At 54.3% G+C, this 57,671-nt stretch carries 51 protein-coding genes, 1 rRNA gene and 3 riboswitches (1 of these 55 running past the window's edge); of the genes, 6 read left to right on the top strand and 46 right to left on the bottom strand.

What is annotated here, in order from left to right; all coding sequences use genetic code 11:
• Positions 1 to 119 carry the final stretch of a peptide ABC transporter substrate-binding protein gene (locus M467_RS16490; protein ID WP_021065240.1) on the top strand. It extends 1,510 nt beyond the left edge of the window, so 119 of the gene's 1,629 nt are visible here — the last part of the coding sequence; its start codon lies off the left edge, out of view; it ends in the stop codon at positions 117 to 119.
• Positions 120 to 232: 113 nt separating this feature from the next.
• Here the strand turns inward: M467_RS16490 and M467_RS16485 are convergent, their stop codons facing one another.
• The 3 genes from M467_RS16485 to ade all read right to left on the bottom strand — a co-directional run bounded on the left by M467_RS16485 (position 233) and on the right by ade (position 4,281).
• Positions 233 to 1,825: a Na+/H+ antiporter NhaC family protein gene (locus M467_RS16485; RefSeq protein ID WP_021065239.1), complete on the bottom strand. Its 1,593-nt coding sequence runs from the start codon at positions 1,823 to 1,825 to the stop codon at positions 233 to 235.
• A gap of 112 nt (positions 1,826 to 1,937) precedes the next feature.
• Positions 1,938 to 2,112, bottom strand: a riboswitch (Lysine riboswitch).
• A 57-nt stretch (positions 2,113 to 2,169) separates the two neighbouring features.
• Entirely contained in the window at positions 2,170 to 2,454 is a 285-nt protein-coding gene (locus M467_RS16480) for a hypothetical protein (RefSeq protein WP_021065238.1), read from the bottom strand.
• Between the two features lie 117 nt (positions 2,455 to 2,571).
• Complete coding sequence (ade, locus tag M467_RS16475) at positions 2,572 to 4,281, bottom strand: adenine deaminase (protein WP_021065237.1); 1,710 nt, start codon at positions 4,279 to 4,281, stop codon at positions 2,572 to 2,574.
• A 120-nt stretch (positions 4,282 to 4,401) separates the two neighbouring features.
• Here ade and M467_RS16470 point away from each other — a divergent pair, with 120 nt between their 5' ends.
• Positions 4,402 to 4,929: a gamma carbonic anhydrase family protein gene (locus tag M467_RS16470; RefSeq protein ID WP_021065236.1), complete on the top strand. Its 528-nt coding sequence runs from the start codon at positions 4,402 to 4,404 to the stop codon at positions 4,927 to 4,929.
• Positions 4,930 to 5,371: 442 nt separating this feature from the next.
• Here M467_RS16470 and M467_RS16460 read toward each other — a convergent pair whose 3' ends face one another.
• From M467_RS16460 to M467_RS16410, 11 genes are all read right to left on the bottom strand, one after another.
• Entirely contained in the window at positions 5,372 to 5,920 is a 549-nt protein-coding gene (locus M467_RS16460) for a nitroreductase family protein (RefSeq protein ID WP_021065234.1), read from the bottom strand.
• Positions 5,921 to 6,037: 117 nt separating this feature from the next.
• The gene (gene lysA / locus M467_RS16455) at positions 6,038 to 7,330 is read right to left on the bottom strand and encodes a diaminopimelate decarboxylase (protein ID WP_031199738.1); all 1,293 of its coding nucleotides are present in this window, start codon (positions 7,328 to 7,330) and stop codon (positions 6,038 to 6,040) included.
• Positions 7,300 to 8,388 (bottom strand): alanine racemase, encoded by a 1,089-nt coding sequence (alr, locus tag M467_RS16450; RefSeq protein ID WP_021065232.1) that lies wholly within the window; start codon positions 8,386 to 8,388, stop codon positions 7,300 to 7,302. The genes lysA and alr overlap by 31 nt, the downstream gene beginning before the upstream one ends.
• Before the next feature lie 13 nt (positions 8,389 to 8,401).
• Entirely contained in the window at positions 8,402 to 9,328 is a 927-nt protein-coding gene (locus M467_RS16445; RefSeq protein ID WP_021065231.1) for a branched-chain amino acid transaminase, read from the bottom strand.
• A gap of 46 nt (positions 9,329 to 9,374) precedes the next feature.
• Positions 9,375 to 10,082, bottom strand: coding sequence for a 2,3,4,5-tetrahydropyridine-2,6-dicarboxylate N-acetyltransferase (gene dapD, locus M467_RS16440; RefSeq protein ID WP_021065230.1), 708 nt, complete (start codon positions 10,080 to 10,082; stop codon positions 9,375 to 9,377).
• The gene (dapB, locus tag M467_RS16435) at positions 10,060 to 10,809 is read right to left on the bottom strand and encodes a 4-hydroxy-tetrahydrodipicolinate reductase (protein ID WP_021065229.1); all 750 of its coding nucleotides are present in this window, start codon (positions 10,807 to 10,809) and stop codon (positions 10,060 to 10,062) included. The genes dapD and dapB overlap by 23 nt, the downstream gene beginning before the upstream one ends.
• Positions 10,806 to 11,687 carry a 4-hydroxy-tetrahydrodipicolinate synthase gene (gene dapA, locus M467_RS16430; protein WP_021065228.1) on the bottom strand — a complete coding sequence of 294 codons (882 nt, stop codon included), beginning with the start codon at positions 11,685 to 11,687 and terminating at the stop codon, positions 10,806 to 10,808. The genes dapB and dapA overlap by 4 nt, the downstream gene beginning before the upstream one ends.
• Before the next feature lie 12 nt (positions 11,688 to 11,699).
• The gene (locus M467_RS16425) at positions 11,700 to 12,695 is read right to left on the bottom strand and encodes an aspartate-semialdehyde dehydrogenase (RefSeq protein ID WP_021065227.1); all 996 of its coding nucleotides are present in this window, start codon (positions 12,693 to 12,695) and stop codon (positions 11,700 to 11,702) included.
• A 12-nt stretch (positions 12,696 to 12,707) separates the two neighbouring features.
• Complete coding sequence (locus M467_RS16420; RefSeq protein WP_021065226.1) at positions 12,708 to 13,907, bottom strand: aspartate kinase; 1,200 nt, start codon at positions 13,905 to 13,907, stop codon at positions 12,708 to 12,710.
• A 114-nt stretch (positions 13,908 to 14,021) separates the two neighbouring features.
• Positions 14,022 to 14,202, bottom strand: a riboswitch (Lysine riboswitch).
• Between the two features lie 77 nt (positions 14,203 to 14,279).
• On the bottom strand, positions 14,280 to 14,708 hold the full coding sequence (locus tag M467_RS16415; RefSeq protein WP_021065225.1) for a GNAT family N-acetyltransferase: 429 nt from the start codon (positions 14,706 to 14,708) through the stop codon (positions 14,280 to 14,282).
• Positions 14,702 to 15,862: an alanyl-tRNA editing protein gene (locus tag M467_RS16410; protein ID WP_021065224.1), complete on the bottom strand. Its 1,161-nt coding sequence runs from the start codon at positions 15,860 to 15,862 to the stop codon at positions 14,702 to 14,704. The genes M467_RS16415 and M467_RS16410 overlap by 7 nt, the downstream gene beginning before the upstream one ends.
• A 96-nt stretch (positions 15,863 to 15,958) precedes the next feature.
• On the opposite strand from M467_RS16410, the gene M467_RS16405 reads away from it, so the two are divergent.
• The gene (locus tag M467_RS16405; protein ID WP_021065223.1) at positions 15,959 to 16,687 is read left to right on the top strand and encodes a GntR family transcriptional regulator; all 729 of its coding nucleotides are present in this window, start codon (positions 15,959 to 15,961) and stop codon (positions 16,685 to 16,687) included.
• Between the two features lie 33 nt (positions 16,688 to 16,720).
• Here M467_RS16405 and M467_RS16400 read toward each other — a convergent pair whose 3' ends face one another.
• From M467_RS16400 to M467_RS16385, 4 genes are all read right to left on the bottom strand, one after another.
• Positions 16,721 to 17,824, bottom strand: coding sequence for an LCP family protein (locus M467_RS16400; protein ID WP_021065222.1), 1,104 nt, complete (start codon positions 17,822 to 17,824; stop codon positions 16,721 to 16,723).
• Positions 17,825 to 17,975: 151 nt separating this feature from the next.
• The gene (gene nagB, locus M467_RS16395; RefSeq protein ID WP_021065221.1) at positions 17,976 to 18,740 is read right to left on the bottom strand and encodes a glucosamine-6-phosphate deaminase; all 765 of its coding nucleotides are present in this window, start codon (positions 18,738 to 18,740) and stop codon (positions 17,976 to 17,978) included.
• A complete protein-coding gene (gene nagA / locus M467_RS16390) occupies positions 18,737 to 19,882 on the bottom strand; it encodes an N-acetylglucosamine-6-phosphate deacetylase (protein ID WP_021065220.1) in 1,146 nt (381 codons plus the stop codon). The genes nagB and nagA overlap by 4 nt, the downstream gene beginning before the upstream one ends.
• Positions 19,883 to 20,054: 172 nt before the next feature.
• The gene (locus M467_RS16385; protein WP_021065219.1) at positions 20,055 to 21,425 is read right to left on the bottom strand and encodes an MATE family efflux transporter; all 1,371 of its coding nucleotides are present in this window, start codon (positions 21,423 to 21,425) and stop codon (positions 20,055 to 20,057) included.
• 37 nt (positions 21,426 to 21,462) lie between these two features.
• On the opposite strand from M467_RS16385, the gene M467_RS16380 reads away from it, so the two are divergent.
• Entirely contained in the window at positions 21,463 to 22,236 is a 774-nt protein-coding gene (locus tag M467_RS16380; RefSeq protein ID WP_021065218.1) for a CHAD domain-containing protein, read from the top strand.
• Here the strand turns inward: M467_RS16380 and glsA are convergent.
• Positions 22,233 to 23,174, bottom strand: coding sequence for a glutaminase A (glsA, locus tag M467_RS16375; RefSeq protein WP_021065217.1), 942 nt, complete (start codon positions 23,172 to 23,174; stop codon positions 22,233 to 22,235). The two genes, M467_RS16380 and glsA, sit on opposite strands and share 4 nt — an antisense overlap.
• Positions 23,175 to 23,232: 58 nt before the next feature.
• Positions 23,233 to 23,406 (bottom strand): hypothetical protein, encoded by a 174-nt coding sequence (locus M467_RS31765; RefSeq protein WP_021065216.1) that lies wholly within the window; start codon positions 23,404 to 23,406, stop codon positions 23,233 to 23,235.
• A 110-nt stretch (positions 23,407 to 23,516) separates the two neighbouring features.
• Here M467_RS31765 and hemG point away from each other — a divergent pair, with 110 nt between their 5' ends.
• Together hemG and M467_RS16365 are read left to right on the top strand one after the other, a co-directional pair.
• Positions 23,517 to 24,881: a protoporphyrinogen oxidase gene (hemG, locus tag M467_RS16370; RefSeq protein WP_031199735.1), complete on the top strand. Its 1,365-nt coding sequence runs from the start codon at positions 23,517 to 23,519 to the stop codon at positions 24,879 to 24,881.
• Entirely contained in the window at positions 24,878 to 25,951 is a 1,074-nt protein-coding gene (locus M467_RS16365; RefSeq protein WP_021065214.1) for a TIGR04053 family radical SAM/SPASM domain-containing protein, read from the top strand. Before hemG ends, M467_RS16365 begins: the two co-directional genes overlap by 4 nt.
• Positions 25,952 to 25,989: 38 nt before the next feature.
• Here the strand turns inward: M467_RS16365 and clpB are convergent, their stop codons facing one another.
• The 26 genes from clpB to rrf form a co-directional block, all read right to left on the bottom strand.
• Positions 25,990 to 28,581 (bottom strand): ATP-dependent chaperone ClpB, encoded by a 2,592-nt coding sequence (clpB, locus tag M467_RS16360; RefSeq protein ID WP_021065213.1) that lies wholly within the window; start codon positions 28,579 to 28,581, stop codon positions 25,990 to 25,992.
• A gap of 18 nt (positions 28,582 to 28,599) precedes the next feature.
• On the bottom strand, positions 28,600 to 29,466 hold the full coding sequence (locus M467_RS16355) for a DnaJ C-terminal domain-containing protein (RefSeq protein ID WP_021065212.1): 867 nt from the start codon (positions 29,464 to 29,466) through the stop codon (positions 28,600 to 28,602).
• Between the two features lie 140 nt (positions 29,467 to 29,606).
• Positions 29,607 to 30,779: a CamS family sex pheromone protein gene (locus M467_RS16350; protein WP_021065211.1), complete on the bottom strand. Its 1,173-nt coding sequence runs from the start codon at positions 30,777 to 30,779 to the stop codon at positions 29,607 to 29,609.
• A 141-nt stretch (positions 30,780 to 30,920) separates the two neighbouring features.
• A complete protein-coding gene (locus M467_RS16345) occupies positions 30,921 to 32,786 on the bottom strand; it encodes a DUF7507 domain-containing protein (RefSeq protein ID WP_021065210.1) in 1,866 nt (621 codons plus the stop codon).
• Between the two features lie 225 nt (positions 32,787 to 33,011).
• Complete coding sequence (gene ligA, locus M467_RS16340) at positions 33,012 to 35,009, bottom strand: NAD-dependent DNA ligase LigA (protein ID WP_021065209.1); 1,998 nt, start codon at positions 35,007 to 35,009, stop codon at positions 33,012 to 33,014.
• Positions 35,010 to 35,018: 9 nt separating this feature from the next.
• The gene (pcrA, locus tag M467_RS16335; protein WP_021065208.1) at positions 35,019 to 37,235 is read right to left on the bottom strand and encodes a DNA helicase PcrA; all 2,217 of its coding nucleotides are present in this window, start codon (positions 37,233 to 37,235) and stop codon (positions 35,019 to 35,021) included.
• A 38-nt stretch (positions 37,236 to 37,273) separates the two neighbouring features.
• Positions 37,274 to 37,951, bottom strand: a complete 678-nt coding sequence (pcrB, locus tag M467_RS16330; RefSeq protein ID WP_021065207.1) for a heptaprenylglyceryl phosphate synthase — start codon at positions 37,949 to 37,951, stop codon at positions 37,274 to 37,276.
• A 93-nt stretch (positions 37,952 to 38,044) separates the two neighbouring features.
• Positions 38,045 to 38,281, bottom strand: coding sequence for a hypothetical protein (locus M467_RS16325; protein WP_021065206.1), 237 nt, complete (start codon positions 38,279 to 38,281; stop codon positions 38,045 to 38,047).
• A gap of 12 nt (positions 38,282 to 38,293) precedes the next feature.
• Positions 38,294 to 39,676: a TrkH family potassium uptake protein gene (locus M467_RS16320; RefSeq protein ID WP_021065205.1), complete on the bottom strand. Its 1,383-nt coding sequence runs from the start codon at positions 39,674 to 39,676 to the stop codon at positions 38,294 to 38,296.
• Between the two features lie 36 nt (positions 39,677 to 39,712).
• The gene (locus tag M467_RS16315) at positions 39,713 to 40,018 is read right to left on the bottom strand and encodes a YerC/YecD family TrpR-related protein (RefSeq protein WP_021065204.1); all 306 of its coding nucleotides are present in this window, start codon (positions 40,016 to 40,018) and stop codon (positions 39,713 to 39,715) included.
• A 67-nt stretch (positions 40,019 to 40,085) separates the two neighbouring features.
• On the bottom strand, positions 40,086 to 41,828 hold the full coding sequence (locus M467_RS16310; RefSeq protein ID WP_021065203.1) for an adenine deaminase C-terminal domain-containing protein: 1,743 nt from the start codon (positions 41,826 to 41,828) through the stop codon (positions 40,086 to 40,088).
• A gap of 179 nt (positions 41,829 to 42,007) precedes the next feature.
• On the bottom strand, positions 42,008 to 44,293 hold the full coding sequence (locus M467_RS16305; protein WP_021065202.1) for a bifunctional diguanylate cyclase/phosphodiesterase: 2,286 nt from the start codon (positions 44,291 to 44,293) through the stop codon (positions 42,008 to 42,010).
• A 99-nt stretch (positions 44,294 to 44,392) separates the two neighbouring features.
• On the bottom strand, positions 44,393 to 45,646 hold the full coding sequence (purD, locus tag M467_RS16300; RefSeq protein ID WP_021065201.1) for a phosphoribosylamine--glycine ligase: 1,254 nt from the start codon (positions 45,644 to 45,646) through the stop codon (positions 44,393 to 44,395).
• 13 nt (positions 45,647 to 45,659) lie between these two features.
• Positions 45,660 to 47,180: a bifunctional phosphoribosylaminoimidazolecarboxamide formyltransferase/IMP cyclohydrolase gene (gene purH / locus M467_RS16295; RefSeq protein WP_021065200.1), complete on the bottom strand. Its 1,521-nt coding sequence runs from the start codon at positions 47,178 to 47,180 to the stop codon at positions 45,660 to 45,662.
• The gene (gene purN / locus M467_RS16290; RefSeq protein WP_021065199.1) at positions 47,177 to 47,755 is read right to left on the bottom strand and encodes a phosphoribosylglycinamide formyltransferase; all 579 of its coding nucleotides are present in this window, start codon (positions 47,753 to 47,755) and stop codon (positions 47,177 to 47,179) included. Before purN ends, purH begins: the two co-directional genes overlap by 4 nt.
• Positions 47,752 to 48,786, bottom strand: a complete 1,035-nt coding sequence (purM, locus tag M467_RS16285) for a phosphoribosylformylglycinamidine cyclo-ligase (RefSeq protein ID WP_021065198.1) — start codon at positions 48,784 to 48,786, stop codon at positions 47,752 to 47,754. Before purM ends, purN begins: the two co-directional genes overlap by 4 nt.
• Before the next feature lie 12 nt (positions 48,787 to 48,798).
• On the bottom strand, positions 48,799 to 50,208 hold the full coding sequence (purF, locus tag M467_RS16280) for an amidophosphoribosyltransferase (RefSeq protein WP_021065197.1): 1,410 nt from the start codon (positions 50,206 to 50,208) through the stop codon (positions 48,799 to 48,801).
• The gene (gene purL, locus M467_RS16275) at positions 50,184 to 52,403 is read right to left on the bottom strand and encodes a phosphoribosylformylglycinamidine synthase subunit PurL (protein ID WP_021065196.1); all 2,220 of its coding nucleotides are present in this window, start codon (positions 52,401 to 52,403) and stop codon (positions 50,184 to 50,186) included. The genes purF and purL overlap by 25 nt, the downstream gene beginning before the upstream one ends.
• Positions 52,387 to 53,067, bottom strand: a complete 681-nt coding sequence (purQ, locus tag M467_RS16270) for a phosphoribosylformylglycinamidine synthase subunit PurQ (RefSeq protein WP_021065195.1) — start codon at positions 53,065 to 53,067, stop codon at positions 52,387 to 52,389. The genes purL and purQ overlap by 17 nt, the downstream gene beginning before the upstream one ends.
• Entirely contained in the window at positions 53,064 to 53,306 is a 243-nt protein-coding gene (purS, locus tag M467_RS16265; RefSeq protein WP_021065194.1) for a phosphoribosylformylglycinamidine synthase subunit PurS, read from the bottom strand. Before purS ends, purQ begins: the two co-directional genes overlap by 4 nt.
• On the bottom strand, positions 53,303 to 54,007 hold the full coding sequence (gene purC, locus M467_RS16260) for a phosphoribosylaminoimidazolesuccinocarboxamide synthase (protein WP_021065193.1): 705 nt from the start codon (positions 54,005 to 54,007) through the stop codon (positions 53,303 to 53,305). The genes purS and purC overlap by 4 nt, the downstream gene beginning before the upstream one ends.
• A gap of 48 nt (positions 54,008 to 54,055) precedes the next feature.
• Positions 54,056 to 55,348, bottom strand: coding sequence for an adenylosuccinate lyase (purB, locus tag M467_RS16255; RefSeq protein WP_021065192.1), 1,293 nt, complete (start codon positions 55,346 to 55,348; stop codon positions 54,056 to 54,058).
• Positions 55,345 to 56,439 carry a 5-(carboxyamino)imidazole ribonucleotide synthase gene (gene purK / locus M467_RS16250; RefSeq protein ID WP_021065191.1) on the bottom strand — a complete coding sequence of 365 codons (1,095 nt, stop codon included), beginning with the start codon at positions 56,437 to 56,439 and terminating at the stop codon, positions 55,345 to 55,347. Before purK ends, purB begins: the two co-directional genes overlap by 4 nt.
• Complete coding sequence (purE, locus tag M467_RS16245) at positions 56,439 to 56,927, bottom strand: 5-(carboxyamino)imidazole ribonucleotide mutase (protein WP_021065190.1); 489 nt, start codon at positions 56,925 to 56,927, stop codon at positions 56,439 to 56,441. Before purE ends, purK begins: the two co-directional genes overlap by 1 nt.
• A 69-nt stretch (positions 56,928 to 56,996) precedes the next feature.
• Positions 56,997 to 57,098, bottom strand: a riboswitch (purine riboswitch).
• 140 nt (positions 57,099 to 57,238) lie between these two features.
• Positions 57,239 to 57,430: an NETI motif-containing protein gene (locus tag M467_RS16240; RefSeq protein WP_021065189.1), complete on the bottom strand. Its 192-nt coding sequence runs from the start codon at positions 57,428 to 57,430 to the stop codon at positions 57,239 to 57,241.
• An 82-nt stretch (positions 57,431 to 57,512) separates the two neighbouring features.
• Positions 57,513 to 57,628: ribosomal RNA gene (rrf, locus tag M467_RS16235) — 5S ribosomal RNA — on the bottom strand.
• Positions 57,629 to 57,671: the final 43 nt, after the last annotated feature.

Below are 57,671 nucleotides of genomic sequence, written 5' to 3'. Positions count from 1 at the left end.
TCGCGATCGCACCGATTTACCAAAAAGGTGAAGCTTACCTTGAGCGTTCAAACATCGAAAACATGTACCGCCACCCGTTCGGAGCTGACGCTAGCTTCAAATGGTTGGACGTCAACTAACCCACAAACCCTGCCGCTTGCTTGCGGCAGGGTTTGTTTGTTGGGGCTATGCCGTTGTGACGCAAAAAAAGGGGGCGTACCACGAAGTTGTGGTACGTCCCCTATCTAGATGATTACGCTTCGCGCTCAGCCCGCATATCGGCTGGTACGCGTCCGCGTTTTGAAATGATTTGTGCAATGATGAGAGCCACGATGAACGTCGCGAGGGCTGCAAAGAATCCAATCCACATCGATCCCGAAACACCGAGGACCAAATATCCGACAGCTGCCACGCCCGCTGAAATCAACGCGTATGGAAGTTGCGTCAACACGTGGTCGATATGGTGCGATCCAGCACCCGTCGAACTAAGAATCGTCGTATCCGAGATTGGTGAACAGTGGTCTCCGAACACCGCTCCGGCGAGAACAGCGGCAAGTGTCGGAAGCAAGAGCTCCGGCTCGACTGCCATAATCAAATCGGCTCCGATTGGAAGCATGAGACCGAACGTCCCCCAGCTCGTTCCTGTCGAGAACGCCATGAGACCGGCGATCATGAACAAGAGGAACGGCAAGTAAGATGGTGAAATCGAATCCGTAACGAAACTTGCCAAGTAGTCACCTGTCTTCATGTCACCGATGACGGCGATAATCGTCCAAGCAAACAACAAGATGAGCACGGCTGGCCACATGGCGCGAATTCCGCCCCATGTCGCTTGTCCATAGTCTTTCGCCGGAATCTTGCGGCCAATCAACAATAAGAGGGCGACAATCAAGCTGATGACAGCACCCGTTACGAGGGAACGTGTCACGTCTGTTGATTCGAACGCTCCGATCAACGAGAAGCTCTGACCGTCAGCGGCAAGCGCCTGTCCGCCCGTGTAGAGCATGGCCGACACCGTCGCGATAATCAAGGCGATAATCGGAACGATCAAGTCACGTACTTTTCCACCTTCATGTTCGTTCAAGTCTTCACTCATCCCCATCGGTGCACCTTTCGATGTATCGTAGAGCTCCCCTTGGAGGGCACGGAGTTCATGTGTGCGCATCGGTCCGATGGCAAGTCCCGTGTAGGCGACGTAAGCCGTCAAGAGAAGCGCGAATACCGCGTAGAAGTTCATCGGGATGATTTGGATGAACGCTGAGAACGATGAGTAGCTATCAATCGAATACTTCGCCAGGATACCTGCGATGATGGCGATGATATAAGCTCCCCAACTCGAGAGCGGGCTGATGACGCAGACCGGTGCGGCAGTCGAGTCAATCATGTAGGCGAGTTTCGCACGTGATACTTTTTTACGGTCTGTGAGTGGCCGGCTGATGTTCCCGACGGCTAAACTGTTAAAGTAATCGTCGATGAAAATTAAAATCCCAAGTCCGAACGAGACGAGACGAGCACCGCGGGCCGTCTTGACGTTTGAAGCGGCCCACTCTCCGAACGCGCGGGCGCCGCCCGACGTTTGGATGATCGATGACAAAATCCCAAGCAAGAGCAAGAACGCAATCAAGAGCACGTTCCATTCATTAATGGCTCCGTCGGCCCAGAATAAGGCGATGACGTTCGACCACAAATATTGAATCGATTCGAGCGGGTTAAAATTGTGAAGCAATAAGACCCCTGCAATAATCCCGACACCGAGTGACGGAATGACTTTCCGTGTTGTGATGGCCATAATAATGGCCAATAAAGCCGGTACGAGTGAGAGTACCGAAGTTGAATAATCTACCATGTGATTTCCTCCTCTTTTGTTAGAGATGAGGCCCCCCTATGCTTAAAAAAACGCAAAGCGAGGGCATCGGCAACAAAGCCGACACCCTCGCTGGATGTTCCGTCTTTCTTAGCCGACTTGGAGCGCTCCATACGTAAATATGTATGGCAGTCTGACGGGTATTTCCCGTCAGCCCAGCACAAAGTCAGAGACATGACTTTACACTTCGGCGATCTTGCCTTTCTGTAGTCTTCACCGTTGTCATCCTCGGACTACTTACTCATCAGCATCGCACCTCTACCTCATCGATAGCACGAATATTCATTTAAAGTTACGTCTAAATTATCATAGGTCATAGTGACTAATCAATAGTTTTTTTCATCTCGGATGATTTGTTTCAACACCGCGAGTGCAGCTTGGTCGTCTGACTCGACCGCTTTAAAGAAATCACTAAAGAAATGATATAAGACAAAACGCTCGGCGTGTGACGTCGTATGTTCTTTAATCGTTAAGAAAATAAGGTGACGCAATCGCCGTTTTGTCCGCGTCTCGTCGGGCAATTCTTGACATCGGTCTTGGAAGGCACGATATACAGAATTGATCAAATCCCCATGTTCATCATACGACCGGTTGTAAGCAACTTGTTCCATCTGTGATATCCCCCCTTTCCATATTTACCGATGAAACTTGTCGTAACTATACCAACTTAAGCCGAGCCGTTCAATCGTTTCGGGTCGTTCTTAACAAAAATCATACGTTAGACTGACTTACGACTCGATGAATGAGAACGTCGTCACGTCGAATAGTCCCATATCGGTCAATTTCAAATCCGGGATGACCGGAAGCGCCAGGAACGACATCGTCAAATACGGGTTGAAGTGACGATGGGCCCCGACGACGTCGAGCGCATCGTTCAACTGTTCGAGCACGTCCGCCACTTCCGCATAAGGACGTTTCGTCATGAGTCCACCAATTTCAAGCGGTAAGACGGCCAGCACCTTGCCTTCTGACACCGCGACGACCCCACCGCCCACTTTTTCAAGCGTCTCGGCAGCGAGCAACATATCGTCCGGGCTCACCCCGGCGATGACGAGGTTATGGCTGTCGTGCGCGACCGTGGCCGCGAGCGCCCCTCGTTTCAAGCCGAAACCGGTTACCGGTGCGAGGGCCATATGACCCGTCCCGTGGTGGCGTTCGATGACGGCGAGCGTGGCGATATCTTGCTTGAGGTCGGCTCCGGACGCGTCAGGTGTGAAGACAAGACGCTGTCGCTTCGTCAAGAGACTGTTCGGCAACACTTGAATCACATCGACCGCTTCTTCTTTCACGGCCAAACGGAACGAGTCCGCCGTCAAATCGGGTAGTTTGAGCTCACCTTTCATCGGTTTCGGCACTTCAATCCCATCAGCCTCGAACGTCGCCTTACCATCTTTAGCGACGACTTTCCCGTTCACGTAGACGGTGTCAATCGTTACCGATTCGACGTCTGACAAGATGACAAAGTTCGCGCGCTTGCCCGGGGCGATAGCACCCACGTCGGTTAGTCCATACGCCTCGGCCGCGTGCAGACTGGCAACGGCATAGGCCGTCTCTGGCTTGACGCCTTGTTTGATCGCCATGCGAATGTTGTAGTCGATCCCACCCTCAACGACGAGATCGTCCAAATGCTTATCGTCCGTACAGAATAAGAACCGGTGGGCGTTGCTCTCCGTGATGGCCCGGCTGACTTTTTCCACGTTCCGGGCAACCGACCCTTCACGAATTTGAACGTAAAAGCCGCGCCGCACCCGTTCGAGCGCCTCCTCAGCCGTCGTACACTCATGATCGGTCATGATGCCGGCCGTGCGATACACGTTCAACTGATCCGGGCCAAGACCTGAGGCATGACCGTCGACGACTTTTCCGGCGAGTTCTGTCTGGGCGATCTTTTGAAGCATATCCGCACTCCCCGACTCGACGGACGGATAGTCCATCACTTCGCCGAGACCGTGTACGCCCGGATCTCCTAAAAACGGTGCCAAGTCCTCGGCGTATAGCTTCGCACCTGCGTGCTCGAACGGTGTCGCCGGCACACAGCTCGGGAGCATCATGCGCACATCGAGCGGCAAGCCTTTGGCATCCGCCAACATATACTCGATTCCGAGCGCCCCGTTGACGTTCGCAATCTCATGCGGATCGGCGATGACCGTCGTGACTCCGAGCGGCAGGACCGCTTTGGCGAACTCGTGAGGCGGCACCATCGATGACTCGATATGGACGTGTGAATCGATGAACGACGGTGCGAGCGTCCAGGACGGGTCGTGGTATTCCGTCTCCCCTTCGTAGCCGTCCCCGATGGCCACGATGTATCCCGCATCGATAGCGACATCCGTGCGAATCGTCTCACGACTGTAGACGTCGATGACGGCCACATCTTTAAAGACGACCGCTGCTTTCTTTTTCTTCGCCGCGATGTCGATCAAATGTTGTTTCTCCATCTGTGTGTCTCCTTTTTCCTACGTATTTTTACTATCTTAACAAGAATAATCTTTCAGGCGCAATTTCTTTTTCAACTTATGCGACAATGAAAGCATATCTGTTTGAAAGGGGTTACACTTATGCAGTACAAATTAGGCAAATTGATGCCGCGAGTTGACGAGACGGTTTTTCTCGCACCTGGGTCCCACGTGATCGGTGATGTCACCATCGGCGCCCATTCCGGCGTCTGGTTCAATACGGTCATTCGAGGCGATGAGGGACCGATTCGCATCGGTTCTTACGTGAATATCCAAGACGGATCGATGGTCCACCAATATGAAGGTTCCCCGACAGTCATTCATGACCGCGTCTCCATCGGACATATGGCGATGATTCACGGCTGTGAGATTGAAGAAGGTTGTCTCATCGGGATGCATGCCACCGTTCTCGACGGGGCAAAAATCGGGAAGGGCTCGTTCATCGCCGCTGGTGCTCTCGTCACACCGAACATGCAAATTCCGGAAGGCGTCATGGTCATGGGCGTGCCTGCCAAAGTCGTCCGTCCGCTTAACGATGAAGATCGCTTCATCATGGAACGGACCGTCAACAAATATGCGAAGCGGGCTGAGCAGTATAGACAGACGTGTGAACCACTGACATCCACATAAAGTTTGTGAAAGCGTTTACAAGATTCATAAAATGTTAACGATTTCCCCGATTTTTCTTTATGTTTCCTTTGTATACTGAGGATGTAGTCAAGCCGACGTGTCGAAAGGGGCCAATTTGTATGTATCCAAATCATGCCGAACTGATGTTAGACTTGTACGCTTCGTCCGTTAACCCAAGCTATTGCCTGCATATCGAGGATTCGTTCGATGATACGCTACAAGGTACACATCGAGAGGTTTGGGAACGACTGCAATTGGATAATAATATAGAGAAAGAAATTAAAACTGAGGGAACGTGAACACAATGATTCCAACGAATGTCATTCAAGACTGGCTTGCAGCCAAGTTAAAAAAATAAACTGAGCGCTCACATGAACGGCTCAGTCTCATTGACCTATAAAGATTGGCCCGGTCGTAGTCACCTACGCTCGGGCCTTTTCGTTCACTCAAAAATTGTCAAACTAGCGTCAATCGATTGACGTTGCTTCGTCGGTGGCACGTCTTCGTAACGACCGAGCTGGAGTAACCCGACAAACGTCTCCCCTTCAGCTCCAATCATCTCTTGAAGCCTGGCATCCTCAAAAATACCGCCCGTCCGCCAGACGAGGCCGATTTGTTGCTCACTACACAATAAATGAAAGTTTTGAATCATCGTCGCCGTCGCGAGTAGCGCATCTTTCTTCCCTTTGTCCGTCTCGAACGCTTTCGTCGTTACATAGACACATGCGGCCGCGTTACGAATCCGCCCGGCGATCTTTTCACGTTTCGATTCCGGTCCATCTTGAAACGCCGGCTCGAGCGCCTGAAGCAAGACGTCTTTTCCATCCCCGTTGAACAAATAGAGATTCCACGGTTCGACTTTGTTATGAAACGGCGCTTGGTGAGCTGACGCCAACAACTCATAGAGTACTTTCGTCGCAATTGGTTCTTCCGTGAACATGCGAATCGTCCGCCGCGATTCAATCAACTGTTGTCCTGCTGTCTTTTCCATTGAAGTCACTTCCCCCTCTGTTCTCTCTCCCCCATCATAATTAAAAGCATTTCTCATTTGAAGAAGAACGACTTCCATTAAAAAACGCATCCCTGAATCAGGAATGCGTTTATGGCGTCACGTCGATTGTCCGACAATCTCACAGGCGACCAAGTCTTCGAGCGTCTGTCTCCGGACGACGAGACGATGTGTCCCGTCTTTCACGAAGACGACGGCCGGGCGGAGCATCTGGTTATAGTTGCTTGCCATCGAGAAGTTATACGCTCCCGTCGCTTTGACGAGCAAGAGATCACCAGCTTCGACCGGCGGGATAAGCGAACGGTTCGAGATGATGTCTCCCGACTCGCAGCACGCCCCGACGATTTTCGCCTCGAACGTCTTCGCTTCATCCATCCGTGTCGCCGCAATGACGTCATATTCAGCGTCATAGAGAGCGGGACGAATGTTATCCGTCATCCCTCCATCGACCGAGACGTACGTGCGGACACCGCTCACTTCTTTCACCGTCCCGACTTCATAGAGCGTCGCGCCGGCGTTGGCGACGAGCCAACGGCCCGGTTCAATGCCGATTTTCGGAAGCGGAAAGCCGAAGCGTTCCACTTCCGCGACGAGCGTGTCCATCACTTGCGTCATCGTGTCGGCGAAGTCGAGCGGGTCGTCCGACTCGAGATAGGCGACACCGAAGCCGCCACCGATATTCAAGACGTCGGCCGTATACCCCGTCTCTTGACGGATCGTCTCGATGAAGTTGACCATCGTTTTGACCGTATTGATGAACAGCGTCGGTTCTTGAATCTGCGAGCCGACGTGACAGTGAATGCCTCGCAGTTGCAGTCGTTCCGCTTGTAGCGTCGCTTTGATCGCTTCGAGATACGTATCATCATGGGTCGGGAAGCCGAACTTCGTATCGACCCCGCCCGTCTGAATCGCCTCATGGGCGCCTCCGACGACTTGTGGGACGATGCGGAGCAAGACATCGACGTCTACCCCTTGCTCCGCGGCCAGACCCGACAACAGCCCAATCTCACGCATGTTGTCGATGGTGAAGTGGGTAATTCCGTTCTCGAGCGCGAACGTGATGTCCTGCACCGTCTTGTTCGAGCCGTGGACGTGAATCCGGTCAGCCGGGACACCGGCGTGGAGCGCGACGAACATCTCGCCCCGCGAGACGACGTCGATGCTCAGACCCGCTGCCATCACTTTATCGTATACGGCCGCAATCGACATCGCTTTCGATGCGTACAGCGCGTACGTGTTCGGATACTTGTCGAGGAACGCGTTCCGGACAAGGTCGAGACGACGTTCGAGTTCAGGCTCGCTCATGATATAGAGCGGTGTCCCGTACGTCGCTTGAAGTTCACGGACGGACACGCCTTCGATCATACAAACTGATTGGTTGGTGGTGTACATACATTGCCTCCTTCAAAGCGATGCGGGACACGCCATGAGCGTGCGCATAATTGTTCTGAGTTATTGGCGTGACCGGTACGGGTCACGTCATCGATTTTCGTAAGATGGCCATACAGCTCCACACGATCTCCGACTTGTACGGTGTCATCGACGCGTAAAAAACTGTGGCTCATGAAAATGTTGCTGATGAACGGATAGGCTCGTCCTTCGATATGGGCTGGTAAGAAGCGCCGGGCTCGCATGAGTCCGTCACCATAGCCGACCGAGAGTACGGCGATGCGTTCTTTCGTCTCGGCCGTGTAGCCCGTACCGTAACCGACGTGGGCACCGGCCTCGATGTCATGCACGGCGACGACTTCTGTTTCCCAGCGAAACGCCGGGATGAGCCAATCGACCGGTTCGACCGAAGAGTAGCCATAGAGAAAGATACCGACACGGACGTGCGTGCAATGCCCGAGACGCGGATCCGCTTGAAGCGTCGCTGCACTGTTGGCTGCGTGCACGATATCGAACGTGTGCCGCTCCATGAGACGATTCGACCAGTCGGCGAACCGCTCCACGTGCACACTGTGCTCGATTTCGGCGTTATCCGCGTCAGCGAGTGGGAAATGTGTACATAACCCGACAAGATCGAGCCCCTCGTCTTGGCAAAAGGCGACGATGGCCAACGCTTCCTGGAACGTCTTCGCACCGAAGCGGTTCATGCCGACGTCGAGCTTCAAATGAAGCCGGACCCCGTCGAGCTGGTCCCGTTGCGAGACGAGCCAGTCATAGGAACCGATGGCGACGTCAAGTTGGTCACGATGGACGCTTGTCCACTCGTATACCGGGTTCATGACAAGAACGCGTGCTTCCGGAGCTGATGCCCGGACCTCGCTCGCCTCGTCAAGCGTCGTCACCATGAAGTGACGCACCCCTTCTTCGTACAGTGTCGTCACAACTGGCTCCATCCCTAAGTTATAGGCGTTGTTTTTTACGACGGCGAACACCGGTCGGCCAAGCGCTTCAATCCGACGTTTGTTTTCGCGAACCGCATTCAAGTCAATTGTGACTCCCATACAAAAAACTCCTTTACTCTTTGACTCCAGCTTTGACGAACGTGACCCAATCACGGTGGCCTGCGATTTGTCCTGTCACAGCCTCACGGTAACGCGAGAGCATATTCGTCGCGACCGTTTGAACGCCGCCACCAATCGAAATATTGTCGATTTCGATGACGCTCGTCACTTCAGCCGCCGTTCCTGTCAAGAAAATCTCATCTGCGACATATAGTTCGTCACGTCCGATGTGGCGTTCGATGACCTCGAACCCTTCCTCACGGGCAAGTTCGATCACCGTTTGACGCGTGATGCCGTCGAGCACCGAGCAATCGAGTGACGGTGTGAAAATTTTGTTTCCTTTTACGAGGAAGATGTTGGCGACGCTCGCCTCGCTGACGTTTCCGTTCATGTCGAGGGCAATCGCTTCGTCATATCCATCACGGACCGCTTCTCCTTTAAGGAGTTGCGAGTTCATATAGTTCGCTGCCGCTTTCGCTTGCATCGGCATCATCGTCGAAGAGACGCGGCGATACGAGGCGACTTTCGCACGGATTCCGACCGTCTTGCTGAAATATTCGCCGAGCGGCCAGCACGAGATCGCGACGTGTACTTTTGTTTCCTGCGTCGGCATGAGTGCCTGCCAAGGTGTGCCGAGGAAAACGAATGGGCGGATGTAACAAGCTTCAAATCCGTTGCGTTCAATCAATTCGATTGTTGCTTGTTCGAGCTCATCGACCGTGTACGGCAAGTCGACGTGATAGTATGCACACGAACGAACGAGTCGCTCCAAGTGTTCACGGAGTCGGAAGATGGCCGGGCCTTCCTCTGTGTGGTATGCCCGAATCCCTTCAAAGAACCCACTACCGTAGTGAATTGCGTGCGTCATGATACTCGTGTTCGCATCACTCGGCTCGATCCAAGCCCCGTCTTGCCACATCCATTGTCCATACTGTTCCATTGTTCAACTCTCCCATTCATTTTTGATATTTTCTGTCTATTATACGTTACAGGGAGCGTAAGTCATCAACAAGTTGTGTTTTTTCTGCGGTTTTTTCATCTTTTTGCTTAATGACGCGGGCTGGTGTACCGGCAACGACGACGCCTGGCGGTACGTCTTGCGTGACGACACTACCTGCTGCGACAACGGCATTTTCACCGATGCGGACGCCTTCCAAAATGACGGCGTTCGCACCGACCATGACACCGTCTTCGATGATGACCGGATCTTTTGAAGGTGGCTCAAGAACACCCGCCACGACAGCGCCAGCGCCAAGGTGGACGTTTTTCCCGAGTGTCCCGCGGGCACCGATGACCGCGTTCATATCGACCATCGACCCGTCACCGATGACGGCACCGATATTGATGACAGCACCCATCATGACGACGACGTTGTTCCCGATTTGAACGTGGTCGCGAATGAACGAACCTGGTTCGATGCGGGCATTCAACTGCGTCGTATCGAGCATCGGTACGGCGCTGTTCCGGCGATCGTACTCGAGGTGCGTGTCCGTGATGACGGCAGCGTTCGCTTCTAGGAAAGCAGCCGCACGTTCAGCCGTTGTAAGGAACAGTTTCGACTCGTCTGTTCCAAAAGCTTTGGCATCTTCGATTGTCAGACCGGCCAATTGACCGTTAACGTACAATTTGACAGGCGTTTCTTTCTTGGCATCTTTAATGTATTGCGCGATTTCATAAGCGTTTGTGAGTAACATGAGTGGCCTCCTCGTATAGGTTCGTTAAATTGTATAGTCCGGCTGGGCGGTCAAGAATCGTTGCCGCCGCAGCGAGTGCCCCGTTCGCGAAGACGCGTTTGGACAGGGCCGTGTGTTTCAATTCAAGCATTTCGTCGTCTCCGGCAAAGAGGACGGTATGTTCTCCAAAAATCGTCCCCCCGCGTACCGAATGCATGCCGAGTTCATCGGCTGCACGCGCTTCGCGGCGCGGTGTCCGGTCATATACCGGTGTCACGTCGCGTTTCGCCTCGATGGCACGGGTGAGCAATTCCGCCGTCCCGCTCGGTGCATCGACTTTTTTGCGGTGGTGCGCCTCAATCACTTCGATGTCATAACCGAGCGTGAGCGGGACGAGTTGGTCGAGCAACTGTTTCAGGAGCGCGATCCCATAAGACGTATTATACGACTGGAAAATCGGGATCTCCTGAGACGCCGCTTCAATTTTGGCGAGCTCTGCTTCCGAGAAGCCCGTCGTCGCGATGACGAGCGGGATTTGCTTGGCTTTCCCGAACGCGAGTACGTCATCCAACAACGCCGGGTTCGAGAAGTCGATGACGACATCGACGTCGGCCTCGACATCTTGTATCGAGACGGGATGTTCCCCTCCGGCCGGTGAGACGATGGCTGCAACGGTCAAGTTTTGTGTCCGGGCGACTTCTTCGACGATCTGTCCCATCGCGCCGTATCCATGAATGAGTAAGTTCACTGTCTCACCTCATTGAACTGCTCCATTGCCGATAACAAGCGGGCCTCGGCCGTCGCGCTCATCGGGACGAGCGGGAGACGTGGTGCACCGAACTCGAAGCCGCGTGCATTCAATGCTGCTTTGACCGGAATCGGATTCACTTCCGCGAACAATTCGTCGATGACCGGGAGCAGTCGGAGCTGCCATGTGCGTGCCGTTTCCAAATCTCCGGCGAGGAGCGCTTCAGCTAATGCGACCGTTGCACCCGGATAGACGTTCGAAAGGACCGAGACAACACCTTGCGCCCCCCAAGCCATATAAGGAAGGATTTGATCATCGTTCCCGCAATAGACTGGGAACCCTTCCGGTACGTGCGCCATCATTTGAGCCATCACTGAAATATCCCCGCTCGCTTCTTTGAGCGCAGCGATGCGTGGGTGATCAGCGAGTTCCCCAACCGTTGCCGGATCAAGGGCGACGCCCGTCCGCGATGGTACGTTGTAGAGCATGAGCGGAATCGGTGACGCGTCGGCAATCGCTGTGAAGTGGGCAATCAGACCCGCTTGCGTCGACTTGTTGTAATAAGGCGTGACGACCATCGCCATCTCGGCTCCGAGTTCGGCGGCCCGTTTCGTCTTTTGAATGCTGAGCGCCGTGTTGTTCGACCCGGTTCCGGCGATGATAACGGCGCGGCCGGCAGCGACTTCAATCGCTTTGACGAGAAGCGTCTCGAACTCTTCGTCCGTGATGGTCATGCCCTCACCAGTCGTTCCCCCGATCACGAGACCGCTGACACCTTCTTTAATTTGATCTTCAATTAACGCTTCCCACGCTGTGAGATTTAGCTGACCGTCTGCTTGAAACGGTGTAGCGAGTGCGGTTGCGACTCCTGTGAACATATAATCTCCCCCTTATTTCGTAGCAGTCTGCCCAATCATGCATTGGGCGATTTGGACGGCGTTCGCTGCCGCGCCTTTTCGAACATTATCAGCGACGCACCAAAGATGGAACGTGTTCGGCTGTGACTCGTCGACACGGATACGACCGACGTACACGTCGTCTGTCCCGTTCGCATCGAGCGGTGTCGGATAGACGAGCTCCGCTGGGTTATCCATCAAGACGATACCTGGCGCGTCCGCGAGCACGGCTTTCACTTCGGCGAGCGTCGCGTCGCGGTCGAGCGTGACTGTGATGGAGACGGCGTGGCTGTTGCGGACCGGGACACGGACACATGTTGCGGTGACACCGAGGTTCGGCGCGTTTAAAATCTTGCGTGTCTCTTCAATCATCTTCTGTTCTTCTTTCGTATAACCGTTCTCTAAGAACACATCAATGTGTGGCAAGACGTTATCGTAAATCGGATACGGATAGTTCTTCGGCTCTTCCCCACGTGCTCCGCGTTCCAAGTCTTCAATCCCTTTTTGGCCCGAGCCAGAGACGGCTTGATACGACGTATAGGCGACACGCGTCAATCCGTATACTTCCGCGAGTGGTGCGAGCGCGACGACCGATTGGATCGTCGAGCAGTTCGGGTTGGCGATGAGCGTCTTGTCCGGGCTCAGTTCGACTCGGTTCACTTCCGGTACGATGAGCGGAATGTCCGCCTGCATCCGGAATGCACTCGAGTTGTCGATGACGATGACACCTTGTTCACTCAGGCGAGGCGCATATTGTTCACTGATGCTCCCACCGGCTGAGAAGAGCGCGATATCGATTGGGTCCGCATAAATCGCGTCCGACAGTTCCCGGATGACGACGTCCTTGCCGTTCACGTTCACGGTCTTCCCGACCGAACGGGCCGATGCGTACAACATCAATTCGTTAATCGGGAATTCATACTCGGTCAATACTTCAATCATCTTTTGGCCGACGGCACCGGTCGCACCGACGACGGCTACGTTATACATGTGGCGTCCTCCTTATAACTTGAAGCGGGTCGCGATGGCCGCGACGGCTGCTTCGACGTCTTGTTCGTTAATCGTGTACGAGATGCTAATCTCGGATGTCGTGACTTGATAGAATGGGATTCCGCTCTCGCGGAACGTGGCGAACAGTTCGGCTGCGACACCGGTCGCGTCACGCATGCCGATGCCGACGACCGAGATTTTCGCATGCTCGGTATGACGGTCGATTTTGATTTGTGGGAACGTCTCAGTCAGTTCCGCGAGCGCCTCTTCGAGAAACGCTTCTTCATCGAGCGGACAGGTGAACGACAGGAATACTTCACCATCGAACGCGGTCTGACTGATCATATCGATATTGACATGACGCTGTGACAATTTCTCGAAAATGTCGGCAACTCCTGCCACCGAATGTGGAATATGTTTGATTGAGACGCTGAGCACGTTCTTCACGACGCTCACGCTCGTCACCGCTTTTTGTTCCATCGCCTGTGTCATATCCATGATCCATGTTCCTCCTTCGCTCGCAAGCGTCTTTCCTACAAAGATGTTCACATCAAATTTTTTCGCGAGCTCTACGCTACGCATCTCCATCACTTTCGACCCGAGCGCGCTCATCTCCATCATCTCGTCATACGAGACGGTATCTAATCGGCGGGCCGTCGGATGGATGCGCGGGTCAGCCGTATAGACACCGGCGACGTCTGTGTAAATCTCACAGCGTTTGCTGAGGACGGCGGCCAAGGCGACAGCGGTCGTATCCGATCCGCCTCGTCCGAGCGTCGTCACATCACCGAACTCGTTGACACCTTGGAAACCGGCGACGATGACGACGTCATATGTCCGGAGCTTCTCTTCGAGCACTTCTTTGCGAATCGCCTTGATTTTACTTTTCGTGTGAATGCCCATCGTGTCGATCCCGGCTTGTTGTCCGGTAAGCGAGATGGCAGCCACGCCTCGAGAGTTTAAAGCGATGCTGAGCAGGCTGATCGTCTGCTCCTCACCGACCGCGAGCAAGCGGTCCAGTTCACGAATCATCGGGCGTTCCGTGATTTGTTTGGCGAGTGACAACAGTGAGTCAGTCGTTTTCCCCATCGCGGAGACGACGACGACAAGTTTTTCTCCGGCCGCGGCCCGTGTCTGTAAATATTCGGAAATGGCCTGGATTTGTTCAATCGTGGCAACGGAGCTGCCTCCAAATTTCAATACGGTTGTCATCAGGTTCCCCACTTTCATGATGTCCACCAACAGAAAAAGCGGCAGACCGGTAGGAAGCACTCTCCCTACGGTCTGCCGCTTGTACGCGCAGTTGAAAAACGATTAAAGAATCGTTCCGTAGATAGCGCTCCATGGCATTTCATCCATGGCAGTGTAGGCGTTATTCACGACTACCCCAGCCTTCGTTCGTACGCATGCGAACGTCGACTTCGGCGAAATTCCCCTTTCGGCTCGATCCGGAATGCGTCCGTGTCGATCAAGCGTACTCATGTCATTCGCAACCTCTATCTGTCAGTTGTTAGTTTTAGTTATAACAAATGCATCCCGGCTTGCCAACCTTTTTTTAGAAAAAAGGAAAATTTCTAAAAACAATCACCACGTCTTCTTCATCATCCGATGCGGGATGTCCGCGTCTAAAAATTCGTCCCCGTACGCCTCATATCCGAGACGCTCATAGAAAGGGAGTGCCGTCAGTTGAGCGCCAAGTTTGAGCTCATGTAACTCGCTCGTCCGGGCGACGGACTCGATAGCGAGCATAACCTCCTTGGCATACCCGTTGCCGCGCGCCGAAGCGAGTGTGGCGACGCGCTCGACTTTCCCGACTGCGTCACCGATTGGACGCAGACGCGCCGTCGTCACCGGCTCACCGTCCACCGTCCCGACGAAATGGATGCAGGCTGGGTCAAGCTCATCATATTCGATTTCAGGGGCGATGCCTTGCTCGTGAATAAACACTGTCGCCCGCACAACCCGTGCCTGTTCAATCAGTTCTGCTTCCGTGCCGTGCTCAATCTTCAACATGATACCATCCCTTCCTGAAGCCGTTTCACGATTTCTGCCGTCGCGCGTTCCAACTCGATGACCGATTCGAATCGGGCCTGGGCTTGTTTATGACTGCCGCCACCGCGACCGATGCCGAGGTCGTCGAGCGTCCGTTTTAAGAATTTACCGATGGCGATGTCATGTGTCCCGTCATGCATGAGCCATAGCTTTTGACCCGTATGATTGGCTCCGACAGCGATTCGGCCCGTCGCGGCGATGCGTTCGACGATGGTCGTCGTCAACGTCTCCGCTTCCGTCTTACCGATATGGGTGATGACGTAATTGTCTTCCTGCAAAAAGGCAGCGACTTTCGCTTTCGCGACGCGCGCCTCGAGCGCCTTCACTTCCTTGTCCCGCTCGAGACGAAGATTTCGTTCCTCGAGGACACGGGCAGCGACCGTCTCGTTCGTCGTCGATAACGTTTGGTGAATCGTCCGCAACGCCGTCCGTGACGAATGGATGGCGGACAAGGCCCGGTGACCGGCAACATACGTCAAACGAACGTTCCCACGAACTTTCTTCATCGAGGTCACATGGACGATTCCAAGTTGGCCGGTCGTCTCGACATGTGTCCCACCGCACGCGTTGTAATCGAGTCCCTCAATGTCGACGATCCGGATCATCCCGGTGCGATCGGTCGGTTTGCGTAACCGATCGACCTCGACCTCTGCGGACGCGAGTTCGTACGTGGAGACGGGACGGTTCTCAAAGATGATGCGTTGCACGTCTCGTTCCAACGACTCGATTTGAGTCCAATCGAGCGTCTCTGTCTCGATTTCAAGCGACGACTCCTCTTGTCCGATGCCGAAGCTGAGCGTCTGAATGCCGTATTCGTCTTCCAATAAAGCTGTCAACACGTGCTGAGCCGTGTGTTGAATCGAGTGGTCGTGACGGATCGCTTCATCGACTATGCCGGTCACGAACGTCCCACGTTCGAGCCCCGGTTCGACTAAATGCCAGACGACCTCCTCGACCCGTTGCACATCGAGAACGGGTTGTCCGTCGAGTGTTCCGACGTCCGGAGGTTGGCCCCCGCCTTCCGCATAAAATAATGTGGATTCAAGCGCGACCCACGTCCCGCGCGCATCGGTGCGCACGTCGGTCACCGTCGTTTCAAATTGCCATGGCTTCATCTTGATCGCCGCCTTTTCTGTAGGATATGTTCAGACAACTAGTCTAATTTGGTCTATAATAAGAAACACTTACTTTAGCAGTCAGGAGCGATATGCATGTTACAGATTGATAAACAATCACCGCTACCTATTTATTATCAAATCGAAGCCTATTTAAAGCAACAAATAGATGCCGGCGAGCTCCAACCCGGGGAATCCATCCCATCCGAACGGGAGTTTTCAGAGCGCTATAACGTCAGCCGGATGACGGTCCGCCAAGCGATCACAAACTTGGTCAACGCCGGTTATTTGAGCCGTCAAAAAGGCCGAGGCACGTTCGTCGCCAACAAGAAAATCACGATGGCCTTGTCCGGATTGACAAGTTTCTCGGAAGAAATCAAACATCGGGGCATGCGTCCGTTTAGCCGCCTGTTGTCGTTCCAGACGATTTCAGCCCCGGCCAAAATCGCCCAAAAATTGAGCGTCGCGCTCGACACGCCCGTCTATGAGATGCGACGTCTCCGTCTCGCCGATGAGAACGTGCTCGCCCTCGAGACGGCATACATCCCGGTCGCCTTACTACCGAACTTGACCGAGACAGATGCCGTCGGTTCGATTTACGAGTTCGCCGAGCAGTCAGGGCTCCGGTTGAAGAATGCGACCCAAACCCTCGAGGCGAGGAGCTCGGGACCGGAGGAAGCAAAGCTGTTGACGATTTCTCCGAACGCCCCTGTGCTCTTAATCGACCAACGGACGTATCTCGAGAACGGGGACATGTTCGAATATAGCCGTTCCTTGTTCCGCGGCGACGCCTACTCGTTCACCGTTGCGATGGAACGCACATAAAAAATGGTTTGCCGCGGACGGCAAACCATTTTTTTATTGTGCTTCATACGTGATTCCGGCTGGGTCGTACATATACGTCTCAAGCTCGGTATCGGTCATCGGCTCGACTTCATTCCCGGCATCGGCCTGTTGGACGCGATAACGAACTTCTTCGAGCAACGGCTCGTTCAAGAAGTAATAGAAATGACCGTCGACACCGCGGGCCCCTTCACCGGTCAACTGATATTGAACCGTGTTGTTGAGGGCGCCGACGTCCTCGATTAAACGCATATAATCGTTCGGACCGAGCGTCGTCTGCATGTTGTCCCCGACTGCTTTCAACACTTTGTCGTAGTTGTTGATGAGCGACGTGCCGAGCGCTTGGTCAAGGACGGCATTGATGACTTCCATCTGACGCTGTCCGCGACCGATGTCTCCGCGTGGATCGTCATAGCGGTTACGGACGTAAGCGAGTGCCTCTTCGCCCGATAACTGCTGAAGCCCTGCTTCGACTTGGACGACTTCTCGTGAGGCGTCGTAACTCTTCTGTTCAGACGAGAACGGGACGTCGATTTCGACCCCGCCTACGGCATCGATGAAGTCGACGAACCCTTGGAAGTTGAGGGAGACGACGTGGTCGATGTCGATGCCGACCAAGTCTTCAATCGTGTTCGTCGCCATCCGCATACCGTTGTTCGGGTTCGATTCATCCATCGACCCGAAGTAATAGGCGTGCGTGATTTTGTCTTGATCGAGACCCGTCTTACCGTACGGGATATTGAAGCCCGTATAGTCGATGTTGACGTACGAGTCACGCGGGATGCTGAGCATCGTCGTCTGTTTGTTTTTCTTGTTCAGAATGACGACAATCATGACGTCAGACCGACCATACTCGCCGCGCGCTTTCTTCTGCGGGGACAAGTCCGTCCCGAGCACGAGGAAGCTCTCGGTATCCTCTTTATCAAATCGAGTCGGTTCGATAGTCGGATCATCCTCAAGCGTCACTTGAGTACCTGACAGCATGTTATGCGCTTTATAAAAAGCCGTTCCATACATGCTTGAGCCGACGATGACGGCAATCAATACAAGGGCGCTGAACAGCTTATAAAACGCAGACGGGCCTTTGCGCCGTCTACGAGCTTGGGTTCTTGAATTCATGAGTTTCTCCTTCGCGATCGAATGATATGAGCTTCACCTATTATAGAGGAAACCTCGACTTTTGTCGAAAACGTTTTGATTACAAATCCATTTCCATACAATTTCCCACAGTTAACGAGAAAAAAACCTGGAGACACTTGTCTCCAGGTCATCAAGCTCGGATCGAAAAGAATCGGTCGGCCGCTTCACTGCCACGCGCCTGTAACACATTGCTACAAGCCGAGGCCGCTTCGGCATCGAGCACGATGGTCACACTTGGATGCGCCTGTAAGATGGAAGCCGGCCAGTCAATCGTCGGCACGCTCTCAATCATGTGATGCACGGCTTCGGCTTTACGGGTACCGGTCGCGACGAGGACGATCTCGCGTGCGTTCATAATCGTATCGAGTCCCATCGTGATGGCCTGCGTCGGCACGTCTTCGATTGAATCGAAGAAACGGCGGTTCGCTTCACGCGTCGACTCGGTCAGTTCGGTCACATGCGTCTTCGCATCGAGCGCGGTACCCGGCTCATTGAAGGCGATATGTCCGTTCTCTCCGATGCCTAGCAATTGCAGGTCGACACCAATCGAGCGGACGAGCTGTTCATAGCGAGCCGCTTCCGCTTCCGGGTCGGCCGCGTCACCGTGAGGCAGATGGCTCTGTTTGAATGGGATGTCATTGAACAGCTTCTCTTCCATGAAGTGATGATAGCTTTGCGGATGACTCGGCGCGAGCCCGATATACTCATCAAGATTAACGCTCGTCACATGACTGCAGTCGAGCCGATCTCGTTTGAACATCTGATACATCCCGACCGGTGTACTGCCCGTCGCGAGTCCGAGCACGAAATCGCGCTTCCCGGCGACCCGTTCCTTGATGAGTGTATATGCGATTTCTTCTGCGTCCGTCGGTGTGTTCGCCACTAATATGTTCATTGCATGTCCTCCTTCGAATAACTGACCTGTCCTTGATGAATCGTCGTCACGACCGTCATCGCGTCATCCCAAATGACGAGATCCGCGTCGAAGCCAGGCGCGATGGCCCCTTTGTTCGTCAAACCGAACTCACGCGCTTGGTTCGCCGACGTCATCTTCACCGCTTCTTGCACCGTGCATCCCGTGTATAACAGCATGTTGCGGAACGCCGCGTCCATCGTCAAGACGCTGCCGGCCAAGTTCCCGGCTTCGAGTCGAGCCGCCCCGCCTTCGACGATGACCGGTTGACCCCCGAGTTCATAACGGCCGTCCGGAAGACCTTTGGCGCGCATCGCATCCGTAATGACGACGAGACCGTCTGCCCCTTTCATGCGATAGGCGAAGTCGACCATCTCGTGACGGCTGTGAATCCCGTCTGGAATGATTTCAACCATGACGTCCCGCTCCAACAGACAATAGCCGACCGTTCCCGGCTCCCGATGATGAATCCCTCGCATCTGATTGTATAAGTGCGTGCCATGCTTGACGTTCGCTTCCTTGTTCTCGGCAAACGTGGCGTTCGTGTGTCCGGTCGATCCGATTGCACCTGTCTCACCCATCACCTGTTCAAGCTCACGTGCTCCCGGACGTTCCGGCGCATACGTGACGAGGCGAATGTGACCGCCCGCTTCCTGTTGCCATGTGCGGAATTGACTTGCATCGGGATCGATAATATATTCGGCCGGCTGTGCCCCTGCATTGTCGACGTTGACGAACGGTCCCTCTAGATGGATACCGACGAGTGACGTGTCTCCCGCCTCGATGACAGTCCGGGCTGCTTGCAACGCCTTCGTAATGGCAGTCGGTGACTGTGTAATCGTCGTCGCAAAATAAGACGTCACACCTTCAGCGAGCATCGAACGGCTGAGATGACGTAGTCGATCCACGTCCGCATCCATCGTATCGACGTCGTAACCGCCATGGATGTGGACGTCAATCATGCCTGGCGTCACGAGTGCCCCACGAACGTCAATCTCTTTATCTGTTCCTGCCTGATAGTCCTCCATCGCACCGACGCTCACAATCGTCTTGCCATCGAATTGGATATAGCCTCGTTCCCACGTTTCGTCCCCCGAAACGATGTGTGCATTGATGATCACCATAATCGGTCATCCACCTTTCTTCAAGTAGCTTCATCGTTATCATATCAAAAACCAGTATAGTTGTATAGACCAATATTACTAACTGACAAACTCGATTTCCCCAGTTCTTTGCCCATCCTGTTTCCCCCTCAAACAACAAAAAGGCTGACGCCATAGCGTCAACCTGTCTCGGTTAGGATGTTTCGTTCGTAATCGGTTGGGCCTCATACCGTTTGACGATATGAATGAGACGCATGACCAGCAACACGGCTCCGGCCGCTAGACCCGCAATCAAACCAATCCAATAGCCGTCCGGTCCGAAACCGAACCTTTCGGCGAGTGTATAGCCGAGCGGGAGGCCGATGACCCAATAGGCGATGAGCGACAAGATGAGCGTCACGTTGACGTCCTTGAACCCACGCAAAATCCCTTGAATCGGGGCGGCGACCGCATCCGATAATTGGAAGAAGACCGCAAAAATCATGAAGTGGGCCGCGAGTTCCACGACGGCCGCATCGTTCGTATAGATGGCCGCAACCCGTTCATTTTGCCAAAACAGAAGCGCTCCCGAGAATGATGACACACCGAGACAAAGGACGATACCGATTTTGGCATAGCGTACGGCATCCTTCAGCCTCCGGGCCCCGAGCTCATAGCCGACGACAATCGTCAGCGCGCTCGACGCGGACAACGGCAACATATAGACAAATGAAGCGAAGTTGATGGCCGCTTGGTGGGCCGCGACGATATTGTCTCCATATTCACTCAAGAGCAACGTCACCGCCGCAAAGATGCTCACTTCCGCAAAAATGGCGAGACCGATCGGTGTCCCGAGCTTGAGCAGTTCTTTCTGTCTCGGCCAGAAGATACGCTCCACTGAGCGCAAGAAACGATATTCAAGGAAAGGCTTGCCGTTCCGGACAAACGCGAACGCCATAAAGAAGAGCAACCAATATGTGATGGCCGAGGCGATTCCCGCCCCGACACCGCCATACGCCGGGACGCCGAGTTTTCCAAAGATGAAGATGTAATTTAATCCGACGTTAATGGGTAACCCTAATAGTATAAGTAGCATCGAGATTCGCGTTTTGCCGAGCGAGTCCATGAGCGTGCGTAGCACGTTGAACAAGAACATCGGCAACACCCCGAATCCGAGTGCGAGCAAATACCCTTTGGCAATCCGTTTCCCTTCCTCACTCAGTCCCATGCCGTCGACAGCAGTCGGGACGAGCCAAAAGCCGAGCAAGAGCGTCGCGATGCTCAGACCGATCGCTAAGTATACGCCTTGGTACAGCGTCCGTTGAATCTGCTGGATATTGCGGGCCCCGAGCGCCTGGGCGACGATTGGGGCGACAGCGAGCAGAATCCCGCTCAACCCCGTATACACCGGCATCCATAAACTCGACCCGACACCGACACCCGCCAAATCGACGGCGCCGGCTCGGCCCGACATGACTGTGTCAAAAAAGCTGATTAAGTAAAAGGACACTTGTGTCACCAAAATCGGGAAGAAGATGGTGAAGAACAGTTTGATTTTTTCATTTAGTGAATGTGTTTGATACATGGGCAACCTCATCTCATTTCAGAAAGGAAAAATTAGAATGAATCAACGGAATGCGGAAAAATTAAAATATGAGCTGTTAGAGACGTGGAACACGTTCAATCATTATATGACCGAGGCGCTCACGTTTCAAAACAGTGAAGATATCCACCAAGCCCGGGTCCATCTACGCAAGCTATTGACGTTCATGCAACTGTACGACACGAAGCCTTCGACGTATCGTCAATTGAAACAGTTGATGGAGGCGCTCGGTGCGGTGCGTGACGGAGACGTCCTGCTTGAAGGGCTCGCCGTCGAGACCGAGCTCGATCAAGCTTTTGTTGAGCATGTCGAAACACAACGGGCCAAAGACCGCACGCTGTTGAAAGCGCGTGTGACCGAAAAAATGACGCCTTCGCTTGACCAGCAAGTCCGTCGCTTCATTGGCGGGCAGCTGTTCCGCGCCTTTCGCAAACAAGACGCGGCGGTGTTTCTCGATAAAGCCAAAGCCGACCGCAAGCGGCGCATCGCGACCCATCACGCAGCGACGAAACGGAACGACCGGCTCGATACCCTCCACAAAGTCCGGCTCGCCGTGAAGCGGGAGCGCTATTTGAATGAGTACTTATTGAACTATGAGCCGAGCGCCTCAAAAGACCAAGTTCAAAAACTGAAGCGGCTCCAGACCGAACTTGGTGATATGAATGACCGGCATCAGCTGTTGTTGCGCTGGACCGATTTCACGCCGCCCGCCGCCTTGACCGACGACTATAAAGAAGTCGTCCAGAAGCTGCACACCCGACTCGACGAATCGGTCGACGCCATCAAGCTTTAGCGCGACGTGTAGCGTTCGACGAGCAGTTCAAGCAACTTCATCCCGGCAATCGAGTTCCCTTTTGAATCAAGGGCAGGCCCAAAAATACCAAAGCCGACATCACTCAATCCGAGCTCGTGTTTGCCGGTCGCGAGAATCGCACCCGACACCCCGCTCTTTCCAGGCAGGCCGACACGGACGGCAAATTCACCCGATGCGTCGTACATGCCGCACGTCGTCATGATGGCTTTGACGATACGGACGACGCGACGCGGAATCAATTCCTCGCCTGTGACCGGGTCTTCGCCGTTACCGGATAGAATCCGGCCGATGCGAGCCAAGTCAAAACAATCGATTTCGATGGCACACTGTTTCGTATACACATCGATAATCTCATCGACATCGCCCTCGACGATTCCGTGATGGCGCATGAAATAGAGCAAGGCCCGGTTCAAGTCGGTCGTCTCGTATTCCGAGCGAGCGACTTTTTCGTTATACGTGACTTCCTCGACCGGAACATCGAGCAACGTCGCCAAAAATTGACGGAACTGATAGATTTTCAGCTCCGCCGTGTCCCCTAAAATCATGCTCGTGACCGCGAGCGCCCCGGCGTTAATCATCGGATTGAGCGGTTTCGATGGCACCGTCTCTTCAAGTTTGGCAATCGAGTTGAACGCATCCCCCGTCGGTTCCATGCCGACTTTCGAGAACACGTAATCTTCCCCGAACTCCATCAAGACGTAACAGAGCGTCAACGCCTTTGACACGCTTTGAATCGTGAACTTATGATGGACGTCCCCCGCATGAATATAAGAACCATCAGGTAGGCAAATCGCCACGCCGAGCAAATCATCTTGTACATGCGCGAGCTCCGGAATATAGTCGGCGACTTTTCCTTGTGCTGTGTACGGACGACACTCGTCGACCAAATGCGCCAACTGCTGTTCCAATACGTTCATCCAATCACCCCATGTCCGATAGTTTTTACCCGGGTCATCTTAACATATTTGAAGACGGTTAACCATCAAGTGGACCGTCTTCCTTATCCGGCTTATACCATTCCTCGTCGGCCCATATGACCGATGGGCTGTCCTCGTCACCTTCGAGCTTCTCACCATGCCGATTCATCGAGACGATGAACGCGATAATACCGACCACGACGACCGCCGCCGTTATCCCGAACCAAACCATAAGTGGTCCTCCTTCCAATCGTGACGAATTTGTCTAGAACCGTGTGAGACTTATCCTATGTCTACGTCAACATTCTCGGTACCGTTAGTAGGAATACTACATAGAAATGGGTGAATGGATTGAACAAGATTGCAATCATCGGTGGAGGGATTACCGGCATGGCCGCCGCGTATTATGCGAAACAGGCGGGAGCGCATGTCACATTGTATGAAGCAAGTGACCGGATTGGCGGAAAAATCAAGACCGTTTATCGAGACGGATTCGTCTTAGAATGCGGGCCGGACGGATATATGGCTCGTAAGCCGACATTGACCGAGCTGATCACCGAACTTGGGCTTGACGACGATCTCGTCCGGTCGATGACCGGGACCTCGTACATTTACGTCCGGAACCGACTGCGACAGATGCCCGCAGGTTCGGTTATGGGCATCCCGACCAAGTTCTGGCCGATGGTCAAGACGGATCTGTTCACATGGCGCGGCAAGTTTCGGGCCGGTATGGACCTCGTGTTGCCCCGCGTCTATGCGGGATCAGATATCTCGCTCGATACGTTCTTTCGGGCCCGGCTCGGGTCGGAAGTCGTCGAGGCGATGATCGAACCGCTCCTGTCTGGGATTTACAATGGTACGCTCGACGATATGAGCATCGAGTCTACTTTCCCTCAGTTTATCACGATTGAACAAAAAACACGCAGCCTGATTCTCGGTATGAAAGCATTGACACCTCCTGTCCAAGCCGGTGTCAAACCGCGCGAGGCCGGGAAATTTCTATCGCTCGGCCAAGGGCTTGGTGTCTTGATTGAGGCGCTCCGTCCATCGATTGACCGCCTCTGTCTCGGGACACAGGTCGCGGCAGTCCGGCCCCATGAAGTGGTGCTCGAGGACGGAACGGTCGAGTCGTTTGACGGCATCGTGTTAGCCACCTCGCCGAACGCGCTCGGCCCTCTACTCGGTCTCCCGGAAGCGGAACGGTTGTCGTCATTGAAACGCACGTCTTCCATCACCGTGCTCGCGGCGTTTGAGAAAACAGACGTCGAGTCACTCGACGGGACGGGCTACGTCATCGCCAAAAGCGAAGGCAACGCCTTGACCGCTTGTAGCTGGATGCATAAGAAATGGCCGCATATGGCACCCGAAAACAAGGCGCTGTTACGCGTCTACATCGGCTCCGCGTTCGTTCCCGACCTGTTGACGGAATCCGACGAGACGATTGCCGACTTCGCGCTCCGTGAGCTTCAAAAAATTCAACACGTCGGTAACCCGATCTTCACGAGAGTCGAGCGTCATGTCGACACGATGCCGCAGTATGAGGTCGGCCATAAACAATACGTGCGCGCGTTCGAGGAAACATTGTCCTCCCTCGACGGCGTCGAAGCTTGTGGGGCGATTTTACACGGCGTCGGTCTCCCCGACTGCGTCGACTCGGCCAAACAAGCCGTCACCCGCATCATGGCAAGACAGGTGGTGTCCGTATGAAACGAATCGACTACAACGAAAATCCGTTCATCGTCATTTGGGAAGTGACACGCGCCTGTGCACTGTCATGCGTCCATTGCCGGGCCGAGGCCCAGTTCCATCGTTATCCGGGTGAACTCGACACCGCCCAAGGTAAGGCGCTCATCCGCGACATTCATGCGATGGACAACCCGATTCTTGTTTTCACAGGTGGCGATCCGCTCATGCGCGAAGACTTGTTCGAGTTGACGGAATACGCCGCCTCGCTCGGAATGCGCGTATCGATGACCCCATCGGCAACGCCACGCGTGACCCATGACGCCGTCAAACGGGCGAAAGATGCCGGATTGACGCGTTGGGCGTTCTCGCTCGACGGTCCGGACGCCAAGTCACACGACTATTTCCGGGGTACCCGCGGCAGTTTCGAACGGACGTTGCGCGGCATCTCTTATTTCCGGGAAGAAGGCATGTCATTCCAAATCAATACGACGGTCACGGAATATAACGTCGATCAACTCCCGGACATCGCCAAACTCGTCGGTGAACTCGGTGTGTCGGTGTGGACGCTGTTCTTCCTCGTGCCGACCGGCCGCGGGTCGCTCCTGCAGCCCATCTCCCCAGAACGGCATGAAGAAGTACTCCGCTGGGCGTTCGCTTTGCAAGAACACGTCCCATTCATCATCTCGACGACCGAAGCCCAGTTTTATCGGCGTATCGCCCGGCAAGAGAACTTGAAACGAAAACAAGTTGGATTGTCGCCCATCGGCCATCCGCATGACGATCTCGCCAAGGCACCCCGCGGCACGAATGACGGGAACGGTTTCGTGTTCATCTCGCATACGGGCGACGTGCAGCCGTCCGGTTTCTTACCGATTACGTGCGGCAACGTGAAACAAACACCGCTCGCCGAGATTTACCGGCACCACCCGGTTTTTAAATCACTACGCGATCCCGATACCCACCACGGAAAATGCGGCTACTGCGAGTATCGTTACGTATGCGGCGGCTCGCGGGCTCGCGCTTATGCCGTCACCGGCGACTATAAGGCCGAAGAACCGTACTGCATCTATCAACCTACACCTATCTCATAAACAAAGAGCGCCGGCATCAGCCAGCGCTCTTTCAATGTTTAATGCGTCACCGTCGCGGGACGAAGCGTCAACTCGTCGTTCTCGACATCGATGACGACCGTCTGGCCGTCCTCGATATCTCCGGCGAGAATACTACGGGCAAGTTTCGTCTCAATCGTCCGTTGTACGTACCGGTTGATCGGACGGGCCCCGAACTGTGGCTCATACGCCTCGTCGGCGATGAACACTTTCGCTGCATCCGTGATCTCGATTTGAATCGAGCGCGCCGTCAAGCGACTACCCATGCGCGCGACCGCTTTCTCGACGATTTGGCCGATTTGAGCCCGCGTGAGCGGATGGAACAAAATCGTCTCATCGACCCGGTTCAAAAACTCGGGACGGAAGTGGCGGCGGAGCCGCTCGATGACTTGGCGTTCTTCCGCCTCATCGATGACACCATCTTTCGCCGCTTCGAGCAAGATGTCGGCCCCGATGTTCGATGTCATGATGACGATTGTGTTTTTGAAGTCGACGACACGTCCGTGCGAATCGGTCAAGCGACCATCATCGAGCAGTTGCAGCAAGATGTTGAACACATCGGCGTGCGCTTTCTCGACCTCATCGAGCAGGAGCACCGAGTACGGGTTGCGGCGGACTGCTTCCGTCAACTGGCCGCCCTCTTCATAGCCGATATAACCTGGAGGCGCCCCGACGAGACGCGACACGGCGTGTTTCTCCATATACTCGCTCATGTCGAGACGTACGATATGGTCTTCCGAGTCGAACATCGCCTCGGCGAGCGCTTTCCCGAGTTCGGTCTTCCCGACACCCGTCGGTCCGAGGAACAAAAACGAGCCGATCGGACGGTTCGGATCTTTAATGCCGGCTCGAGCCCGAATGACGGCATCACTGACGAGGCGAATCGCATCGTCTTGTCCGAAGACACGTTGATGGAGCACCGTCTCGAGGTTGAGCAACTTGTCTCGCTCTCCTTCGGTCAATTTCGTCACGGGGATCCCCGTCCATTTCGAGACGACCTCGGCGATTTCTTCCTCGGTCACTTCTTCGCGGACGAGTTCACGTGTCACCGAACCGGCGAGCCGTTCCGCTTCCGCGAGTTCACGCTCGAGTTCCGGGATACGGCCATATTTGAGCTCGGAGGCCCGGTTCAAATCGTAGCGGCTCTCAGCTTCTTGCAGTTCGAGCTTCACTTTCTCCAAGTCGCCACGGATGTGTTGCACGCGATGCGTCGACTCTTTCTCGTTCTCCCAACGGAGTCGGAGCGCGTCCGACTGTTCGCGAATCGAGGCGAGTTCTTGTTGCAGCGCATCGAGTCGTTTCTTCGAGGCGTCATCACTTTCTTTCTTCAAGGCCGCCTCCTCAATCTCGAGTTGCATGACGCGGCGTACGAGTTCATCGAGTTCGGCCGGCATCGATTCCATCTCCGTCCGAATCATCGCACACGACTCATCGACGAGATCAATCGCCTTGTCCGGCATGAACCGGTCGGTGATGTAGCGGTTCGATAAGACGGCCGCTGCGACGAGCGCGTTGTCATGAATGCGGACACCGTGGTGAATCTCGAAGCGTTCTTTCAAACCGCGCAAAATCGACACCGTGTCTTCGACGTCCGGTTCGTCGACGAGCACTTGTTGGAAACGGCGCTCAAGTGCCGGGTCCTTCTCGATATATTGGCGATACTCATCGAGTGTCGTCGCGCCGATGCAGTGGAGTTCGCCGCGGGCGAGCATCGGTTTGAGCATGTTCCCGGCATCCATCGCCCCTTCGGACTTGCCGGCCCCGACAATCGTATGCAGTTCGTCAATGAAGAGGATGATTTTCCCTTCCGCTTCTTTCACTTCGTTCAAGACAGCTTGGAGCCGCTCTTCGAACTCACCGCGATATTTGGCCCCGGCGACGAGCGAACTCATATCGAGGCTGAAAATCGTCTTATCTTTCAAGCTTTCCGGAACGTCACCGCGAACGATGCGTTGGGCGAGCCCTTCGACGATCGCCGTCTTCCCGACACCCGGTTCTCCGATTAAGACCGGATTGTTTTTCGTCTTCCGGCTCAAGATGCGGATGACGCGCCGAATCTCGCTATCACGCCCGATGACGGGATCGATTTTGCCGGTCTTCACTTCTTGAATCAAGTCGCGGCCATACTTCGTCAAGACATCATACGTCGCTTCCGGCGACTTCGACGTGATGCGCCGATTTCCGCGGACGGCGACAAGCGCCTCGCGTAGTTTCTCTTCGGTCACACCTTTGCGCTCGAGCATGCTTTGCGCTTGGCTCTTATTCATAATGATGCCGAGCAGGACGTGCTCGACCGAGACGTACTCGTCACTCATACCGGTCGCTTCCCGTTCCGCCGTCGTCAACACGTTCAACAGCGAGGCCGAGATCATCGGCGTCGTCGGCGTCTGAAGCTTCGGTGCGTTCTTGAGTGCCATCGCGACCTCGGCCTCGATGTCGGCGACGCTCAATTCCATTTTTTGCAGTAGGAGCGGCGCGATGCCGTCCGTTTGTGAAATCATCGACGCCAAGACGTGCCATTCGTTCATCTCGCTATGGTGGTACTGTTTCGCAAGTGCCTGCGAACTGACGATGCCTTCATGTGCTTTATCGGTAAATCGATTGAAATCCATTCTGCTTCCTCCTTAGGCTCAACGTTCGAGTTGTTCGTAAACAGATCGGTGGCCGGCGTCTAGCGGCAAGTCAACTTCAAGTTGGACGAAGAGATCCGACCGGACTTTCGAGGCGGTCATGAACCCGCGCCCTGGGATGCGCATCCGTTGACCCGGGCGTGACCCCGGTTTCACTTTCAGTTTGACCCGGCCACCATCTAATGTCGCCACGACGACTTCTGTGCCGTCGAGGAAAGCGAGCGGGCGCAACCGTTTGACGGTAATGACGTTCGCTCCTTCTCGACGGTACGTATCATCATCCGTGAAATGCAGCTCAACGTACACGTCGCCGCGGTCACCCGCTTGTCCGACCTTGCTGCTCTTACCTTTGAGCCGTAACTTTTGCCCTTCGTGGGCGCCTTGCGGGATTTTCACGTTGACCGTTCCCGTCTGGAGACGCAGACTCACTTTGGAATCAGACGTCAATTGACTGAGTGGGACGTTGACACGGACCGTCTCATCGAGGTCTTCTTCGACCGCTTGATTAAAGAAGCTACCAAACATGTCCTCGAACCCGAACGTCCGCGACGTCGTCCGTGACCCGCCGCCAAACTGACGGAACAAGTCTTCGAACTGGGCCGATCCTTCCCCATATCCGTCGCCGCTGTAAGTCCCTCCGCCGAACGTCGGTCCTTCTGGACTGCCATAGCGGTCATAGTTCGCTTTCTTATCAGGATCACTCAGCACATCGAACGCTTCTTGGATTGCTTTGAACTTGTCCTGTGCGCCCGAGTCTTTGTTCACATCCGGATGGTATTGTTTTGCCAGTTTTCGATACGCTCGCTTAATGTCTTGGTCGGACGCCTCTTTCGGCACGCCAAGGACGTCATAATAGTTTTTTGCCATCTCGTTTCACCTCACCTATTTCTTTCCCGATTCTGTTAAGTCTATTCTACCGATTTGGTCAAAGAAGGTCAAAGAATTTCCTCGTTACTTAGCATACGAAAAAAAGAAGGCATCCGTTTCATCACGATGCCTTCTTACGATTAGAAATATACTCTTGGACTGTCCATGCCTTCTTCGAACACGATGGTCACTTCTTGTTGGCCACCGAGTGAGGTGACGTTAATCCGGACCGGTACGTTCCGGTTGTACTCCCACCGGTTCTCGAGCAAACCGACGACGTGCTGGGTGAACCCGACGAGCTCGGCCCGGCTATAAAACTGGATTGGGATGTCGATTTCGATTCGTGACAACTCGCCGTTTTGATAGAAGCCCTTCCCGATCATTCCGCTGAAATCCGGGAACACATCGGCAATCCGATCACTGAAGAGGGAGAACTTTTGGGCATCGTCGCGCACTTCTGTCGTCGCCGTGGCGGACGGGAAGTAATAATATGTCTCATCGATGGCGGTCCAGTCGTTTGCCGCCACTTCATTAGCTGAGCCGACGAATGCCGATTTGATATAGTTCCCTGGTGTCGGTGAACCTTGCGGCGCTTTCATATACAACGCGACGTTAATATCGAGGTCTTTAAAGTCCTCACGTTTCCGCAACTGGGCGACGAGTTCATTCGCCATGCGTTCTCCTTCAGCGATGACTTTCTTTTCGTCCAACTTTTCCGTATACGTCGGACCGAAATTCGGCGCCTGGAACACGTACTCTTGATTCAAAATCAAGGCGAATGACACACCGCCGAGTTGATACCCACTATCCGTTTTCGTCATATAGTTTTGTTCGACAAGCGATGCCAAATAGAGTGGCGACTTTTTATTCTCCTCGACGAACTGGTCTTCGGCCACTTCGGCCGTGCCGTTCGCATACGCCGGGTTAAGCGGGACGAGACCTTCTGACGTTTTGTCTTTACGGCCAAGCAGACGCGATACATCTTCACTCGTCAATAGCTGCCCTTCTTGATAGGCGTACTTCTCCGGATCGAACGCGCCGGTCGAATGGCGCATGAGGCCGAGTTCCACTTCTTCGAGCTCGAGCGATGAGCTGACTTGACGTTGCGCCAGCCCTCTGGCCGCAGCCGGTTTAAACGGAATGACCATCTGGTAATATGAATCACGCGCTTGAATCGCTTGCGTGACCCCTTCGGCTGCCGTCTCTTCGCCTGTCGGTGTGACTTCTTCTTCCCCCATCGGGATTTTCATAGAGCACCCACCGAGAAAAACCGTTGCGGCGAGAGCTGGGATGAGCATTTGTTTCCATTTCATCTATGTCAGAACTCCTTTAATGATTCGTTTCGTTACACTTCGTCCATTATAACAAAATCATCCGTTGAAAAAAGTGTCGAAGCGGAATCAGTGCCAATTCACAGCAAAACACCCTTCAACTCGAGTGGAAGGGTGTCCGTGTCACGCTTTCGCGGATGAGCGACGTCGATGCGTCAAGAACAAGAGACCGAGCCCAATCAAGACGAGTCCGAGTACCGTTCCCCACGTTTTGGTTGTGCCGGTCATCGGGAGGGTCGCTTGGTCTGGCGTCACCGGAGTCGTCGGTTCCGGCACATAAACCGATTCATCTTGGTCATCACGGTTATCGTTGTCCGGTTTTGGAAGGCTTTGCTTCACGTGCACGGTCGCCTCGACCGTCCGCGACACGCGCGCCTCACGATTGACTTCGAACGTGAACGTCGTCCGGTTCGTGAGCACTGCGCCGGCCCGCACATCGTAAGATGGCAAGAGTACTTTCTCCATCTCGAGTACGACCTCTTCGCCGGGGACTAGTCCGTTCTCGACTTCGGCCAGAGCACGCATTCCGTCTCGAAGCGTCTCGGTCGTCTCGCGCTGTTCTTTGGTCGTCAACGCCCCGCTCGTCCATTCGTCGAGGACATCGACGAAGTACAACGTGACGTTCGACGTGTTCGTGATTGTATACGTATAGCGAATCGCCTCACCTGGATGCACCGTCTCGGGACGCGCCATCTTCGTGACGGTGAAGTCGGCTTGATTCAATAAGACGATTTGTTGGCTCTCGGCATCGATGATCCGACCGTAAGCATCGGTCGCAGCGACGCGGAACACGTTCCCGATTTCAGGGGCGCTCGTCCAATCGTAATCGGTTGGAATCGATAAGTTGACGGTCGCCTCGACTCGTTCCCCAGCGAGAAGCCCATCATCGCCGACGAGTGCCAGTAAGCGCTCGCGGACGTTTGCATTGAACGTGTCGACCGCCTTGGCGTCGATGTCGCCGCTAAAGAACTCATCTTCGATGGACGTGATTGTGAGCGCCGTCTCGCCTGTATTCTCGATGACGAACGTATACGGAATCATCCCACCGACGACGGCTTGGTCGATGTTTGCCTCTTTCCCAACCTCAAGGCCAATCGTCTCGTTCGGTACGACCGTGACGCTCGCTTCCTTACAAGCTGACGGGACAGCCTCGTCTTCGACACCGATACAGAACGTATTCGTCACGACGGTCTCACTCGTCACGTCTGGTGCGAACATGTCGAATTGAATCGTCGTCGTCCCGACCGGTATCGTCGGGAATGTCCATTCAAATGCAGGCGGCCCACTCACGGTCGTTGGAGCGACCGAGCCTTCCGGACCGAGCACTTCGACCGAATCCGCGACGACGGTCAACGCTTCGGGCACCGTGTTGGTCACAGACAAGTTCTCAATTGGAGCGCCCGTCACATCGATGACGAGCCGATACGTCACCAAATCTCCGCTTAACACACGCTCGATCGGCCCATCGGCACCGAGCACCAATTGCTCGATGGCAACTGCCGGATTAGCGGAGGGTGCGGCCACTTCTTCTGTGACAGGTTCCTCTGGTGATGGCTCTGGTTCAACGAGCGGAGGCTCGACCGGTGTGTCGACGTCTGGAACGGTCTCCGTCCCATCATCGCCCGGTTCGCTTGACTCACCTGCAAGCTGCTCCATCTGGAATGCATAGACGGCGTCCGGAAATGAGTATGGAACACCGGCTTTGTCATACAAGGTGACTTGATCGATTGTCGTCAAGTCGACTTCTGTCGCATCAATCATGAACCGCCAAATCGTTGACGTCTCACGAGCCCCGTAATACGTGACATCCGCATAAATCAGGCTCGCGTCATCGTACGCTTCGATTTCTTCAGGGCTCAAATCAATTTGTGCATAAATTGGCGTTGGTGTCACCGTCGTGTTCGCGTAACTTCCATGCGGTGCCCACGTGCCAATCAATACGAGGACGAATGTGATGAGTGCGATGAAACGTTGGTTGGTGCGTTGCATGATGGTCCCTCCTCTTAGGTGTGACGAACGTCTGCGATGACACGCTCCGGCACAGGAGAGGGATGGAGGATGAGTGTGCACGAGTCGTGGTGTAGGGTCTTGGTGTCGAAAAGTATTTGTAGATACTAATCATTACCCGTCCGTTGACGGTGCGAACCTGCACACGACCGGAAACGTTTAAAAATCAGGTCAATGAAAAAAGGCCCTCCTTCAGGAGGACCTCGTTCAAGTTTGGTCGGCTAAGAAGGCGAGCAAAGCTGCCTCATCCCACACTTCGATGCCAAGTGACTCGGCTTTCGTCAATTTCGAACCTGCCTTCTCGCCTGCGACGAGGAGGTCGGTGTTCTTGCTGACGCTGCCTGTGACGCTCGCACCGAGCAGTTCAAGTTTCTTACCGGCCTCACCACGCGTCATCTCATGCAGTTTCCCGGTCAAGACGACTGTCTTCCCGGCGAGCGGCGCATCAGCGTCAGCGACCGGTCGTTTCGCACCTTTAAACGTCAGGTTAACCCCTGCAGCTCCGAGGTCACGGACGAGGTCACGAGCTTCCGGCTTTTCAAAGTATAAGACGATCGATTCAGCCATCTTCGTACCGATACCATCGATTGATGTCAATTCGTCGACGGATGCCTCCATGACCGCTTCCATCGTCTCGAACCGTTCCGCAATCAACACGGCCGCTTTTTGTCCGACGAGACGGATGCCGAGCGCGAACAAGACACGCTCGAGTGAGTTCTGTTTCGATTGCTCAATCGCCGCGAGTAGGTTCGTCACCGACGTCTCGCCCATCCGATCGAGCGCGAGCAACGCATCCCGATCGAGGCGATACAGGTCGGCCACGTTATGGACGAGGTCAGACGCATGGAGTTGCGTAATCACTTTCTCACCGAGCCCATCGATATTCATCGCCGGGCGCGATACGAAATGAATCAGCCCTTCGAGCAGTTGGGCCGGGCATTCCGGATTGACGCAGCGGTGGTCCGCCTCGCCCTCTAACCGGACGAGTTCAGATTCACAAGCTGGACAATGCGTCGGGAAGACGATTTCCGTCTCCTCCCCGGTCCGCTCACTGACGAGCGCCGAGACGACGGCTGGGATCACGTCCCCCGCTTTCTTGATGACGACACGGTCTCCGATGTGAAGGTCCTTCTCTACAATGAAGTCCTCGTTATGGAGCGTCGCATACGTCACGGTCGACCCTGCGACCGAGACCGGTGCAAACCGCGCACGCGGCGTGACTTTCCCGGTCCGCCCGACACTAAAGTCGACGTCTTCAATCGTCGTCACGACTTCCTCGGCCGGGAACTTATACGCGACGGCCCAACGCGGACTCTTCGCCGTGAAGCCGAGCTGTTCTTGCTCTTCGTAAGCTGCGACTTTGATGACGATGCCGTCAATCTCGTACGGCAACTCCGACCGCTTCGTCACATACGTTTCAATATAGTCCCATAACTCATCGGCCATATGACACGTCGTGTATTCTTGGCTGACGGCAATCCCGAGACGGCGCAAATATTCGAGCGACTCGTCATGCGAGGCGACGAGATCGTCCGTCGAGACGAGCCCGTAGGCGAAGAACGCCAAGTTCCGCGACGCCGCGATTTTCGAGTCGAGCTGCCGGAGCGAACCTGCCGCCGCATTGCGTGGGTTGGCGAATAGTGGTTCGCCGAGGCGTTCCCGCTCGTCGTTCAAATGTTCGAACGACCGTTTCGGCATGTACGCCTCACCGCGCACCTCGAACGTGACGTCCTCGTTCAACCGGAGCGGAATCGAGCGGATCGTCTTCAAGTTTTGCGTGATGTCTTCCCCAGTCGTCCCGTCCCCGCGCGTCGCGCCACGGACGAGCCGACCCTCTTCGTATTTCAGCGACACGGCGAGCCCGTCAAACTTGAGCTCGGCGACGAACAGCGGACTATAGCCAAGATCTTTCTCAATCCGTTCGACCCATTCGACGAGTTCTTCTTTGGAGAAGACGTTCCCGAGCGACAGCATCGGCGTGTCATGTGTCACTTTGACGAACGCATCGAGCGGGACGCCGCCGACACGTTGCGTCGGTGAATCCGGACTCCGGAGTTCCGGATAGTCCGTCTCGATTTCAATCAATTCGTTCATGAGACGGTCGTATTCCGCATCCGGGACACTCGGTCGGTCGAGCACATAATATTCATACCCGTATTGATTTAACTTTTGACGAAGCGCTTCAACGCGTTCTGCCATCTCCATATGATCACCTCACGCTTTTTCGATTGGGGCAAACTTGGCGAGCAGGCGCTTGATGCCGACGGCCGGGAAAGCGATATCGAGCTCGAGCTGATCGCCTTCGCCACGCGTCTGAACGACCGTGCCTTGTCCCCATTTCTTATGATTGGCCTTGTCCCCAACGTTCCAACCGATTGATTCGGCGCCGGACGACTGGGCAAGTTTTGGTTTCGGTTTCGAGCTGAAGCCGTTCACAGGAAGTTTCCCCGGCGACTCGACTGGATTCCATGGCATCGGCTTCTTCGCTTTGCCCGATCGCTCCAAGAGCGTCTCTGGCAACTCGTGCAAGAAGCGCGACTCCGGGTTGTTTTGGAAACGCCCGTACAACATGCGGGACTGGGCCCGTGTCAAATAGAGACGCTTCTCGGCCCGCGTGATGCCGACGTACGCGAGACGGCGTTCTTCTTCCATCTCTTCCGGGTCGTTCAAGGCACGGCTGTGCGGGAACAACCCTTCTTCCATCCCAATCAAGAAGACGACCGGGAACTCAAGTCCCTTGGCCGAGTGTAGCGTCATGAGTGTGACTTGGTGTAACTCGTCGACTTCTTCGAGCGTGTCGAGGTCCGAGACGAGCGTCAAATCGGTCAAAAAGGCGACGAGTGTCTGCTCGTCACTCTCTTTCTCAAAATTTTGGGCGACCGAGAGGAACTCTTGCAAGTTCTCAAGGCGGCTCTCGGCTTCGAGCGTCTTCTCGATTTTGAGCATCTCTTCGTAGCCTGACTTCTTCAACACTTCTTCAATCAATTCCGAGATGGACAAGTAGTCGGCCATTTGACGCAAATCGACCATCAATTGACGGAACTCGGCGAGCTTCGTCGCTGTGCGCGGCGCAATGCCCGACAGTTCGATGTCACGAATCGCTTCCATGAGCGACACGCCTTGCATCCCGGCGAAGTCGCCGAGCTTATCGACCGTCGCGGCGCCGATGCCGCGCTTCGGTTCGTTGACGACACGGACGAATGAGATGTCCTCGTCTGGGTTGGCGATTAAGCGCAAATACGCCAAGATATCCTTGATTTCTTTTCGTTCATAGAACTTCGTCCCGCCGACCATCTTATACGGGATGTTCGACTTGAGGAGCATTTCCTCGAGTCCGCGCGATTGGGCGTTCGTCCGGTACAGGACGGCCATCTCGCCGTAATCGATGCCTTCTTGGCGGAGCTCCTTCATCTGATTGATGATGAAGAACGCTTCATCCCGGTCATCCGAGGCGACATGCAAGAGGAGTTTCTCGCCTTCGACGTTCTCGGTCCAAAGCTGCTTGTCTTTTCGACCTGAGTTGTTTTGAATGACACCGTTCGCCGCTTCCAAAATCCGCTTCGTCGACCGATAGTTTTGTTCGAGCAAGATGACGTGCGCGCTCGGATAATCCTTCTCGAACGTCAAGATGTTGGCGATATCAGCGCCGCGCCAGCGATAAATCGACTGATCCGAGTCACCGACGACACACAGGTTCTCATGCGCCTGCGCGAGCAGCTTGACGAGCGTGTATTGGGCCCGGTTCGTATCTTGATACTCGTCGACGTGGATGTATTGGAACTTCTTCTGATAAAACGCGAGCACGTCCGGCGCTTCTTGGAACAACTGAATCGCCTTCATGATCAAGTCGTCAAAGTCGAGCACGTTGTTTTGCTTCAATTTCTTCTCATACGCCGTGTAGACGTCCGAGATGACTTTCTCGTACGGGTTGTTGCCGACGAGTGCGGCCGCGTCTTGCGGCGTGCGTAGCTCGTTCTTATGGTTCGAGATCATACCGAGGAGCGTCCGTGGCTCATATTTTTTCGGGTCAAGGTTCAACTCTTTAAGCACTTGCTTGATGGCCGTCAACTGATCGGACGAGTCGAGAATCGAGAAGTTCCGGTCATAACGGATGCGATCGATGTCACGCCGTAAAATCCGAACACACATCGAGTGGAACGTCGAAATCCAAATATCGTCCGCGACGCCACCGACGAGGCGGGCGATCCGGTCTTTCATCTCGCGAGCCGCTTTGTTCGTGAACGTAATGGCGAGAATGTTCCACGGCGCGATTTGTTTCGACGCCATCAAGTAGGCGACGCGATGCGTCAAGACACGTGTTTTCCCAGACCCTGCCCCGGCCATGATGAGCAACGGGCCGTCCGTATATTTGACCGCCTCCGCTTGCGGAGGGTTCATGCCTTTGACTAATTCTTCACTCAAGTTATACATAATCGTTTCCTTTCCCTATCCAAACATTTGTTCTTATTTTATCGGAGTGCCGCGACAGTCGCAAGCGCTCCTTCGAAATTGTCATAAATTACATTGCCGACGACGATCGTATTCACGTGTTCAGCCATCACCCGGGCCGACTCGTATCCGGTGATGCCGCCCCCATAAAACAGATGGGCGTCCGGCACGGCCAGTCGCACTTCTTGGACGAGCTCGACCGATCCGAACGTGCCGCTATACTCTACATACAAGGAAGGCAGGCGGAACAAACGATGTCCCGTTTCCGCATAGGCGATGGCTGTCTCGATGGACAAATCGGTCTTCGCCTCGGTCACGTGGGCCACTTTCGCATCTGGATTCAAGACGATATACCCTTGTCCGGTCACGTCAGCGTGAAACAAGTGTCCGTATCGTTCGAACGCTCTCGTTTGATGACCGATGACCCAGTCCACGGTGCCCGCGTTCAAGACGGTCGGAATGAAATAGTGGTCGAAGCCTCGAATCACTTGCTCGGGATGGCTCATCTCGAGCGCGAGCGGGATGCCGCATCCTTCGAGACGAGTATAGAGCGCGAACGTGTTTTCCGCGTCGACCCCGTCCGTCCCACCGATGAGGAAAGCGTCCGTGCCCGAACGGATGAGCGCTGCGAGCGCCGAATCATCGAGCGGTTTATTCGGATCAAGTTTAAAGACGTGGCGCCACGATTGAAAATCCATTCGGCTTCCCTCCCATTCGATACCTTCTCTAGTGTAGCGATTTTTCCCGTCGCTTGCATCTGTTGAACAAAAAAAGACTTGCCGAGGCAAGTCTCAAGCACGTCTGGCGTGCGTCTTTTGTTCGCGGGCCGTCATCCATTTGGCGACGACGAGTGCGAACAGTCCGTAAACCGGGATGAACCAGAGCGGATTGGCCAAAAAGAAGCCGAGCACTGGAATCTCGAGTAACGGTGAATCTGGCGAGCAGAGCGCTGTTCCGTTCACGACCGCGATGAACGGTAAGACCGGGACGGCGAACACGTAACCAAAGTTGATCCAAAAAGCCTTCATGATCTGAGCTCCTTAGCCTAAGATGATTGATTCTTTCGGATAGTTGTACATCCGTTTCGGCTGTCTCCGCTGCAAAATCAAGATGAAGGCGATGACACCGATTCGACCGATGAACATTAAAATCGTGAGTACCCATTTTCCGACGTTACTGAACTCTGCCGACAGACCGACCGACAAGCCGGTCGTTCCGAACGCCGAGCACGCCTCGAACAAGATGCGGGTAAGCGATGCGTCTTCAAAGAAGGTGAGCACCATGACCCCCGTGAGCAGGACAGCGAGTGACACCGTGATGATGACGAACGCTTTCCAAATATCCTCGAGCACAATCTCGCGCCCGAAAATTTTGATGGACGAGTCGCCGCGAATGAACGCGACGACCCCGAGCACGGCGACGGCGAACGTCGTCGTCCGAATCCCCCCGCCGACCGAGGACGGGGACGCCCCGATGAACATCAGAATCGATAACAATAACATACTGCCTTCCGAGAACAGGTTGACGTCTACCGTCGTCAAGCCCCCGTTTCGCGTCGTCACGGACTGGAACAAGGAATCCGAGAGCGCCAGCCAGAGCGGTAAGTCTTTGAACGCGTTATTGTATTCAAATAGAAACAAGCCGACGGTCCCGACCGCGATCAATCCAAAGAACGTGGATACCGTCAATTTCGTGAACAACGAGAAGCGGCGCGGGAAATTCTCACGTTTCCGTATAATCCGGTTCGTCAAATAGGTGCGAATCTCGACGAGGACCGGGAACCCGATGGCGCCACCGGTCATGAGCGCGATTTGCGTAAAGATGACGAACGGGTCTTCCCGGAATGGCGCGAGCGAACTGCCGGTGATATCGAACCCCGCGTTCGTCGTCGCACTAATCGAACCGAACAGCCCTTGCAGGAACGCCTCTCTGGCCGTATCAAAGTAATTTAAGTAATGGATTCCGAGCATGATTGCCCCAATCGCTTCAATCGTGATAACGGTGATGACAATTTCCGCAATATACTTCACGATTCCAGACATCGACGTCTGGTTCTGGTCCCGTAAAATCAGCTGACGCTCACGAAAGCCAATCCGCTTTCCGAGCAAAATCCACATGATGACATGCAAACTGATCAGACCGACCCCGCTCACTTGAACGATGAACAGGATGATGAACAGCCCGAACGTCGAAAACGTATCCGTCACGACGATTGGCGTCAAGCCGGTGACGCTGACACAGCTGACCGCAAAAAAGACGAGATCGGTGAATGTGATCGTGACACCCGGCTGTCGCGCAATCGGTAAGGCGAGCAGAATGACAGCTAACACGACCGCCGCACTGTAAATCAACACGAGTGTCTGGACCGGTGTCAGCTTCCGGAAGAACAGCTGTAAATTTCGTTTCATAAACTTGTCTTGCATCTCGCCCCTCCTCTCCCATCAAAAACAAGATGACTCTTACGAGTCACCTTCTGATTGTTTTAGACGTTCAAGGGCAAGATCATAACCGCCAGACCCGTAGTTCAAGCAACGCTTGACGCGGGAGATGGTGGCTGTCGAAGCACCTGTCGCTTCTTCAATTTTATGATATGTGCTACCTTCACGAATTTGACGGGCTACTTCAAGCCGTTGGGCGAGCGCCTGTACTTCGTTCACGGTCGCTAAATCTTCAAATAGTTGATAACAATCTTCGAGTGTATCGAGCTTCAAAATCGCCTCAAATAGCTGATCGAGCTCTCGTCCTCGTAATTTATCGAGTTGCATCCGCAAGCATCCTCTCTCATCGTACTTCTTTATCATTCTAAAGCACGACCGGCTCGGACTCAACTGTTCATCGTAAAATCGCCGGAAATAGTATTTGTTTCTTCATCACTTCGTAAATCCCGAGCGGTGTGGCCCGCACATATGGCAAGTGCGTCGACGCCAAGAACAAGAGCGTATAAATCGGGTCTTCGAACTTGTACCCACGGGTGAGTAGCTCGGCCCGCAACCCTTCTTCTTGGACAATCAACCGTTCGACCGGCTCCTTCGACGTCATGCCACAGAGCGGGAGCGGGATTTCCGCGATCACCTCACCGCGGTCGACAAGGACGATGCCGCCGCCAAGTTCCTTCATCCGCTCGAAAGCCGTCAACATGTCTTGTTTGCATTTCCCAAGAATCAAATAGTCACCGCTAATCGAATACGAACTGACGAGGCCTCCGAAGTCGTTGGCGAATCCTTTCAGCACCGTATTGAGGCGCCATTTCCCTTCTTTATCGAGCAGCATGAGGAACGACTCGTCCCCGTCACGTGGCAGCTCATCTTGTCCGGTATCGTGCGTGATTTTGAACAGCTTCATGATGACCGAGTTGACCATGTCGAGCCCGACCGGCATGCTGAACGATAAGTCGTTCGGCGTCAGTTCGATGTCGACGTTCGTCGACGGCATCAAGGCAAGCGCCGCATCGACGAGCTCGTTCGGAAATTCGGACGTCCCGTCCCGATAAATCCATTGCCCTTTGGCAATGACAGCGCTCGGGCGTGGCTCATCAACCGCATCCAAAATATTGAGATGGGCGATGCGTCCCGGCGCAATCGAACCGAGGACGTGGTCGAGCCCGAAGTGTCGCGCCACGTTCAACGAGACGATGCGGTATGCTTCAATTGGAGGCAAACCCGCCTCAATCATGATTTTCACGAGCGCGTCTTGTAACCCGTCTTGATAAAATCCTGGCGTCGACCCGTCTGTCGTGACCATCACATGATCGAACGCCTCGAGTCCGGCGTCGAGCAGACCACGGATGAGTCCCGGAAGGTCAGGACGAATGGAAGAGTGACGGAGTGTTGTCGTATAGCCGTGTTCGAGCCGGCAGAGCGCTTCTTCGGCCGTCATCGCTTCATGGTCGCTGTGAACACCCATCAACGCCATCTTCGTCAACGTCTTCGCCGAAGCCCCTGGGAAGTGTCCTTCGACCGGGAGACCGCACGTCTCCGCATCGAGCATCCACTGAAGCATCTCGTCATCACCTTTTAACGTCCGTGGCCAGGCCGTCAATTCTCCGGCCATGATGACGTCCGGGTGATTGAACCAAGCGTGAATCCGCTCGGAGTCGACGAGAACGCTATCACGGTCAAGTTCGGTCTGTGTATCGAGACGCGCCCACCAGTACGTGCTCGTCGGAAGCTGTTGCATCGCTTCCAGTTGCGCAAACGCTTGCTCCTTATTTTGTAAAAAAAGAAGCATGTTGTCATTCACGAGCGTTGTCGTCCCCCGCTCACCTGCATACTTCGACAGCGTCGCCGGATTATATAGTTGGAATGGATGCGCGTGCGGCTCGATATAGCCCGGCACGATGTATTTCCCTGACATATCCACCGTCTCGACGGCGGCTTTCGGTACATCTGGCCCGACATAGACGATTCGGTCATGCTCAATCCATATGTTTGCTTGTTTCCACTGCTTCACGTACATATTTAAGTATGTGGCATTCGTCAATACGAGCGAAGGTGGTCTGACTTGGCTCACGACTTCTAATTGTGACCGAATCATCGCTTTAGACCACGGTGCCCGCGCCGATCGTTTTGGTGGCATCGAACCCAATCCTCCCTTAATCGCCTCGCCATTATTATTAGAAAATAATTTTGTAAGCGTTTTCTTTCATCTGATTCAAGTTTACCTTTTCTCTGAAAGGCTCGCAAGCTATGTTGCCCATTGTAACGGAATTCACATGAAATTCACACAAATAAAGACGTCTCCCGCGGGAGACGCCTTCACCAATCGTACATCGTGACCGTCTTTTTCAAATAATGCTCGAGTTGAGCGAGCGGAACGGGCTTGCTGTAATGATAGCCTTGAATGAGGGAGCTGCTATGTTCGAGCACGAAGGCAAGCTGTTCCGGACGTTCGACTCCTTCGGTGACGATATCGAGCCCGAGCGTGTGGAACGTCTGATATAACCCTTCGAGCAACGCCCGGTCGAACGTGTTCTCCGGAATCCCTTTGACGAAATTCTGGTCGATTTTAATCAAGTCGAGTTGGAGCGACTGTAAAAACGACAGCGACGACGTGCCGACCCCGAAGTCATCGAGCGAGATTTTGACGCCGATGGCCTTGAGCGATTGAATGAACTGCTGAAGTTCGTATAAATTGCCGCCGACCTCGCTCTCGGTGATTTCCACATGGAGACGGTGAGGGTCAAATCTCGAACTCATCAACACTCGTTCTAATGAAGCTAAAAACGAACCGTCGGCGATTTGGCGCTTCGACACGTTAATCGAAAGGAACAAGTGATGTCGTTCCACGTGGTCTTTCATCTCTGTGACCGCTTGTTCGAGCACCCAACGACCCAAATCAGAGATGAGACCGAGCTGTTCGGCGACAGGGATGAAGAGTCCAGGTGAGATTTGACCTTTCGTCGGATGGTTCCAACGAATGAGCGCCTCCACGCCACGTACGGCAAATGGTCGCGGCGACACGATCGGTTGATAATACAGTTCGAATTCATCATGTTCGAGCGCATGGCGCAAGTCACGCTCCATCTCGAGCGTCTGTAAGTAGTGGCTTCCATCCTCGATTTCTTGGAACGTGAGCACTCGATTCTTTCCTGACAGTTTTGCCTCATGAATGACGACATCGAGCCGTCCCATCATCATCTCGTACGTATGGTGCGGTTCGGCACAAGTGAACACATCGATACCGATTGTCGCCGCCATCCCCTTCACCCCGTTGACTTCGGCCCAATCTTTCAAGTCTTTGATCAAACGCCGGGCGACCGGCTGCAATTGTTCGAGCGTCCAGCTTGGGTGGACGAACATGAATTCATCGGCACCGATTCGGGCGACAAATCCGTCTTCTTTATAAAAGTTGAGTCGGGAAGCGATATAAATCAGGACGGCGTCGCCTGTCCGGTGTCCGTACTGGTCGTTGATGCGCCGGAAATCGTCCAAGTCCAAACCGAGCACACCGATTTGGTCTTGTTTGCCACGTACGTTCGAGAAGTAGTCCTCAAGCGCGAGCCGGTTCGGGAGCAACGTCAACGCGTCACGAAACGCCCGGTCAATCACTTCGGCACGTGTGTCTTCGAGTGCCGCGAGCACTTCATTCATGCTCGTCGCCATCTGTTCAATCTCGTCGTGGCTGTTCGCATCACGACTGAGCCGGAGCCGACTATCCCGTTCGAGCGTGATCACTTTCAACTCACTGACGATTTCCATGAGACGTCGAATCACGACCCGGTGAATCGTCCACAGCAACGAAAAGAAGAGACCGAGCCCAAGGACGACGAGGGCGATCATCCCGAGTCGCAACATCGCCACCGTATTTTCATAATGTGTTTGTTCGACGGTGAATTTGACTTCGAAATCGGACTGTTGAAACACGGTGCCAAGCGGAATCACGACGTCGGTCCCCGCATCGCCATCCGTGATGACCGTCTGATTTTGACGCGCGGGTTGAATCGTCAATGGAATTTTCGTCTGGGTGCTCATGTCCGCCAGAAATGCCGGGTCGACGAACTCGAGCATGACGAGCGTACCTTGACTTGGACCACTACTATCACTTCGTAAAATCGGGTGACTGACGTACAGCGTCGGACCGAAATCACTCGCATAGATGCCGTTTTGCGTACCTTCCTGATCGCTTAATCGAGAAGTGACCGCCTTGATGAGCGTTTGTTGATCGGTTTTTGACAACGTCGTGCTCGCTGAACGGAACGACGAGTAGAACGCTTCTCCGTCCCGGTCCAAATAGACGATGGCATTGACGCTCAAGTTTTCAAGCGATTCCTCGCTAATGTTACTTTGGACATAGGAGGCGTTCCGTCGTTGAACGAACGTGTACGTGTCATTCCAGACGGCCCAATCGACGAGTGTGCGCTCGAGCGTATGCTTCCGATTGGCGAGCGTCTCTGACACGCTCGCGACTTGACTCTCGACCGTCTGCCGATCTTGCTCCATGCTCCTCTCGATAAAATAAGGGCGGACCCCAAAAAAGATGACTCCGACAAACACGACTATATTCACGGCCACCGCAATCATGAGCTTCGTCCGAATGCGCACGTCGACCACCTTCTTCCTTCAATCTACTCCATTATTGTAGAGCAGGAAGCGTGAATTCCCTTCTTTTCGCATGAAAAAAAGGACGGGTTGACCCATCCTTTAAAAAATACGTGCCAACGCCCGTCCCCCGATGTCTCGACGGTAGAACGTCTGTGGCAAATCAAGTTGTTCGAGTGCCGTATAGACGGCATGTTTCGCTTCGAGCAAGGTCGGTTTTGTCGACGTGAGCACGAACAAGCGTCCCCCGTTGCCGACGATGTCCGCCCCGTCACGGGTCGTGCCCGCATGGAACACGAGCACATCGTCTCGTAAGTCACCGAAGCCTGATAGTACCTGTCCGGTCGTCGCTCGATCAGGATAGCCTTCTGCCGCGACGACGACTCCAATCGTATAGCCTTCCACCCATTCAATCGGATACGGTTTCTGGTCCACGACCGCCTCGATGACGTCGAGGAGAGGCGATGCCAAGTTCGGGAGAATGACCTCAGTCTCTGGATCGCCGAACCGAGCGTTGAACTCGATTACTTTCGGACCATCCGCCGTCAAGATCAAGCCTGCATACAAGAACCCTTCGAACGGAGTACCACGTTCGACCATCGTCCGCGCGAGCGGGAAGAGCACGCGCTTGACCGCTTCCGCGTACACGGCATCGTCGAGATGAGGCATCGGACTGTACGCGCCCATGCCACCCGTATTCGGCCCTTTGTCGCCGTCAAACGCACGCTTGTGATCTTGTGACGTGATCATCGGGATGACGTGCTCGCCTGAGACGAACGCCATGAGCGAGAACTCTTCCCCGTCTAAAAACTCTTCGATGACGACACGGGACTGATCCCCGAACTTATCGGTGCCGAAGATGTCGTGAATCGCCTCTCGCGCCTCTTCGAGTGTGAACGCGACGGTCACGCCTTTCCCGGCAGCGAGCCCGTCCGCTTTGACAACGAGCGGCGCTTCCGACTGATCGATATGACGTAACGCTGACTCGGCGTCGGTGAACGTGTCGTACCCTGCGGTCGGGATATTTGCTTCGCGCATCACTTCTTTGGCGAAGGCTTTACTACCCTCGAGGAGCGCTGCCGCTTTCGTCGGTCCGAAGATGTGTTGACCTTCTGCTTGGAACGTATCGACGACTCCGGCCATCAGGGCCGATTCGGGGCCGACAATCGTCCAGTCGATTCCTTCGCGCTTCGCAAACCCAACAAGGGCCGAAACATCCGTCTCTTCAATCGGCACGCAGGTCACACCATCCATATTGAGATTGCCCGGGGCGACGAACACCTCATGTCCGTCTTGTCCCAGTTTCCAGGCGAGCGCGTGTTCACGGCCGCCACGTCCAATGACGAGTACGTTCATCTTATCGCTCCTCTCAATGTTTGAAGTGTCGAACTGACGTGAACACCATCGTGATGCCGTGACGGTTCGCCGCTTCGATCGACTCTTCGTCACGAATCGATCCGCCCGGTTGAATGATGGCCGTGATCCCGGCCGCAGCCGCAGCCTCGACCGTATCGCCCATCGGGAAGAACGCATCGCTACCGAGAGCGGCCCCTTGAGCACGTTCCCCTGCTTGTTCGAAAGCGATTTTCGCCGCGCCGACGCGGTTCATCTGTCCCGCACCGATGCCGATTGTCGTCTCGTCTTTGGCGACGACGATGGCGTTGGATTTCACGTGTTTAACGACACGCCACGCAAGTTTCAAATCTTCCCATTCAGACGCCGTCGGACGACGATCCGTCACGATTTGGCATGACGCATCATCGAGTGTGACGTCGTCCCCATCTTGTACGAGGAGACCGCCCGCGACGGCTGTCAAGCGCATCCCTGTCATCTGGCCCATGTCGAGCGTCAATAACCGAAGATTCTTTTTCTCTTTCAATCGGTCAAGTGCTGCCTCACTAAAGGATGGCGCGATGATGATTTCTAGGAAGATGTTGCGGAGCGCCTCTGCCGTTTCCACATCGACTTCACGGTTCAAGGCGACGATGCCTCCAAAAATCGAGACCGGATCGGCCGCATGGGCTCTTGAGAACGCCTGGCTGATTGTTTCTCCGACAGCGACACCGCACGGGTTCATATGTTTGACGACGACCGCTGCCGGCTCCGTCAATTCGCTGAGCGCCTCGAGCGCCGCATTCGTATCTTGGATATTGTTATATGAGAGTTCTTTGCCGTGCAGTTGCTTCGCGTTCGCGAGCGTCATCCCGTGATAGAGCGGCGTCTTATAAAACGCTGCCTGCTGGTGCGGGTTTTCCCCGTAACGGAGGTCTTGTACTTTCTCATACGTGACCGTGAGCTGTTCCGGGAACGTCTCGCCGATCTGCTGCCCTAAATAGTCGGCAATCAAGGCGTCATACGCCGCCGTGTGACGGAACGCTTTTGTCGCAAGACGTTGACGTGTTTCGAACGTCGTCCCGCCGGCACGAACCGCTTCGGCCACATGACCGTAGTCGGCCGGATCAACGACGACCGTCACGCTAGCATGGTTTTTCGCGGCTGAACGGAGCATGCTCGGTCCACCGATATCGATATTTTCAATCGCTTCTTCATACGTCGCATTCTCTTTCGCAATCGTCTGTTTGAACGGGTATAAGTTGACGACGACATAGTCGATTGGCTCGATGTCGTGGTCTCTCATCTGTTCGACGTGCGAGTCCAAATCGCGGCGTCCGAGCAGACCACCGTGAACGAGCGGATGGAGCGTCTTCACGCGTCCGTCGAGCATCTCTGGGAACGACGTCACTGCTGAGATGTTTTTTACCGGAAGGCCGGCCGCGATGAGCGCTACTTCCGTCCCGCCTGTCGAAATGAGTTCGATGCCCGCTTCATGCAACGCCTGCGCGAGCTCGACGATTCCTGTTTTATCTGACACACTCAGTAATGCTCTCACTTGAAAACCTCCTGTTGGATAAACACTTGTTGTAGTACGCGCGGATAGAGCTGATGCTCGACCGCTTGGATGCGTCTTGCCGCTTCGGCCGCATCACAGCCTGCGATAGCGACGTCTTGTTGGGCGATGATTGGTCCCGTGTCCATCCCGGCATCTACGTAATGAACCGTGACCCCGCTCGTCGGCACATTCGCCGCGAGCGCCTGACCGATGGCGTCTTTTCCAGGGAACGCCGGTAAGAGCGACGGATGGATGTTGATGATTTGCTTTGGATACGCGGTAAGCAGCACGTCCCCAATCAACCGCATATACCCGGCCAAGACAATATAGTCGGCGCCGAGTGCCTGTAGTAGGACGAGTATTTCTTGTTCGAATTCCGCTTTTGAGGCGTACGTCTTCGGTTCGAACGAGAAGGTCGGGATGTTGAACCGATCGGCCCGCTCGAGTACTTTCGCTTCTGGTTTGTCCGTGACGAGCAGGACGCATTCCCCTGACAAGTCGCCTCGGTCAATGGCTTGCCAAATCGCTTCGGCGTTGCTACCGGACCCGGAGGCGAAGATGGCAAACTTTTTCACTGGTCGACCCCCATGATGCGGACACCCGGTTTGGCATCGACTTTCCCGATGCGATGCGACGTCTCTCCGGCGCGCTCGAGCGCAGCTTCGACAGCTTCGACATCTTCAGGACGGACTGCGATCATGAAGCCGATACCCATATTGAACACGTTGAACATCTCTTGTTTCGAGACGTGCCCGACTTGTTCGAGCCAGTCGAACACGGGCAGGCTCGGCCAATTCGATGCGTCGAATGTGACACCGAGGCCTTCCGGCAGCATGCGTGGCACGTTCTCGTAAAAACCGCCGCCCGTGATATGGGCCATGCCTTGGACACGCCCCGTCGCGATGGCCGCTTTCGCCGCCTCGGAATAAATGCGCGTCGGCAACAAAAGGGCGTTCCCGAGCGTCGTGTCGAGCATGGCGATCTCATCAGTGTAGGCGAGCCCTTGCGATTCGACGATATGGCGGACGAGCGAGAATCCGTTTGAATGGACACCCGATGATGCGAGTCCGAGGACGATGTCCCCCGCTTCAATCGTCCGTCCATCGATCAGTGCTTCCTTCTCGACGACACCGACGGCGAATCCGGCGATGTCATATTCGCCGTCCGGATACATCCCCGGCATCTCGGCCGTCTCGCCTCCAACGAGGGCACAGCCCGCTTGGACACAGCCTTCGGCGACTCCTGCGACGATGCGCTCAAGTTTGGCCGGTTCCGCTTTTCCGGTCGCGATATAGTCTAAGAAATAAAGCGGTTCGGCCCCGTGGACGAGACAGTCATTGACACACATCGCCACACAGTCAATTCCAATCGTATCATGTTGGTCGAGCGCGAACGCGAGTTTGAGTTTCGTGCCGACCCCATCCGTTCCGCTGACGAGAATCGGATGTTTCAACTGCATCGAGCCAAGGTCAATCATCGCCCCAAAACTACCGAGCCCGGTCATCACTTCTGGACGCATCGTCCGTGCAACGTGACGCTTCATGCGTGATACTGCCTCATAGCCTGCCTCTAAATTCACACCCGCTTGTTCATATCTTAAACTCATCGTCAGTCCCCCTCAAGCTTTTGTCTCTGTTACAAGTTCCGCCAGTTCAGTTGGATAAAGTCCGGTGAAGCAAGCGGCGCACTGCCCGCGCAAGTTCCCTTCGAACGGCCGGTCGATTGCTTCGACCGTCCCATCCAATGTGAGGAACGCCAGTGAATCGGCTCCAATCTCTTCTTTAATCTCTTCGATGGATTTGGTGGCCGCAATCAACTCTTCCTTTGATGATGTATCGATGCCGTAATAGCACGGATGCTTGATCGGTGGTGACGTGATGCGCACATGCACTTCGGTCGCCCCGGCTTCACGGAGCAGTTTGACGATGCGTCGGCTCGTCGTCCCGCGAACGATTGAGTCGTCGACCATGATGACCCGCTTACCGCTCACGACACCTCGCAACGCCGACAGTTTCATCTTGACGCCGCGCTCCCGTAACTCTTGCGACGGTTGAATGAACGTCCGGCCGACGTATCGGTTTTTGATGAGTCCCATCTCGTACGGAATCCCGCTCGCCTCGGCGTAACCGATGGCCGCTGAGATACTCGAATCAGGGACGCCGGTGACGACGTCCGCTTCGACCGGTGCCTCGTCGAACATCTTTTTCCCCATCGCCTTACGGGCCGTATGCACGTTGACGCCATCGATGATCGAGTCCGGCCGCGAGAAGTAGATGTATTCCATTGAACACATCGCGCGGACCGAGGCCTCGCTGTACCGCTCCGACACGATCCCGTCTTGCGTGATCATAAGGAGTTCCCCTGGCTCGACATCGCGTACGTACGTCGCCCCCACGACGTCGAACGCACATGTCTCTGAAGCGAACACGTAGGCTCCGTCCTCGGTCTGGCCGAGCGAGAGCGGACGTAATCCGTGAACATCGACGCCGACGTAGAGCGCGTCTTCCGTCAAGAAGAGGAAGGCGAACGCGCCGACGAGACGAGCCAAGCTATCCGCGATTCGTTCTTTCATCGAGTTGCCTCGGCTCCGCTTAATCAAGTGGGCGACGACTTCCGTGTCAGATGTCGTCTGAAAAATCGCACCTTCCGCTTCGAGCATATGTTTCAACTCGTTGGCGTTGACGAGATTCCCGTTGTGCGCCATCGCCAAATCGCCCGTGAGCGACTTGAAGTGGAGCGGTTGGACGTTCTCGAGCGTGTTGCCGCCTGCCGTCGAATAACGGACATGACCGATGGCGTGGTGCCCGGTCAATGCATCGAGCGACGGTTCGTCGAACACTTCAGCGACGAGTCCGAGCCCGCGTTTGGCGTGCAAGCGCTCCCCGTCAGCCGTGACGATGCCTGTCCCTTCTTGTCCCCGGTGTTGCAGGCTGTGGAGGCCGTAGTAGGCGAGGTGTGACGCTTCGTGGTGATTAAATACCCCGAATACCCCGCACTCCTCGTTCATGCCTCGGATGTCATATAACATGGAATAGCTCCTTCCCATACCCGTTCAAGTTCCGTGACGTCCATTTCGATTAGGCGGTCGCTCGCACGCACCGTCAATTGTGGCGTGTCTGTCACCTGTCCGATGCGTGTCGCCTTCGTCAACTTCGCGAACGCATCGGCCTGATGTGGCGCGACTGTGACGAGGAACCGTGACTGTGATTCGCTGAAAAGTGTCGTCACGAGATCTGTGTCGACTGTGACGTCTGCGCCGAAGCCCGTGCCGAACACGAGTTCAGGGAGTGCTGCGGCGAGTCCACCTTCCGATACGTCGTGGGCCGCCGTGACAAGTCCTTCCCGGATTGCTGCGAGGAGCGCTTGTTGCTGACGGCTCTCCGTCTCCAGGTCAAGCGTCGGCGCCTGTCCGCTCACTTCTCCGTCTTGAAGCATTTGGAGCGCACTACCGCCGAACTCAGGTTTCGTCTCTCCGAGCAGGAAGATGATGTCGCCTGATTCTTTCGCGAACGACGTCGTGATATGTTCTGGCTTGTCGATCAAGCCGACCATGCCGACGACCGGCGTCGGATAAATCGCCGTCCCGTTCGACTCATTGTAAAGCGAAACGTTCCCGCCGATGACCGGTGTGTCGAGGGCACGGCACGCTTCGGCCATCCCTTCGACGGCTTGGTCGAGCTGCCAGAACCCTTCTGGCTTGTCCGGGCTACCGAAGTTCAAGCAGTCCGTGAGGGCGAGCGGTGTGGCGCCGCTGGCGACGATGTTGCGCGCTGCCTCTGCGACCGCGATGGCACCACCGACACGCGGGTCGAGGTACACGTATTTGGCGTTGCAGTCCGTCGTCATCGCGAGCGCTTTGTCTGTGTCGCGAATCCGGATAACGGCCGCATCACTTCCTGGTGCAACGACGGTTGATGTTTGGACCATATGGTCGTATTGCTCATACACCCAACGTTTCGAGGCAATCGTCGGCATGGCAAGCACGTCTTTCCATGTCGTGAGTACGTCCGTGACGACCGGTTGGACCGGTGCCATCGCTTGGAACGTTTCATAATATGCCGGTACTTTCGACGGCTTATGGTAGACCGGTGCGTCTTCTGCGAGCGCGTCGACCGGTACTTCGGCTGCGACTTCCCCTTGATGGAGAAGACGGAGCACTTTTTCTTCGATGACGACACCGACTTTGATCGCATGAAGTCCCCACTTCGTGACGATTGCTTCGATTTCATCTTCATGCCCTGCCTTGACGACGAGAAGCATCCGCTCTTGTGACTCGGACAACATCATCTCGTAAGGCGTCATGTCAGCCTCGCGTTGTGGGACGAGGTCGAGGTTCATCTCGATGCCCATGCCTGCCTTCGATGCCATCTCGGCCGAAGACGACGTGAGACCAGCCGCTCCCATGTCTTGGATCCCGACGAGGGCTGGGTGCTTAATGACTTCCAAACACGCCTCAATCAACAGTTTCTCCATGAATGGGTCACCGACTTGGACGGCCGGGCGTTTCTCGTCCGCATCCTCACCGAGTTCTTCCGAGGCGAACGTCGCCCCGTGAATGCCGTCGCGTCCTGTCGTTGCGCCGACGTACATGACCGAGTTGCCGACACCTTCGGCAATCCCTTTTTGAATGTCTTCATGGCGAATGAGTCCGACGCACATCGCGTTGACGAGCGGGTTGCCGGCATAGGCCGGGTCGAACGCGACTTCCCCACCGACCGTCGGGATGCCGACACAGTTGCCGTAACCGGCGATGCCGGAGACGACGTGGCCGAAAAGATGTTTCACACGTGATTCGTTCAAATCTCCGAAGCGGAGCGAGTTGAGGAGTGCGACCGGTCGCGCGCCCATCGAGAAGATGTCGCGGATAATCCCGCCGACACCTGTCGCCGCACCTTGGTACGGCTCAATCGCCGATGGATGGTTATGGCTCTCGATTTTGAATGCGACGGCCTGGCCATCGCCAATGTCGACGATGCCGGCACCTTCCCCAGGTCCTTGAAGGACGTGTTTCCCAGTAGTCGGGAATTTCCGGAGGACAGGCTTCGAGTTTTTGTACGAACAGTGTTCAGACCACATGACCGAGAATAACCCGATCTCTGTGTAATTCGGCTCACGACCGAGCAGTGAGACGACGAGCGCGTATTCCTCATCGGTCAAGCCCATCGTGGCGTAAAGTCGCTCTTCACGGATGTGTGTTGCTGTCGGTTCAGTTGTAAGTAGCATGTCGAGTCCCCCATTTCACCATCGAAGTGAATAATCGTTTGCCATCTTCCCCGCCTAAGAGTGCTTCGACCGCTCGTTCCGGGTGTGGCATCATTCCGAGTACGTTACCTTGTACGTTCGTGATTCCTGCGATATTCGCGACCGATCCATTCGGATTGTTGGTATACGTGAAGGCGATTTGCCCGTTCGCACGGAGCGTCTCGAGTGTCGCCTCGTCACAGTAGTAGTTGCCTTCCCCGTGCGCGATTGGGACTTGAATCGTCTCCCCGAGCTCATAATCGTTCGTGAACATCGTCTCGTTCGTTTCGACTTTCAATTCGACTGTCTTGCACATGAACTTCAAATCACGGTTGCGCATCAATACGCCCGGTAGGAGTCCCGCTTCGACGAGCACTTGGAATCCGTTACAGACGCCGAGCACTGGACGCCCTTCTTCGGCGAATCGTTTCACTTCGTTCATAATCGGTGAGAACTGGGCGATGGCACCACAGCGCAAGTAGTCCCCGTATGAGAAACCGCCTGGTAGGAGCACACCGTCGTACCCATCAAGCGACGTTTCCGTATGGAACACATAGTCCGCTTCTTCGCCGAGGACATCTTTTACGGCATGATACATGTCGAGGTCACAGTTCGATCCGGGGAAGACGATGACAGCGAATTTCATGCGAGTACCCCCATCTCGATTCGATAGTTCTCGATAACCGTGTTGACGAGCAACTTCTCACACATGTCACGCACCATCGCTTCGGTCGTCTCATCTGCCACTTGAAGCTCGATGACTTTCCCGATGCGTACCGACTCTACCCCTGTAAAACCGAGATGTTCGAGCCCACCTTTTACGGCGACGCCTTGTGGATCCAGTACACTTTCACGTAATGTCACGTACACGTTTACTTTTTTCATCGGTCCATTCCCCCTATGCGTGTTAACAGTTGGCTGTATGTGTCTGTCAGAGATCCAAGGTCTCTGCGGAAAACGTCTTTATCGAGCTTTTGTTTCGTCTCTTTGTCCCAAAGCCGGCACGTGTCTGGTGAGATTTCATCGGCAAGGATGATCGTGCCATCGACTTTACCGAACTCAAGTTTGAAATCGATTAAATCGATGCCATGTTCATTGAAGAAATCGAGCAACACATCGTTGACCCACAGACCAAGTTGTCGCAATGTTTCGACTTCTTTGTGTGTGGCAACTTGCAGTAAACGGATATGATCCTCCGTTAAGAGTGGATCTCCGAGTGCGTCATCTTTATAGTAAAACTCGACAATCGGTGACAGGAGCGGTGTCCCTTCTTCCCAACCGAGTCGTTTGGCAAGGCTTCCGGCGGCGACGTTGCGAACGACGACCTCGAGCGGAATGATATCGACACGGCGCACGAGCTGCTCGCGATCCGATAGTCGCTTAATGAAATGCGTCGGAATCTTGTTATCGTGCATGAGTTCGAACAAGCGCGTCGTGATGGCATTGTTCAACACGCCTTTGCCGGCGATTGATTCTTTCTTCTCCCCGTTAAATGCTGTCGCGTCGTCTTTATAATAAACGCGGAGCACACCCTGTTCTTCAGTCTCAAATAACGCTTTCGCTTTACCTTCGTAAATTGCTTCCATCTGTATCGTCCCCCTTAAAAGTGAGAGGGGCATGAAGCCCCTCAACGATCACAAACCACAGCGTTCAAAAATAACATCGACACGGCGCACGTGATGGCTCGGGTCGAATAGGTCGTCGAGCTCGTCACTCGTGAAGAGTGCGCCCATCTCGGCGTCTTGTTCAATCAAGGTGCGGAACATCGTCTCTTCTTCCCACGCTTGCATCGCCTTCGGTTGAACGGCATCATAAGCGGCTTCGCGCGACCATCCTTTTTCAATCAACGCGAGCAAGATGCGTTGGGAGAAGATAATGCCAAACGTCCGGTCCATGTTCCGGCGCATATTATCCGGGAAGACCGTCAAGTTCTTCACGATATTGCCAAAGCGGTTCAACATGTAGTTGAGGAGACTCGTCGCATCCGGAAGAATGATCCGTTCTGCTGATGAGTGTGAGATGTCACGTTCATGCCAGAGTGGGACGTTCTCATACGCCGTCACCATATGACCGCGAATGACACGGGCCAGGCCGGTCATGTTCTCTGAACCAATCGGGTTACGTTTATGCGGCATTGCTGACGATCCTTTTTGTCCTTTGGCGAAGAATTCTTCGACCTCACGTGTCTCTGTCTTTTGGAGGCCGCGAATCTCTGTCGCCATCTTCTCAATCGATGTGGCAATCAATGCGAGCGTGGACATGTATTCGGCGTGTCGGTCACGTTGTAACGTCTGCGTCGAAATCGGTGCTGCTTGAATCCCTAATTTGTCACACACATACGATTCGATGAACGGATCGATGTTTGCGAACGTGCCGACCGCACCACTCATCTTGCCGAATTCAATCGTCTCACGGGCTGCCATGAACCGTTTCTTGTTGCGCTTCATCTCTTCGTACCAAAGGGCGAGCTTCAATCCGAACGTCGTCGGTTCTGCGTGGACACCGTGTGTACGGCCCATCATGATGTCATACTTATGTGCTCTAGCTTTTTCAGCGAGGATGTCGATGAAACGGTCGATGTCAGCTTCTAAAATATCGTTCGCTTGCTTAATCAAGTACGATAAGGCCGTATCGACGACGTCTGTCGAAGTCAGTCCGTAATGCACCCACTTCTTCTCTTCACCGAGTGTCTCTGAGACGGCACGGGTGAATGCGATGACGTCATGACGTGTCTCTTGCTCGATTTCAAGGATGCGTTCGACATCAAACGATGCCTTGTCCCATAAGACGGCGACATCTTCCTTCGGGATGATACCAAGTTCGCTCCACGCCTCGCAGGCGTACAGCTCTACTTGGAGCCATGCCTCAAATTTATTCTGGTCTGTCCAAATCGCCGCCATCTCAGGACGGGTATAACGTGAAATCATAAAACGGTCTCCTTCCAAATTGCCAATTGTTCGATGGTCTGAAGCGCTTCTTCGACGGAAGCAGCAATCACGTTCAAATGTCCCATTTTCCGCCCCTGCTTCGCTTCTTCTTTCCCATACAAATGTAGTTTAACATTCGACGGTAACGTTTGCGGGTTCAGCTCGTCCATATGTTCGCCTAACAGGTTGACCATGACGATTGGTGTGTAAAGCGTCGTTCGTCCAAGCTTCATCCCGGTGATTGCCCGAATGTGTTGCTCGAACTGTGATGTCTCACAGGCATCAATCGTGTAATGCCCTGAGTTGTGAGGGCGTGGCGCAAGTTCATTCACGTACAATGAACCGTCTTCCATAATGAACAACTCAACCGCAAGCGTACCGATCAATCCGATGTGGTCAGCGAGTTGGAGGGCCAAATGACGCGCCTCTTCTAAAATATCAGGCTCCACTCGTGCCGGTACAATCGAAAGATGTAAAATATTGTTTCGATGAATGTTCTCGCTGATGGGGAACGTCGTCGTCTCGTGCGTCCCTCTCGTCACGATGACAGAGATTTCTTTTTTAAAAGGAAGCCAAGCTTCGGCCACATATTCCGTCTCTTCGAACTGATTTGTGAACGAGCGTACGTCTTGTTCTGAACGTATTACGGTTTGACCTTTACCGTCATAACCAAAACGGCACGTCTTAATCACGAACGGAAAACCTAACACGTCTCTTGCTCGAATGACATCACGGACGGAACGGACTGGAACGTACGGTGCGACTTGAAGACCTGCCCCTTCAATCATTTGTTTTTCAAAGATTCGATGCTGTGTCGCCTTCAAGACATCCATCCCTTGAGGACATTTGTCAGCAATGGCCTCAATCATCGCCGTATCGATGTTCTCAAATTCATAGGTGATGACGTCTGAACGATGTGCAAGTTCACGTGCTGCCGTTACGTCGTCGAATGCAGCGACGATGCTTGGTGCGACCTGAGCGGCGGGCGCGTTTGAGTTTGGATCGAGGCTTAGCGTTTTGTACCCCATAGCACTCGCACTGAGAGACATCATGCGACCTAACTGACCTCCACCTAAAATGCCGATTCTCATTAGATCAGTTCCTCCGTCGCTTGAAGTGCCATATCGCGCTTCGCTTGGCGATACGTATCTAGGCGTTCAACCAATGCGGGGAATTGCAGGCTGAGGATTTGAACGGCGAGTAGGGCCGCGTTTGTCGCACCGGCACGTCCGATAGCGACCGTTGCTACTGGTACTCCTGCAGGCATTTGAACAATCGAGAGCAAGGAATCAAGTCCATTTAACGCTTTAGATTGAACAGGCACTCCGATGACAGGAAGCGTTGTTTTCGCTGCGACCATTCCCGGTAAATGGGCTGCTCCTCCTGCGCCTGCAATGATGACTTGTATGCCTCTCGCACGGGCCTCTTCAGCATATTCAAACATTAAGTCCGGCGTCCGATGTGCTGAGACAACTTGTTTTTCATATGGAATACTCAATTCTTCCAGGATGTCACAAGCATGACGCATCGTTTCCCAATCAGACGAGCTACCCATGATCACACCTACCGTTGCCTTCATTCAAATGTCCCCCTTAAATAAAGAAATCCCTAAACCGAATAACCAGTTTAGGGTATAGGCCACGACAAAAAAATGTCGACTATACCCCATAGTCTGATCAGAATCGGCGATCAGGTAGAAACTTGCGAGCCATTTCCTCGCGATTATATGGAGCACTATTTAATTTGTTATTAACTCACACGCCTATCGTACCTTGTTCATTCAAAACATGTCAACAAACTGCGAACAATTTAATTGTCTGAATATTTATCGTTCGTCTTTAGTGTTGTTGAAATACAAAAAAACCGCCACGCATTCGTGACGGTTTGGCATTATGATTCGAGAGCAACGCACTCAAACAAAATCGATTGATGGGAATGTACAGGTTCGTCTTTGGTTCCCGTTTGTTCAAAGACAGGCTTTTCAATCCTACGTACCGGGCGATACCCCATTTGAGCAATTCGATTTAAACAGTCATCGATTGTCTCGTTTGGCTCGACGTATACTTTGATTTTTTTGGCCATCTGTTCTTCCTCTCTTTCATTTGAATCACGATATAAATAAAAAAGCGGCGGCCCTTGAGCGAATGCTCCAGAACCACCGTTTGCCTGGCGACGTCCTATCCTCACAGGGGGAGACCCCCAACTACTTTCGGCGCTGAAGTGCTTAACTTCCGTGTTCGGCATGGGAACGGGTGTGACCACTTCGCCATCGCCACCAGACATAGAGAGATCGTTCTCTCAAAACTGAAGACTCATCAATTCA

It is taken from the genome of Exiguobacterium chiriqhucha RW-2 (genome assembly GCF_000416965.1).
Lineage (GTDB): Bacteria > Bacillota > Bacilli > Exiguobacteriales > Exiguobacteriaceae > Exiguobacterium > Exiguobacterium chiriqhucha.
The sequence above is the reverse complement of the archived record's forward strand: the minus strand, read 5'-3'. Positions and strand labels throughout refer to the sequence as shown.

Coding starts and splice junctions, on each gene's coding strand:
- M467_RS16485 (WP_021065239.1), bottom strand. CDS start 1,825: ATGGTAGATTATTCAACTTCGGTACTCTCACTCGTACCGGCTTTATTG.
- M467_RS16480 (WP_021065238.1), bottom strand. CDS start 2,454: ATGGAACAAGTTGCTTACAACCGGTCGTATGATGAACATGGGGATTTG.
- ade (WP_021065237.1), bottom strand. CDS start 4,281: ATGGAGAAACAACATTTGATCGACATCGCGGCGAAGAAAAAGAAAGCA.
- M467_RS16470 (WP_021065236.1), top strand. CDS start 4,402: ATGCAGTACAAATTAGGCAAATTGATGCCGCGAGTTGACGAGACGGTT.
- M467_RS16460 (WP_021065234.1), bottom strand. CDS start 5,920: ATGGAAAAGACAGCAGGACAACAGTTGATTGAATCGCGGCGGACGATT.
- lysA (WP_031199738.1), bottom strand. CDS start 7,330: ATGTACACCACCAACCAATCAGTTTGTATGATCGAAGGCGTGTCCGTC.
- alr (WP_021065232.1), bottom strand. CDS start 8,388: ATGGGAGTCACAATTGACTTGAATGCGGTTCGCGAAAACAAACGTCGG.
- M467_RS16445 (WP_021065231.1), bottom strand. CDS start 9,328: ATGGAACAGTATGGACAATGGATGTGGCAAGACGGGGCTTGGATCGAG.
- dapD (WP_021065230.1), bottom strand. CDS start 10,082: ATGTTACTCACAAACGCTTATGAAATCGCGCAATACATTAAAGATGCC.
- dapA (WP_021065228.1), bottom strand. CDS start 11,687: ATGTTCACAGGAGTCGCAACCGCACTCGCTACACCGTTTCAAGCAGAC.
- M467_RS16425 (WP_021065227.1), bottom strand. CDS start 12,695: ATGTATAACGTAGCCGTCGTCGGTGCGACCGGTGCCGTCGGCCAAAAG.
- M467_RS16420 (WP_021065226.1), bottom strand. CDS start 13,907: ATGACAACCGTATTGAAATTTGGAGGCAGCTCCGTTGCCACGATTGAA.
- M467_RS16415 (WP_021065225.1), bottom strand. CDS start 14,708: ATGTTGAAGATTGAGCACGGCACGGAAGCAGAACTGATTGAACAGGCA.
- M467_RS16410 (WP_021065224.1), bottom strand. CDS start 15,862: ATGAAGCCATGGCAATTTGAAACGACGGTGACCGACGTGCGCACCGAT.
- M467_RS16405 (WP_021065223.1), top strand. CDS start 15,959: ATGTTACAGATTGATAAACAATCACCGCTACCTATTTATTATCAAATC.
- M467_RS16400 (WP_021065222.1), bottom strand. CDS start 17,824: ATGAATTCAAGAACCCAAGCTCGTAGACGGCGCAAAGGCCCGTCTGCG.
- nagB (WP_021065221.1), bottom strand. CDS start 18,740: ATGAACATATTAGTGGCGAACACACCGACGGACGCAGAAGAAATCGCA.
- nagA (WP_021065220.1), bottom strand. CDS start 19,882: ATGGTGATCATCAATGCACACATCGTTTCGGGGGACGAAACGTGGGAA.
- M467_RS16385 (WP_021065219.1), bottom strand. CDS start 21,425: ATGTATCAAACACATTCACTAAATGAAAAAATCAAACTGTTCTTCACC.
- M467_RS16380 (WP_021065218.1), top strand. CDS start 21,463: ATGAATCAACGGAATGCGGAAAAATTAAAATATGAGCTGTTAGAGACG.
- glsA (WP_021065217.1), bottom strand. CDS start 23,174: ATGAACGTATTGGAACAGCAGTTGGCGCATTTGGTCGACGAGTGTCGT.
- M467_RS31765 (WP_021065216.1), bottom strand. CDS start 23,406: ATGGTTTGGTTCGGGATAACGGCGGCGGTCGTCGTGGTCGGTATTATC.
- M467_RS16365 (WP_021065214.1), top strand. CDS start 24,878: ATGAAACGAATCGACTACAACGAAAATCCGTTCATCGTCATTTGGGAA.
- clpB (WP_021065213.1), bottom strand. CDS start 28,581: ATGGATTTCAATCGATTTACCGATAAAGCACATGAAGGCATCGTCAGT.
- M467_RS16355 (WP_021065212.1), bottom strand. CDS start 29,466: ATGGCAAAAAACTATTATGACGTCCTTGGCGTGCCGAAAGAGGCGTCC.
- M467_RS16350 (WP_021065211.1), bottom strand. CDS start 30,779: ATGAAATGGAAACAAATGCTCATCCCAGCTCTCGCCGCAACGGTTTTT.
- M467_RS16345 (WP_021065210.1), bottom strand. CDS start 32,786: ATGCAACGCACCAACCAACGTTTCATCGCACTCATCACATTCGTCCTC.
- ligA (WP_021065209.1), bottom strand. CDS start 35,009: ATGGAGATGGCAGAACGCGTTGAAGCGCTTCGTCAAAAGTTAAATCAA.
- pcrA (WP_021065208.1), bottom strand. CDS start 37,235: ATGTATAACTTGAGTGAAGAATTAGTCAAAGGCATGAACCCTCCGCAA.
- pcrB (WP_021065207.1), bottom strand. CDS start 37,951: ATGGATTTTCAATCGTGGCGCCACGTCTTTAAACTTGATCCGAATAAA.
- M467_RS16325 (WP_021065206.1), bottom strand. CDS start 38,281: ATGAAGGCTTTTTGGATCAACTTTGGTTACGTGTTCGCCGTCCCGGTC.
- M467_RS16320 (WP_021065205.1), bottom strand. CDS start 39,676: ATGCAAGACAAGTTTATGAAACGAAATTTACAGCTGTTCTTCCGGAAG.
- M467_RS16315 (WP_021065204.1), bottom strand. CDS start 40,018: ATGCAACTCGATAAATTACGAGGACGAGAGCTCGATCAGCTATTTGAG.
- M467_RS16310 (WP_021065203.1), bottom strand. CDS start 41,828: ATGCCACCAAAACGATCGGCGCGGGCACCGTGGTCTAAAGCGATGATT.
- purD (WP_021065201.1), bottom strand. CDS start 45,646: ATGAACGTACTCGTCATTGGACGTGGCGGCCGTGAACACGCGCTCGCC.
- purM (WP_021065198.1), bottom strand. CDS start 48,786: ATGAGTTTAAGATATGAACAAGCGGGTGTGAATTTAGAGGCAGGCTAT.
- purF (WP_021065197.1), bottom strand. CDS start 50,208: ATGTTATATGACATCCGAGGCATGAACGAGGAGTGCGGGGTATTCGGG.
- purL (WP_021065196.1), bottom strand. CDS start 52,403: ATGCTACTTACAACTGAACCGACAGCAACACACATCCGTGAAGAGCGA.
- purQ (WP_021065195.1), bottom strand. CDS start 53,067: ATGAAATTCGCTGTCATCGTCTTCCCCGGATCGAACTGTGACCTCGAC.
- purS (WP_021065194.1), bottom strand. CDS start 53,306: ATGAAAAAAGTAAACGTGTACGTGACATTACGTGAAAGTGTACTGGAT.
- purC (WP_021065193.1), bottom strand. CDS start 54,007: ATGGAAGCAATTTACGAAGGTAAAGCGAAAGCGTTATTTGAGACTGAA.
- purB (WP_021065192.1), bottom strand. CDS start 55,348: ATGATTTCACGTTATACCCGTCCTGAGATGGCGGCGATTTGGACAGAC.
- purK (WP_021065191.1), bottom strand. CDS start 56,439: ATGAGAATCGGCATTTTAGGTGGAGGTCAGTTAGGTCGCATGATGTCT.
- purE (WP_021065190.1), bottom strand. CDS start 56,927: ATGAAGGCAACGGTAGGTGTGATCATGGGTAGCTCGTCTGATTGGGAA.
- M467_RS16240 (WP_021065189.1), bottom strand. CDS start 57,430: ATGGCCAAAAAAATCAAAGTATACGTCGAGCCAAACGAGACAATCGAT.